Genomic DNA, 52,009 nt, shown 5'->3' on the forward strand with positions numbered 1-52,009 from the left:
CGCTTGTCCCGGTTGGCGATCGAGACGAAGGCGGTGCCCTCGGTCGGCAGCGAACCGTAGGACGCGGCCTGCGATTTGGCGAAGGCGGTGCCGAAATCGGCGTCGATGCCCATGACCTCACCGGTGGACTTCATCTCCGGCGAGAGCAGCGAGTCGATGCCGGTGCCGTCGGGGCGGCGGAAGCGGTGGAACGGCAGCACCGCTTCCTTCACCGCGACCGGCGCGTCGACCGGCACGTGGCCGCCGTCGCCCTCGGCCGGGAGCAGGCCCTCCTTGCGGAGTTCGGCGATGCTCGCGCCCATGGCGATGCGGGCCGCGGCCTTGGCCAGCGGCACCGCGGTGGCCTTGGACACGAACGGCACGGTGCGGCTGGCGCGCGGGTTGGCCTCGAGGACGTAGAGCACATCGTCCTTGAGCGCGTACTGCACGTTCAGCAGCCCCTTGACGCCGATGCCCTTGGCCAGGGCGACGGTCGAGCGGCGCACGGCCTCGATATCGCTGCGGCCCAGGGTGATCGGGGGCAGGGCGCACGCCGAGTCACCGGAGTGGATACCGGCCTCCTCGATGTGCTCCATGACGCCGCCCAGGTAGACCTCGTCGCCGTCGCACAGGGCGTCGACGTCGATCTCGATGGCGTCCTCCAGGAACCGGTCGATCAGCACCGGGCGGTTCTGGGAGATCTCGGTCGCGCGCGAGATGTAGCCCTCGAGGGTGGCCTCGTCGTAGACGATCTCCATACCGCGGCCGCCGAGCACGTAGGAGGGACGCACCAGGACCGGGTAGCCGATCTCCGCGGCGATCTTCTTGGCCTGCGGGAAGGTGGTGGCGGTGCCGTACTTGGGAGCCGGAAGTCCCGCCGCCACAAGCACATCGCCGAATTCGGCGCGGTCCTCGGCCAGGTCGATGGCCGCGGCCGAGGTGCCGACCACCGGAACGCCCGCGTCGGTCAGGCGCTGGGCCAGACCCAGCGGCGTCTGGCCGCCGAGCTGGCAGATGACGCCCGCGACGGTGCCGGACTCGGTCTCCGCGTGGTAGACCTCGAGCACGTCTTCGAAGGTCAGCGGCTCGAAGTACAGGCGATCGGCGGTGTCGTAGTCCGTCGAGACGGTCTCGGGGTTGCAGTTGACCATGATGGTCTCGTAGCCCGCGGCCGAGAGCGTCTGCGCCGCGTGCACGCACGAGTAGTCGAACTCGATGCCCTGGCCGATGCGGTTCGGGCCGGAGCCCAGGATGATGACCTTCTCGCGCTCGCGCTGCGGCGCCACTTCCGATTCCGCGGCGGGATCGAGCTCGTAGGCCGAGTAGTAGTACGGGGTCTTGGCGTCGAACTCGGCGGCGCAGGTGTCGACGGTCTTGAACACCGGGCGGATGCCGAGACGGTGGCGCAGGGCCCGCACGCCGTTCTCGCCCGCGAGTTCCGGTCGCAGCGCGGCGATCTGGCCGTCGGACAGGCCGTAGTGCTTGGAGACGCGCAGCAGCGCCTCGTCCAGCACGGGCGCGTCCAGGATGTCCTGGCGCAGGTCGACCAGCCCGGCCACCTCGGCCACGAACCACGGGTCGATGCCCGAGGCCTTGGCGGTGTCCGCGACGGTCGCGCCCAGGCGAAGCGCGCGCTCCACCTGGTAGATCCGGCCTTCGGTGGGAACGCGCAGGTCCGCGAGGATGGCCTCGACGGCCGCGTGCGCGTCGCCGCCCTCGGCGGGAGCCCACTCGCCGTCCGGCTGCGTCCAGAAGCCGGCGGACTTGGTCTCGAGCGAGCGCAGGACCTTGCCCAGCGCCTCGGAGAAGTTGCGGCCCATGGACATCGCCTCGCCGACCGACTTCATGGTGGTGGTCAGCGTGGTGTCGGCGCCGGGGAACTTCTCGAACGCGAACCGCGGGGCCTTGACGACCACGTAGTCCAGGGTCGGCTCGAAGCAGGCCGGGGTCTCGCCGGTGATGTCGTTGACGATCTCGTCGAGGGTGTAGCCGATGGCCAGCTTGGCGGCGATCTTGGCGATCGGGAATCCCGTTGCCTTGGAAGCCAATGCGGACGAGCGCGACACCCGCGGGTTCATCTCGATGACGATCAGGCGGCCGTCGGCGGGGTCCACCGCGAACTGGATGTTGCAGCCGCCGGTGTCCACGCCGACCTCGCGCAGGATGGCGATGCCCAGATCGCGCATCTTCTGGTATTCGCGGTCGGTGAGGGTCATGGCCGGGGCGACGGTGACCGAGTCACCGGTGTGCACGCCCATCGGGTCCACGTTCTCGATCGAACAAACGATGACGACGTTGTCCTTGCCGTCACGCATGAGCTCGAGCTCGAATTCCTTCCAGCCCAGGATGGATTCCTCGATCAGCACGTTCGCGGTCGGCGAGGCCGCGAGGCCGCCACCGGCGATGCGATCGAGATCGTCCTGGTTGTAGGCCATACCCGAGCCCAGCCCGCCCATGGTGAAGGACGGGCGCACCACGACCGGGAAGCCCAGTTCCCCGACGGTGTCGCGGACTTCGTCCATGGTGTAGCAGACCCGCGAGCGGGCGCTCTCGCCGCCGACCTTGGCGACGATGTCCTTGAACTTCTGGCGATCCTCACCGCGCTGGATGGCTTCGAAGTCCGCGCCGATCAGCTCGACGTTGTACTTCTCCAGGATGCCGTGCTCGTGCAGTGCGACAGCGCAATTGAGCGCGGTCTGACCACCGAGGGTCGCCAGGATGGCGTCGGGACGCTCCTTGGCGATGACCTTCTCGACGAACTCCCAGGTGATCGGCTCGACATAGGTCGAATCGGCGAACTCGGGGTCGGTCATGATGGTGGCCGGGTTGGAGTTCACCAGCGACACCCGCAGGCCCTCGGACCGCAGGACGCGGCAGGCCTGGGTGCCGGAATAGTCGAACTCACACGCCTGTCCGATGACGATCGGGCCCGAGCCGATCACCAGGATGTGTTCGAGGTCTGTACGGCGAGGCATCAGGCTCCTTCCAGCAGCGTGGCAAAGCGATCGAACAGGTAGGCGGCGTCGTGCGGTCCGGCGGCGGCCTCGGGGTGGTACTGGACGGAGAAGGCGCGCCCGTTCACCAGCTGAACGCCTTCCACCACACCGTCATTGGCGCACACGTGGCTGACCTCGGCCTTGCCGAACGGGGTGTCGAACACCTCGCCGCGCTCACCCTCGAGGGCGAAGCCGTGGTTCTGCGCGGTGATCGAGATGCGCCCGGTGTGATGCTCGATGACCGGGACGTTGATGCCGCGGTGACCGAACTTCATCTTGTAGGTGCCCCGGCCCAGCGCCCGGCCCAGGATCTGGTTGCCGAAGCAGATGCCGAACAGCGGCAGGTTCTCGCTCAGAATGCCCTGGGTCAGTGCGACCTGGGCGTCCGCGGTGGCCGGATCGCCCGGGCCGTTGGACAGGAACACACCGTGCGGGCCGAGTTCCTTGATCTGGTCCAGGGTGACGTTCGAGGGCACCACGTGCACCCGCATGCCGCGCTGGGCGAACATGCGCGGGGTGTTGGACTTGATGCCGAGATCCACCGCGACGACGGTGAATCGGTGCTCGCCCTCGGGTTCGATGGTGTACATCTCGTCGGTGCTGACCTCGCCCGCGAGATCCGCGCCCAGCATGGAGGGCTGGCCGGTGACCCGCGCCAGCAGTTCCTCGTACTCGGCCAGTTCCGCACCGGAGAAGATGCCCGCCTTCATCGAGCCGCGGGTGCGCAGGTGCCGCACCAGCGCGCGGGTGTCGATGCCCGCGATGCCGACGACGTTCTGGTTCTCCAGCTCCGACTGCAGGCTGCGGGTGGCGCGCCAGTTCGAGACCGTGCGCGAGGGGTCGCGCACGGCGTATCCGGCGACCCAGATCCTGCCGGACTCGTCGTCCTCGTCGTTCCAGCCGGTGTTGCCGATCTGCGGGGCCGTGGCCACCACGATCTGACGGTCGTAGCTGGGATCGGTGAGGGTCTCCTGGTACCCGGTCATCGCGGTGCAGAACACCGCCTCACCCAAAGTCTGTCCGGTGGCGCCGAAAGTCGTCCCGCGGAAAACGCGGCCGTCCTCGAGCACCATCACGGCTGTATTTCCGCTCATGCTCTGCCCTTTCTGGAATGTGCGGGGTGCCTCGGTGGTCGCGCGGGCTGCCGCCCGCGGCTCCTGACCGCTCATTCCGCTTCTCCCGTGGTCACGTTCGTCCATGCCGGATAGATCGCCTTGTCGTCACCGCGGAAACCGGTATCCACCTCGGTTCCGGTCGGCAGCGTCCAGCGGATCACCAGCACTCCGTCTTCTGTCATCACCTTGCCCGCGTGCCCGCGTTCGGTGCGTACCGCGGTGATGGACTCCTGGGGAATCCAGATCGTGCCCGCGCCGTCCCGCTCGAGCAGGATGCCGCGCTCGAACCTGGTCATCTCCGCGGTGGCCCGGAAACCCAGGTCGCCCACCGTGATTCGCTGAATCCAGCTGGGCGCCAGCGTGCTGCCGAGGTACATGCCCGTGGTCGGTTCCAGCAGCTGCGCCCCGCAGTCGCCGGGCACGGCCGGCAGGTCACCGATCGATGCCGCCTGGCGCTGCGCCCTGCGGGTCCAGGCTCGATACATCAGCCACAGAGCCAGCCCGAATACGACGAGCAGCCCGACCACCTGCAGTGTTCGCTCCATTACGGTCCTCCTCGGTTCCCCACCCGCCGGTCTCCACCGGCGAAGACCTCGTCGCCGCCGCGTGGAGCAGCGGCCACGCCGTCGCGCGAGGTGATCCGGCCGCGCAGGAACGTCGCCGTCACCTTCGCGGGCAGGGTCATCGCCTCGTACGGCGTGTTGTCGGAGATGCTGGCCAGTTCCTTCGCCCGCACCTCCCATTCGGCATCCGGGTCGATCAGCACCAGGTTCGCCGGTGCGCCGACCTCGAGCGGGCGGCCCTGATCGTCCAGACCCACGATGCGCGAAGGGTTCTCGCTCATCACCCGCGCGACGCCGCGCCAGTCCAGCAGACCGGGGCGGACCATGGTCTGCACGATGATGGACAGCGCGGTCTCGAGGCCCAGCATGCCGGGGCGGGCGGCCGCGAACTCGCAGCACTTGTCCTGTTCGGCGTGCGGGGCGTGATCGGTGGCGACGCAGTCGATGACACCGTCGGCCAGGGCCTGGCGCAGCGCGGCGACATCGGAGGCCTCGCGCAGCGGCGGGTTCACCCGGTTCACCGCGTCGTAGGTCTCCAGACGCGAATCATCCAGGAGCAGGTGATGCGGGGTGACCTCGGCGGTGATCGAGATGCCTTGGCTCTTGGCCCATTTCACCAGTTCGACGGTGCCCGCGGTGGAGGCGTGGCAGATGTGCACGCGCGCACCGGCGTCGCGGGCCAGCAGCGCGTCGCGGGCCACGATGGACTCCTCGGCCGCGCGCGGCCAACCGGCCAGGCCCAGGCGGGCGGCGGTCGGACCCTCGTGTGCCACGGCGCCCTTGGTCAGGCGCGGCTCCTCCGCGTGCTGGGCGATGAGCACGCCCAGGGAGTTCGAGTACTCCAGCGCGCGGCGCATGATCAGCGGGTCGTACACGCAGTGGCCGTCGTCGGAGAACATCCGCACGTTGCCGACACCCGCTGCCATGGTGCCCATTTCGGCGAGTTGCTTGCCCTCGAGCCCCACCGTGACCGCACCCACCGGGTAGACGTCGACCAGGCCGACCTCCTGCCCGCGCCGCCACACGTGATCGGTGATGACCGCGGTGTCGGCGACCGGGCTGGTGTTGGCCATCGCGAACACGCCGGTGTAGCCGCCGAGCGCGGCTGCGGCGGAACCGGATTCGATGGTCTCGGTGTCCTCGCGACCGGGCTCGCGCAGATGGGTGTGCAGGTCGATGAAGCCCGGCAGCAAAATCTGGCCCGCGGCGTCGACGATCTCGGCGTCGCCGCGGTCCAGGCCGGCGCCGATCTCGCGAATCTCGCCGTCCGCGAGCAGCACGTCGACCGGCTCGCCCTCACCGTAGATCAGGGCGTTCGTGATCAGGATGTTGCTCATGCTGTCTCCTCTCGGCCTGATCGGTGGCTGTTCGCGCTCATGCCACCACCTCGTCGGTGCCGACCAGCAGGCGGAACAGCACCGCCATGCGCATGTGGACTCCGTTGTTGACCTGTTGCAGCACAGCGGCTTTGGGAGAATCCGCGACGGCGGAGGCGATTTCCATGCCGCGCAGCATCGGGCCGGGGTGCAGCACCACCGCGTGCTCGGCGAGCATGCCGAGGCGACGTTCGTTGAGGCCGTAGTTGATCGAGTACTCGCGCGCCGAGGGGAAGAAGCCGCCGTTCATGCGCTCGGCCTGCACGCGCAGCAGCATGACCGCGTCCGCGCCGGGCAGTTCCGCGTCCAGGGAGCTCGACACCGTGACCGGCCACTGCTCGACGCCGATCGGCAGCAGGGTGCGCGGGGCGACCAGCACCACGTCCGCACCGAGGGTGGCCAGCAGGAAGGCATTGGAGCGCGCGACCCGGCTGTGCAGGATGTCACCGACGATGACGATGCGCTTGCCCTCGAGATCGCCGAGGCGCTGACGCAGGGTCAGGGCGTCCAGCAGTGCTTGAGTGGGGTGCTCGTGGGTGCCGTCACCGGCATTGATGATCGCGGGCCCGGGGCCGGCGTATCCGCCCTGCGCGTCGTCGATCTGGTCGAACCAGCGCGCGATCTGGTGCGCCGCGCCCGAGGCCGGATGCCGCACGATGAGCGCGTCCGCGCCCGCCGCGTGCAGGGTCAGCGCGGTGTCGCGCAACGACTCGCCTTTGGAGACAGAGGAACTCGACGCGCTCACGTTGATCACGTCGGCGCTCATCCATTTCCCGGCGACCTCGAAGGAGACCCGGGTGCGCGTGGAGTTCTCGAAGAACACGGTCATGACCGTGCGCCCGCGCAGGGTCGGGAGCTTCTTGACCTCACGGCCCAGCAGCGCCTGTTCGAAGCGTTCGGCCTCGTCCAGCAAACCGGTGGCAGCGGCGCGGTCCAGATCGGTGACCGACAGCAGATGCTTCACTCGTCCCCCTCCTGATGGCGCAGGTGCACACCGTCGCGGCCGTCGTGCTCGCGCAGCAGCACCGAGATGTCCTCGGTGCGGGAGGTGGGCACGTTCTTGCCGACGTAATCGGCGCGAATGGGCAGTTCACGGTGACCGCGGTCGATGAGCACGGCCAGCTGGACCGCGCGCGGGCGGCCCAGATCGCGCAATCCGTCCAGCGCGGAGCGGACGGTGCGGCCGGAGAAGAGCACGTCGTCCACGAGCACCACCAGCGCGTCCTCGATACCGCCCTCGGGGACCGAGGTGCGTTCGAGCGGGCGGTGCGGGCGACTGCGCAGATCGTCGCGGTAGAGGGTGATGTCGAGCGAGCCGATCGCGGGGCGAACGCCGGAGAATTCTTCGATCTTGTTCGCCAGGCGGGTCGCGAGAGTCGTTCCGCGCGTAGGGATTCCGATGAGAACGACGCGGGCGGCGCCGGCTTCGGCGGAATCGAGCGCGGTCTTCTCGATGATCTGGTGCGCCATCCGGGCGATGGTGCGGCCGACGTCCGAGTCGGACAGCAGCTCACGACCGGCCTGGATCTGTTCGGGATCGTGTCGCTGCGAGTATTCGCCAGCGCTCGACTTGGCGGCCCGGTCTTCGGGCACGGCCATGCCGACCTCCTTCCCCGCCTCACCGGACGGTCCGTTAAAGGATGTCTTTTCAGCGGGTCAGCCTAGCAGCGCCGAGCGATGCCGTTCGCACCGCACCCCTTCGGCTATCGCGTGGCATGCGGGTCCCCGAGCACGGTTCCGGACCCGCCGTTCTCGGGCCCACCGGACCGCCTCCACGGTGCCGACCGGACTCGTGACCAGCGGATTCACTTCAGCGCATCGCCCACTACCGGACCACGGTCACTCCCCCGCGAAACAGCTACTTCATACCGATTGGTCTGTCGCACCCGCGGTGCCGGACCTCGACGCTGGGAGCTATCTCACAGACCGGTCACCGCAGGTCTGGCCATCGCCACCGCATCGAGCGCAGGCCGCCGCGGACATCGGACGCACCGAAGCGAGCAGGCCCGCGGCCGCTGGGACGGAACCTACCCAACGGCGAAGCTCAGCCCGCGAGCGGTGCCGACCGGCCGCGACGTCATGTTCCATTCCGGCGGGATCGGCTCGCGGTTTCAGCTACCGGCCAGTCTTCATACACCGTAAACCGACGTGTGCGATGCTCGGAGGGTGAGCAACGAAGCCGACTTCACCGAGCCTGCCCGCGTGAGCTTCCGCGGCAGCGGCGGTATCACCCTCGCGGGCGACAGCTGGGGACCCCAGGACGGGCCGCTGGTGGTATTCCTGCACGGCGGCGGACAGACCCGCCACTCCTGGAAGGATTCGGGGCTGGCGCTGGCCAAAGCCGGGATGCGGGCGGTGCTGCTGGACGCGCGCGGCCACGGCGACAGTGACTGGGCGCCCGAGGGCGACTACCGCCGCGACGCGATGGTCGCCGACCTGATGAACGTTCTGGCCGAACTCGACCGGCCCGCATTCGTGGTCGGAGCCAGCATGGGCGGCCTGACCGGGCTGCTCGCGACCGCGCACCCCGAGCGCGAGCGCATCACCGGACTGGTCCTGGTCGATGTGGTGCCCCGCCCCGAACGCGCCGGCGTCGAACGCGTCCTGAACTTCCTCAGCGGCAACCCCGAGGGCTTCGCCACCCTCGAAGAAGCCGCCGACGCCGTCGCCGCCTACCTCCCGCACCGCCGCCGCCCTCGCAATCCCGAAGGCCTGCAACGCAATCTGCGTCAGCGCGCGGACGGGCGCTGGTACTGGCACTGGGATCCGGCCATGATGTCCGGCGGCCCCGAGGACATCGACCTGCACAGCCGGGTCCTGGAAGCCGCCGCCCGCGAACTCACCATCCCGGTCCTGCTGGTCCGAGGCCAGCTCTCCGATGTGGTCAGCGAAGAGGGTGTAGCCGCCTTCCGCGCCCTGGTCCCGCACGCCGACTACACCGAAATCAGCAGCGCCGCCCACACCGCCGCCAGCGACGCCAACGACGAATTCACCGACGCGGTAGTCGATTTCGTGCGCGCCCACGTTCCCACGAACTGAATCGGGACGGCTGGAGCCCCACGTCGACACCGGAAGCCCTGACCCGCCGGGGCAGATCAGGGCTTCCGGTGTCAGCCGATCAGAGTTTCTGCCAGAGAGCCGGGGTCAGATCCGGTGTCCAATTGGGCGCGTGCGCGGTGTGCGCCTGAATGCAGCGGTATTCGGCACCGTTGTAGGTCACGACATCGCCGACCTGGTAGGTCGCGCCCTGTTGCCACGCGGCGACCACCGGCGCCGCGACGACGGTGACGACGAGCGGACCCACCGGAGTGGACACGACGTGCGCTTCCTCGACGCTCAGATTCCACACCCCCGGCGCCGAGCCCGGCATCGTCGGGGTGACATCCGCGGGGGTCCACTGGAACGTCACATCCTGACCCGCGGTGTACGTGACCGGCGGCGACCACACCGTGAAGGTGCGCGTGGTGTTGGTCGCCCCCAGCACGAAGGTGTTCTGGCCGTACTGCGCGACCATCGCATCCGCGTCGGCGGCGGGGAAGGTGACGGTGTAGGTGGTGTCGGCGTAATAGACCGGCGCCGAGGTGATGGCCAGTTGCGCGGATGCCGGCGCGGCAGTCGCGACGGTCATCGCCGCGACGGCGGCGGCCCCGGCGATGCCGAATCCGGCACGGCGAGCTCGACGGCCACGGATAGAACCAATAGTGTTGTCCTGCAAGGATTCCCCTCCTCGATAACAGGGCGATGACGCCGCCCCGCCCCTGGAAATCTATCGAATCGCCGACAGAATTGTGGCGGGTCACAAGGTCGCTGTTTGTGATCTGGAGCACATGCATTTCTCTGCCCGGCGGGTGGTCCCGCGCAGGTTCGGGCACGCCGTGCCGAGCCGCATCCCGCGCCGGAACGCCGGCGGGGCACTATCGTCGGACGGGTGGCCAGTAAGTCTGCGTCGCCCGCCATCGAACTGCAGGTCGGCGACCGTACCGTCCGCGTATCGAACCCGGATCGGGTGTATTTTCCCGCGACCGGGGCGACCAAGCTCGACCTGGCGCAGTACTACCTGAGCGTCGGGGACGGGATCGTGAACGCGCTGCGGGATCGGCCCTGCATGCTGCATCGGTTCCCGAAGGGGCTCGCAGGAGCCAAGGTGCACCAGAAGCGGCTGCCCGCCGGAGCTCCCGACTGGATTCCCACGGTGCGGCTGCACTTCCCCCGCTACAACCGCACCGCGGACGAACTGTGCGTCGACAAGCTGGCCGACGTCATCTGGGCGGTACAGATGTCGACGGTCGAGTTCCACCCCTGGAACTCCCGTCGCGCCGACACCGAGAATCCCGACGAATGGCGCATCGACCTCGATCCCATGCCCGACTGCCCCTGGTCGCGAGTGCAGCGGGTCGCCGGGGTGGTCCAGGAGGTACTCGACGATCTGGGTGCGGTCGGCTGGCCGAAAACGTCCGGCGGCAAGGGATTACACGTCTACGTGCGAATCGCCCCGGAGTGGGGTTTCACCGAGGTCCGCCGCGCCGCACTGGCTTTCGCCAAGGAAGTCGAACGCCGCGCCCCCGACGAGGTCACCACCACCTGGTGGCGCAAGGACCGCGACCCGAAACTCCTGTTCGTCGACTACAACCAGAACGCCCGCGACCACACCATCGCCGCGGCGTACTCGGTCCGCGGCGTCCCCGAAGCCACCGTCTCCACCCCCGTCCACTGGTCCGAAATCCCCGACGTGGACCCGCGCGACTTCACCATGAAGACCGTCCCCGCCCGCTACGCCGACCTCGGCGACCTGCACGCGAACATCGACCACTCCGTCTTCCGCATCGACGAACTCCTGCAATGGGCCGACCGCCAGGGCGTGGACACCGACCTCGACGAACCGGTGGACCTGGACGACACCGAAGGCTGACAGGCGGCATCAACCTCATGACGCTGTCCGCATCTCCAGCGCCTTGCGGACGAGCGCGCGGGCGGCAGCTCCGGTTACGGAGGCTTCCGCGAGTTCGGCGAAGAGGCGGCCATACATGGCCAGTTCTCTGGGCTGGGTGATCGACAGTTCGGCCGTCACTGCCTCCACCAGCACAAGCCGATCATCGAACATCACGAAGTTTGTCATTTGTATCGGCAACTGAGCTTCGGCTGGAATGACACCGAGCAGAACGCGAGGTAGGCCGATAACGGCACAGAGCCGATCGAGCTGGCCGATCATCACCTCATCACCGCCCACTGTCGTTCGGAGCGCTTGCTCCGCCAGCAGGACATGGAAACGACGGTGCCCGCGATACAGAACCTGTTGCCGTTCAATGCGTTTCGATACGGCCTGGTCCACATCATCCGGTATCCGATAGAACCTCGTGGCCCGGCGCAACACAGCCTCCGCGTACTCCGCCGTCTGGAGAATTCCGGGAATCAGCACCGGTTCGAAGATCCTCATGATCTTCGTCTGCTCGGCCAGGGCGACCGAGGCCTGCTGACGGCGGCGCGTGCCAGTGTTGAGGATCCGGCGCCATTCGAGATACGCGGACTCGACATTGCGAAGGGTTGCCACAAGATCGGCACACTGATCCCGGTTTCCGGTATGCAGGCAGTAGGCCGACAGATCAGCCTCTGTGGGACTGCGGTCGCCGGTTTCGATCTTGGAAACCTTCGACTCGTGCCAGCCCGCCAGGGCGGCGAGCTGACGTCCGGAGAGTCGTGCGTCCTTTCGCATTTCGCGGAGTCGCTTCCCCAGCGCCTCGCGAGCTTGATGAACCGGAGAGGTCACGCCACCTCGTACTCGGCATACGGGGTGGCCAACCGCCACAAACGTTCTTTGACACCGAGGCAGAACTCCACGATCCGAGGCTCGTCCGTCAGCGCGACGCCGAGTCCTCTGCCTTCGTCGTCCCGAACGTGGAATGCCACTTGCTCGCCGTCCAGGAGCCAGTAGTCCTCGAGAGGAACCTCCCCGGCAACATCTCGGGGTACATAGCGGATATCCTCGCCCGCTTCGATATTGCGAGTTGTCAACGTCAGCAACCAACGGTGGTAGTCGCTGTGCGGAACGGTGACCACGCGGACCCGCCGGACCGGGATCCCACGCCCAACGGTCTCTTCGATCAGAACCCGCCACGGCTGGAACCATTCGGCGTCGTCGTCACCCTCGCCGGCGAGGAACTTTCGCAGCGGCTCGGATTCGACCGCGACCCCATAGCTGTCGCGCACCTCGAGGTGGAACGCTTCACGGCGGCATTGCCGCAACAGAGCGGGGTATGGGTTACCTTGCAGGAGAAGCACCGCAGAAGTTCCTTCCTAGCTTGGGCACCTCGATCGCTCTCTCGTCCGCAGCCATATCGAGTTGCTTCAGCGTGCTCTCTTCGGCGACCGGCCTGCCGGACAGCGTGAATGTGCCACGGCCGGTGTCGGTCAACATCGCACCGACAAACGTATCCGGTTCCGCGAAACCGAGTAGCAAGTGCGGAATCTCGACTGTGCCGAGTTGAGCCGTCTGCCACCCCTGAACGACATAGGAGCCCCCGTCGCTGACGTACAACGACGGGCACTCACCCACGCCGGACCCGCCCTTGCCCAAAAGTCTGAGAATCACGACTCGCTCCCCTCAACGAATATGACGTTCTTTGGCTAACTTCCATCCATGATCTCTCCGAAAACTCATGGCTGAGGGCAATTTCGGGAAGTCTGACAAGTTCTGTCAAGTTCATCGATTCCGAGTTCCCGCCCTCGTAGCGTCGGTGAGAACTCGGGCAGGGATGCGGCCGAACTCGCTCCCTGCCACCCAGGTGACGACGGGAGGACAGTGATGAAGTATCGGCCGACCGCGGTGGGATATCTGCGGACGGATGTGTCCCGGGCGGCTCAGTTGTGGGATCAGGCTCAGATCCGCAGGGTGGCAGCGCGTCTCGGGTACGACTTCGCGGACATGGTGGTGTACGACCCGAGGTTCGAGAGGCCGGCATTGGCTCGACTGCGGGTGCAGGTGACGCGGCTCGAGGCCGAGGCGGTCATCGTTCCCGGGCCCCAGCATTTCGAGGGCGGGCGGGTACCGGAGTCGCTGGTTCAGCAGGTCGATGTGATCACGGTGAGTCCGGAGAAGACGTACGCGCGGTGGGGATCTCCGGCGTGTGACCAGCCGCCCGCCCTGTGATTCGATCCGTGAGTCGCTTCGATCCGCATAGACGCGCGGCCCCCGGACCGCCCCTCAGAGGAATCGATCCAGGAGGCGGTCCAGGAGGGCGAGGGCTTCGTCGGGGGTCGCGCTGCCGGTCAGGACTACCTGGGTGATGCCGGAGCCGCCGAGGACCAGGAGTTGGGCGTCGAGTTCCTCTGCGGTGGTGGAGGATTCGAGTTGCCGGTGGAGGCGCAGTTGCTGGGTGAAGATCGGGAAGAGGTAGCGGGCGGGGCCGATGGTGTCTTCGGGGCCGATGATGCCGCCGGTCAGGGCCGCGGCGTGGTAGGCGCCCAGGACCAGGGCGTCCTGGTGACGTTGCGGATCGAGCGGCAGGACGGCGGACAGGATCGTCCGAATGACTTCCCGGGGTGCGGGATCGGCGCCCATGGCCGCTAGCGGCTGCTCGAAGCGCTGACCGGCTTCGGCGACCACCGCCAGGAACGTGGCGACCAGGAAGTCTCGCTTGGTGCCGAAGTAGTACTGGATCAGGCGCACCGAGATGCCGGCTTCGGCGGCGACCGTCTGGAACGTCGCGGCGTCGAGTCCGCCGCGCGCGATGACGCGGCGTGCGGCGGTGGTGATCTCCCGTCGGCGCTGCTCGTGATCTACCAAACGCGGCATGTGAGGTGCGGCTTTCTGGTCGGCGGACGGACGAAGTACTTGATGGTACGCCCATACCAATTTCATGGTACGTTCGTATCATCAACGACGCTGTTGGTGAGATCGAAGGGGAGGCCGATGGCCAGAATCGGGAACTGGAAGAGCGACGCCGCACGGACCGCCTACGTGACCGCATACCGATCACTCGCGCACCTGCAACCGATCCCGTTCACCGAACTCGACGTTCACACGTCGTTCGGATCGACACACATCCACCGGTTCGGATCCGGCGACGCCACACCGCTGGTGCTGCTACATCCGTTGGGCGGCAACGGATTGTGCTGGTTTCCGGTGATCGAGGACCTCGCGCGGGATCGCGTCGTGTACGCACTGGACACCATCGGCGCACCGGGCTCGAGCGAGCAGACCGCTCCGATCACGGCGGGGGCCGACTACGGCCGATGGATCGACGACGTGCTCGCACGGTTGCACCTGGACCGGGCGCACGTGCTCGGATATTCCGACGGCGCGTGGCGCGCCATGATGGCGGGCACGCACAGTTCCGAGCGGGTCGCGAGTCTCACCCTCGTCGAGCCGGGCGTGGGGCTGGTCAAGATGCGCTGGAGCGTGCTGCTGAAGATGCTGCGATTCGGCGCCCGGCCGACCGAGGCGAACATGCGCAAGGCCGCCGAATGGGTGACCCCGGGCATTCGGATATCGGATCAGGAGATCGCCTGTTCCAGCGCCGCGCTCGGCTACCGGACCCGGACGCCGTGGCCGACACCGCTCACCGACGAAGAGCTGCAAGGGATTACCGCGCCGACGCTGGTGATCTTCGGCGCGGACACGATCGTCTCCGATCCCGAGGCCGCCGCCGCGCGAGTACGCGGGCTGATTCGCCACGGCGAGACCACGATCTTCCCCGGCATCGGACACGGGCTGCTGTATCAGAGTCCGCATCGGGAGAAGGTCCTGGCCCGGGTCCGAGAGTTCCTGCGGCAGCACGATTCCGCCGACGTTCGATAGAGGAGCACGCGATGGCCGAGAAACTCAGCGCATTCAAGAACGATCGGGCACGGGCGGAGTACATGCGCGCCTACGAGACGCTCGAACGCCGGTGGCCCATACCGGCGGCCACCGTCGATATAGCGACCTCGTTCGGCTCGACTCATGTGCGGCACAGTGGATCCGGGACCGAAACTCCGCTGGTACTGCTTCATTCGTTCGGCGCCAACAGCCTGTACTGGGGTTTCCTCATCGAAGAGCTCTGCGGAGACCGGGTCGTCTACATGCCCGAGATGGTCGGGGCGGCCGGTCGCAGCGTGCAGACCGCACCGATGCGGGAGACCGATTTCGCGATCTGGTTCGACGAGGTGCTCGATGCACTCGGCCTGGATCGTGTGCACGTCGTTGGCTATTCACACGGGGCGTGGCATGCAGTCGCGGCCGCACTGCACGGTGCGAAGCGCCTCGAGAGCATGACGCTCGTGGAACCCGGGGGCGTCTTCGACAAGCCGACCTGGGGCGTGCTGTTGAAGATGATCCGCTTCGGTATGCGGAAGAAGACCGACGAGAACATGCGCGCGCTGGCGGCGTGGATGACGCCGGGACTCGACCCCACGCCGGAGGAGTTCGCCCTCGGCAAGGCCGCCCTGGCGACCTTCCACATGCGCATCGGATGGGCTCGCCTGCTGAAAGACGCTGAACTGCAGACGATTACCGTACCGACGCTGGCGATCTTCGGTGGCGACAGCGTGGTGTCCCGAGGGCCGCTCGCCGCCGCGCGGCGAGTCACGGACCATATGCCCGATGCCGAGACCGAGGTCTACCCCGGTACGGGGCATGCGATCTTCGACCAGATACCCGAGGAGATCGTGCGCCGAATCCTGACGTTCGTACGGCAGCGCGATGCGGCGCGGATTCGCGATCTCGGCTGACCAGAGCACACCGGCGGCACCCCCGGTTACCGAACGCATGTTCGATCTTGTGTTAGATTCGATCGCATGTCGACACCGCTGCAGGGATCGCTGCTCGATGGGTTCGGTGACGTCGAACTCGGCGCACTGACCGGGGTTCGGCGCACCGAGCTCAGCGACGGTGCCTGGGTCGATGTGCTGCCCGGCTGGCTGAGCGGCGCGGATCAGCCGTTCGAGCGGCTCGCGGCCGAGGTGCCGTGGCGGGTGGACCGGCGCGCCATGTACGACCGCATGGTGGATGTACCGCGCCTGCTGTCGTTCTACGACGAGTCGCAACCACTACCGGATCCCGTGCTGGACGAGGCGCGCGCGGCCCTGAGCGAGTACTACGCCCAAGAGCTCGGCGAACCGTTCACCACGGCGGGACTCTGCTACTACCGGGACGGAAACGACAGTGTGGCCTGGCACGGGGACACCTCCGGGCGCGGCGCCACGCACGACACCATGGTCGCGATCGTGTCGGTGGGCGCGCCGCGAGCCCTGCTGCTGCGCCCCCGCGGCGGCGGCGCCAGCATCCGGTATTGCGTCGGGCACGGGGATCTCATCGTGATGGGCGGCTCGTGCCAGCGCACCTGGGAGCACGCGATCCCCAAGACCCGGCGCGCCGCGGGCCCGCGCATCAGCATTCAATTCCGCCCACGCGGCGTTCGGTAACGAGGGTCCGAACGCTGCGCGACAGCGGCCGTCGGCGAGATCGAGCTCCCCGCTTCATGATCGGCCGGTTCACAGTAGGGCACATCGCGGCCGCGCGGCTCCGGTTCGCGGGTTTTCGCTACCTTCGCAACACGATCGTTCCGTACCGCGAAGTAGCGCGGGCCGGGTTCGTCGCGCAAGTGCGGTGCGGTGGGGTGCACCGCACCGCCGCGGACGCCGTCAGCGCTCGCGGTACAGCACGAAGAAGTACGGCTCGGCCAGCCCGCGCTTGTCCATCACGCCCAGCAGCGTGTCCGCGTCCACCCGCCGGAAGATGTCGATGATCGGGAGGTGGTCGTACACCATTGCGGCACTGGACTTTCCCCGGAAATCCAGATTTCGCAGCCGGGCCCGCGGCACCTCGGTCCGCAACAGGGCACCGATCACTCCGAGCGAACGCCGCACCGGCCCGAGCGAGGCCGGCGGAATCTTCCCGGCCAGGAACAGCGGCACCCGCCGCGGATCCACCGCGAACACCTCGCCACCCGGGGTCGAGAACAGCAGCGGTTGCACCGAATCGGCGGCGTCGAACTGCTTCCCGTACCACCCGGACGCGACCAGCATCCCGGCCCACGGATGCCCGGTGTCGACCTCGGCGCCGCGCCACCGCCCGGTGGTGACCTCTTCCACCGGCACCGTTTCCAGTGCGTCGAACAGCTCCCACGCCTGCTGCGGAGTCGCCTCGGCGGCCATCAGCTCCCGCAGGCGCTGCGCCCCGTCCGTCACCGGTTCCAGAGCACTCATCCCGACCTCCACACTGAGAGTAAATACTGTTCTTTCTCTCACCCTAGCCGCAAGGCCTCCACGAAACATCCCCGGACCCCCGGGTCCGCCAACCGGGGCATCGCCGCGCTCCGCCGCACTGCCACAACGACTGTCGCGGACTCGAACCCGTGGAGACGCCGACGGATTCGAACCTCGCGACTAGTTTTAGTCACATGAACACAAAGTTCGGCAAAACACTGGCGCTCGCCGTTTTAGTCATCTAGCCTAAAACTATGACAGCGGCACACGACGCAGCACGGGCGATACGGGAGGCCCGGCGACCCGAAGATCTGTTCGGCACCGCCACAACCGATTCCACGGTTCGTGCGCAAGCTCGCAGGTGGTACCACCAGCTCGCCACCGCGGTTCACCCCGATCACGCCGCGCCCGGCGAGATGACCCTGGCTCGGGAGGCGTTCGCGCGGCTCGCGGAGCTGTTCGAGCAGTGGCTCGGGGCCGAGGGCGGGGACTTCGTCGTCATCGGGGCACACGGGAAATACCCGGTGGGCGCCCTGCACGCGGGGGGATCGGTGGCGGATGTGTTCGTGAGCGGAGCCGATCGGGTGGTCAAGATCCCCCGGCGGTCCACCGCCAACGGGCTGCTGGCGACCGAACGGAATGCGTTGCGGGACATCGCGATCGTCGTCGAGGAACACGACTGGCTGCGACCGTACTTCCCCGAACTGGCCGACACCGTCGACCATGTGGACACCGGCAGCGGCGAGCGCCGGACCGTGAACGTGCTCGGCGCGCTCACGAGTGAGTTCGTGACGCTCGAGCAGGTGCGCACGGCATATCCGGGCGGGCTCGATCCGCGCGACTACGCGTGGATGCATCGCCGACTGTTGAGAGCCATCGCGGGCACCGCGCTCGCCGGGTGGGTGCACACCGCGATCTCACCGGCCAACGTGCTCGTGCACCCGCGACTGCACGGGGTCGTCCTGGCCGGATGGTCGTTCGCCACCCGGCCCGGGACGCCGGCGGCCGCCACCCTCGGCTCCCTCCACTACCCACCCGAGATCCGGGACGCGGCATCGCACGGCACCGACGTGCACATGGCGCACCGGCTCATGCTCACCATGCTCGGCCCTCGCGCCCCCGAGCCGATGCGCACCTTCGCGGCGGGCTGCATGCAGCCCGATCCGAGTCTGCGGCCCGACGCCGCGGACCTGCTCGACGAATTCGACGACTTGCTCGACAGGCTGTACGGACAGCGCCGCTTCCGGCCCTTCGAGCTTCCGAAAGGACAGTGATTGCAATGGGTTACGGCAACTGGGACGACAGCGCGTACGACGCGGCCCGCACCTTCCGCGCCGCGCACGGCGTGGACGATTTCGGCTACACCGCGGATATGCGGTCGGTGCCGTGGGACAAATGGACGGCGCACGAGTCGCTGGACCCGAAGAACGTCGGACTGCGCGAGTCCCGCGACTCGGACGATCACGGGAACTCGCTGCCCATCGTGGTGCTGTTCGACGTGACCGGATCCATGGGCACGGTGCCGCGCATCATGCAGGAGAAGCTCGGCAAGCTGCACGGACTGTTGCAGCGCAAGGGATATGCCGAGGATCCGCAGATCATGTTCGGCGGCATCGGCGACGCGGACAGCGACCGGGTCCCGCTGCAGGTCGGGCAGTTCGAATCGGACAACCGGATGGACGAGCAGCTGCGGCTGATCCTGCTCGAAGGCGGCGGCGGCGGGCAGAAGTCCGAAAGTTACGAGCTGGCCGCGTATTTCATCGCCCGGCACACCGCCACCGACGCGTGGGACAAGCGCGGCAAGAAGGGGTACGTGTTCATCGTCGGCGACGAACTGAACAAACCCCGCCTGTCCTCGCGGCACATCCGGCACGTGATCGGCGACAAGATGAAGCAGGACATCGCCGTCGACTCGGTCTACCGCGAACTGGCCGACCGCTGGAACGTGCACTACATCCTGCCCAATCAGTCCAGCTACTACGGGGATCCGGAGATCGCCGAGCACTGGCGGGCAATCCTGGGCGAACGGTTCCTGCGCCTGGACGATCCGGCGGCGGTGTGCGAGCTGATCGCGCTGACCATCGGGATCGGTGAGGACCGCATCGATCTCGGAGCCGGTCTGGCCGATCTGCGCGATATCGGCTCCGAGGGCGCGGCCGAGGCGGTCGGCAAGGCCCTGGCACCGGTCGGAGTCGCACGCACGAACTCCACCGGCAGTGTCGGCGCACTGCCCGCGGCCGGCTCCGGCACGGACGACGTCGACTTCGGGCGCTGACGCTCTCCGAAAACGAAGGGACACACCATGTTCGGCGACCGTCACCTCATCGTGGTCGACCTCGGATTCGGCGATGCCGGCAAGGGGGCCACCGTGGACTGGCTCTGCTCCCCCGAGGCCGGCCTCGACGTGGCCGCCGTCGTGCGATTCAACGGCGGGGCGCAGGCCGCCCACAATGTGGTCGCCGACGGACGTCACCACACGTTCCGGCAGTTCGGGTCGGGCACCCTGTCCCGGGTGCCGACCCTGCTGTCGCGGCACATGCTGGTGGAGCCGCTGGCGCTGGCCACCGAGGCCCGGGCGCTGGCGCGGCTCGGCATCGCCGATCCGCTGTCCCTGCTGTACGTCGACGAGCGCGCGTTGCTCACCACTCCGATCCACGGGGCCGCCAACCGTTGCCGGGAAGATCTGCGGGGTGCCTCCCGGCACGGGTCGTGCGGAATCGGAATCGGGGAGACCGCGAGCTACGCGCTCGGCCACGACGCGCCGCGCGTCGCGGATTGCCGACGTCCGGATGTGCTGCGGCGCAAGCTCATCGCTCTCGAGGAGCACTACCGGCCACTGCTGGACGCCGGCGCTCACCGGTACGACCGCATCGATGATCTCGTGGAGGTCTACGCCGAATTCGCTCGGGCGGTGGCGATTCTGCCCGGTGACCAGCTCACCGGATTCGCCGAGAACGGGAGGCTGGTGTTCGAGGGCGCGCAGGGGGTGCTCCTGGACGAATGGCGCGGCCTGCACCCCCACACCACCTGGTCGACCGTCGAGCCCCGCAACGCGCGAGCCATGCTCACCGGAATCGGCGCTCCCGCTTACGTACTGGGCGTGACCCGCAGCTACCTGACCCGGCACGGCGCCGGACCGTTCCCGACCGAGGATCGCGGCCTGTCCATTCCCGAGCGGCACAATGGAATCGGGACCTACCAGGGCGAATTCCGGCTCGGACACCTGGATCCGATCCTGCTGCGCTACGCGGTGGACGCCTGCGGCGGGATCGACGGACTCGCGGTGAACCACCTCGACGCGCTCGGTGAAATACGCACGGCCACGGGCTATCTCACCGAGGACGGCTATGTCGATCGGCTCGACTGCGGACCGTGGCAGGATCTCGGGCACCAGCAGCGGCTCACCGACCTGCTCGACGCGGCCACCCCCGCGCTGCACGAGTTGCCCGCGAACGTGCCCGCATACCTCGAGGCCGAGCTCGGTGTACCGGTGGTGCTCACCGCGAACGGCCCGGAGCGGGCCGATCGCACGATTCACATCCCCGCTACGGCATGATTGACCTCTTGTGGAGCAACAATCGGCGGTATCCATCGATGTGATCACGCTGCGGTACGGGAGTGAGGACGCCACCGTCACCGTGGGCATCGCACCCCGGCAGTGGGACCCGTTCGCCGGCGAACGGGCGCTGCCCGGGGTGCTGCTGCACCGCGGGGAACGGCTCGCCACCGCCGCCCGCCGCGCCGTGAGCACCAAACTCGGTGTGCCGGAAGACTCCATCGTCGCGGTCGGTCAGGTCGCCACCTTCGACGAACCCAACCGGGACCCGCGCGGCCCCACCCTCTCGATCGCCATGTGGGCCGTGGTCGGCGAGCACGAATCCGAACTGGCCGAATGGGTTCCCTTCGACGCGCTCGCGGATCTGGCCTTCGACCACACCCAGATCATCGCGGCCGCCCGCACCCATCTGGCCGGAATCCTGTGGAAGGACCTGACTTTCACGCGTGCCCTCACCGGCGATCGGTTCCCGGCCACCCGCGCGGTCGAACTCACCGCCGCCCTGCAGGGCGCTCGCCCCGATCCCGGCAACCTCAACCGCACCCTCGCCGCCATACCCGGTCTGGCCCGCACCGGCGAGCGGTTGCGGGTCAAGGCCACCGGCCGCCCCGCCGCGCTCTGGGCATTCGACCCGGCCGACTAGCCCGGGCTGCGCAATACCGACTCGACCATCTCGCGCACCGCGGTGCGCAGGCGCTCGGTCTCGCCCGCGCGGACCATGGCGAACGCCATGTCCGAGCCGAGTCCGCTGAGCAGTAGCCGACCGACGACTTCGGCGTCGAGGTCGGGGCGGGCCTCGTGCAGCATCGCGGTGATGTGCACGTCCCACGCGGTGTGGAATTCGACGGTGCGCGGGTGCGGCGCCACGGTGCGATAGGCGGCCATGAGTTCGACGCTGTCGGCGACCATCGAGGTCATGGCGTCGAAGTAGGCCAGCAGACGTTCACCCGCGGGCGCTCCGGGTCCCAGGGGTGGCGGACCGGAGGCGATGGCGGCCATGAGTTCCTCGGCGGGCGCGGCGACCATCTCGTGCAGGAGTCCGGCGCGGTTGCCGAAGCGATGGAAGATGGTGCCCTTGCCGACGCCCGCCGCCGCGGCGACCCGGTCCATGGTGATCGCGTCGGCCCCGTGCTCGGCCAGCAGCGCGCGGGTGGCGTCCAGAATCGCGCGCCGGTTTCGGGCCGCGTCCGCGCGTTCCCTGGGCTGTTCAGGCGCCATTTCCTCGACTTTCGTTGACAAGTTGACCGACGGTCCATATCGTAACTCGACATAAATGGACCGACAGTCAACTTGTGGGGTTTTCAATGCAGGCAATCGTAATGACCGCGACCGGTGGGCCCGAGGTGCTGGTGGCCCAGGAGGTCCCCGCGCCCGAGCCGAAGGCGGGCGAGGTGCTCGTGCGGACCGAAGCCGTACCGGTGCTGTTCCCGGAAACCATGGTGCGCTCGGGCGCCTTCCCCGCCCCGCTGCCGCTTCCCCTCGTGTTCGGCACCCAGGCGGTGGGCACGGTCACCGATATCGGCGCGGGTGTGGACGCGGCACTGATCGGGCAGCGAGTCCTGGTGGCCAAGGACGACTTCGGGACCTACGCCGAACAGGTCTGCGCGCCCGCCACTTCCGCCGTCCCGATCCCGGCGGGGCTGTCCTCGGAGGAGGCCGCGGCGGTCAGCATGAGCGGGTCGGTCGCGCTCCCGCTCCTGAAGGCCGCGAACTTGACCGGCACCGAGACGGTGCTGATCGAAGCCGCCGCAACAGGAATCGGCGGCTACCTCACCCAACTGGCCAAGGAAGCCGGAGCCGCGCGCGTCATCGCCACGGCGGGCGGGCCCGACAAGGCCGGGCAGGCACGCGAATTCGGGGCCGACGTGGTGATCGATCACCTGGACCCGCAGTGGCCGCAGCGCGTGCGCGAAACCCTGGACGGGGCAACGCTCGACGTGGTGTTCGATTCGATCGGCGGCGAATCGGCCCTGGCCGTATTGGATCTCATGACACCGCTGAGCGGACGGATGCTCAGCTACGGATTCCTCTCCGGCGCACCGGCACAGGTCTCGGCCATGGATCTGATCATGCGCGGACTCACCCTGATCGGCTGCTCGGGGCCGCAGTGGCTGGCGGGGGTCGCGCAGGCGCGCGGAGCGGCGCTCGAGCGCGCGGCCACGGGGACCCTCACCCCGCTGATCGATCGCGTGCTGCCGCTGGAACAGGCCGCCCGGGCGCATCGGCTCGTCGCGGACCGGGCCACCCGCGGGACGATCGTCCTGCGACCGGGTCACTGAGTCACCGGATCGCTCGATCACCGGATCGCAGCGGCGCCCGCGCCCCACTATTCATCCGACCAGTTTCTGCTGGTCAATTGACTTTCCCTGAACCATCCGACCTCCTCGCCCGTAGTAAGGAGGACCACGAACGAGTCGGAGGTCGGGTCATGCAGCACCTACGTTCGGACCACTCCACGGGACTACTCCCGCACAGCCCGGCCGCGACCGTATTCGGGCTCTACCGCGTTCTCGTCGGAGTCAGCTTCTTCCTACACGGGCTCTCGGAGCTCTACGGGATCCCGCTCACGCCCTACGGCGGCAAGACCGCCGCGTTCGGCAGCTGGCCGCACTGGTGGGCCGGGGCCATCGAACTGGTCGGCGGCGCACTGGTGGCGCTGGGCCTGGGCACCAGGGTCGCGGCTCTGCTGTGCTCGGGCGCGATGGCGTACGCCTACCTCAGCGTGCACCAGCAGCGCGGTGCGCTGCCGATCCAGAACGGCGGCGAGGCGGCCGCCATGTTCTGCTGGGCCTTCTTCCTCATCGCGATCCTCGGCCCGGGATCCTTCGCGCTGGCGGGCGCGCTGTCACGCCTGCACGCCCGCAAAGGTTTTCGCGCCGAATCCCCGGTCCGGACCTGAACGGACGAGGAAAGGCCCGCACCGGATTCCGGTGCGGGCCTTCATGGTCGAGCGAGAACGTCCTCGACGGCGGGGACTCCGGACTAGCCGGTGATCTCCCATTCGTACACGGTCAGTTCCGAGGCTCCACTGGTGTGGATCGGATCGCTGAAGACCAATTCGCTTGCCGCGTCCAGACTCTCGGCCAGCACGACGTACGCGCCGCCCGAGCCGTCGGTGAACTTGCCGGTTTCCACCAGCTGTCCGCGCTCGCGGACCGTATCGAGCCAGGCCCGATGCGGTTCGGCGACCGAACCGTCGAAACGCGGAGTGCGCATGGCCATCACGAGATACTTACGCACCCTGCGACTCTCCCGCGCCTACTGCTCGTCCACCGGCGCGGCCGACCGGGTGGCCGCCGCGGCGGCGCGCACCTGCGGCGCCACCTGCACGACCTGGCCGAGCACGCCGTTGATGAACGAGGGCGAATCGTCGGTGGACAGCTCCTTGGCCAGCTCCACCGCCTCATCGACCGCCACCACGGGCGGAACGTCGTTGGCGTGGAACAACTCCCACACCGCGACGCGCAGAATCGCGCGATCCACGGCCGGAAGCCGTGACAGCGCCCAATCCTGCAGGTAGGACTCGATGGTGCCGTCCACTCGATCCAGATCGTCGGCGACGCCTTCGACCAGGACCCGGGTGTAGGGATTCACCGGGGCCACCTGCTCGTCACTCACGGACAGCGAAACCCGATCGGACAGCAGCTCCGCGGGGTCGACATCGCGGGCCTCGGCCTCGAAGAGCAGGTCCACCGCCCGGCGGCGCGCCTTGTGGCGCGCGCCGAGCTTCTTGTACGACTTCTTGTCGGGCTGATCGGCCACGGTCACTATTATCCCGTGCGCGTCAGGAGTTGACGCGGCTGATGTAGCTGCCGTCGCGGGTATCGATGCGCAGCTTGTCACCCTGGTTGATGAACAGCGGCACCTGAACCTCGGCGCCGGTCTCCACGGTGGCGGGCTTGGTGCCCGCGCTGGAGCGGTCGCCCTGCAGGCCCGGCTCGGTGTGGGTGACGACGACGTCGATGGCGACGGGGAGCTCGACGAACAGCGCCTCACCCTCGTGCATCGCGATCTGGACCTGCATGTTCTCCAGCAGGAAGCCGGCGTTCTTGCCCAGGATGGCCTCGCCCAGGTGAATCTGGTCGTAGGTGTCGCCATCCATGAAGATGAAGTCCGAGCCATCGTGGTAGAGGTAGGTCATATCGCGACGATCGACCGTCGCGGTCTCCACCTTCACGCCGGCGTTGAACGTCTTGTCGACGACCTTGCCCGAGACCACGTTCTTCAGCTTCGTGCGCACGAAGGCGGGACCCTTACCGGGCTTCACGTGCTGGAACTCGACAATCTGCTGCAGATTGTTGTCGATCTTCAGCACGAGGCCGTTCTTGAAGTCGCTGGTATCCGCCACTGTCCTCGGATCTCCTGTTCTAGTTTCATTCGCGGCTTCCCGCGAACTTGCATTCGCGGCGAGCCGCGCGGGCAGACCGGCGTCAGTCGACGACGGTCAGGTCTTTGCTGGTGCGGGTGAGCAGCTCCGGGCCCCCCTGGCGAACCACGAGCGTATCCTCGATCCGGACTCCGCCGCGGCCGGGGAAATACACACCTGGCTCGACGGTCACCGCCACGCCATCCAGCAGTGTACCCGTGCCGGTTTTGGCGATTCCGGGCGCTTCATGGATCTGCAGGCCGACTCCGTGTCCGAGGCCGTGCACGAACAGGTCGCCGTAGCCCGCCGCCTCGATCACTCCCCGGGAGGCCGCGTCCACCGCGCGGGTGGACACCCCCGGCGCCAGCGCCTCCCGTCCGGCCCGCTGCGCGGCGTTGACCAGGTCGTAGACCTCGCGCTGCCAGTCCGAGGGCTGACCGAGCACGAAGGTGCGGGTCATATCGGAGTGGTAGCCGCCGATCATCGCGCCGAAGTCGAGCTTCACGAAATCACCGCTCGCGAGCACCGCCTCGGTCGGGCGATGGTGCGGGACGGCCGAATTCGGGCCCGCGGCCACGATGGTCTCGAAGGCGACCGCGTCCGCGCCGTGCTCGAACATCAGCCATTCCAGGTCCCGGGCCACCTGACGTTCGGTGCGGCCGGGGCGGATTCCGCCGCGTTCGAGCAGGGCGGCCAGGGCGATATCGGCGGCGTCGCAGGCCGCGCTGAGGCGCCCGACCTCGTAAGCGTCCTTGACCATGCGCAGCTGTTCCACGAGACCGGAGATCGGCACCAGCTCCAATCCGGTGCTCAGCGCGGCGAATCCGCGATGCTGCTCGAAGGTCAGCACATGACTCTCGAAACCGACCCGGCCGGTCTGCCACTCCCCCGCGATCTCCACCACGCGCCGGGCGCTGGCCCGGTTGATCTCCGCGCGCAGATCGGGCACCTGCTCGCTGACCTGCGTGATGTAGCGACCGTCGGTGCAGATCACGGTGCGATCCTCGGTGGTGTCCCAGGCGTACACCAGCAGCGCGGCGTTCGAACCGGTGAACCCGGTCAGGTAGCGGATATTGATCAGGTCCGTGACCAGCAGCGCGTCGACGCGGTTCTCGACCAGCAAGTTCCGGAGGTTCGCCCGGCGCGCCGCGTAGTCGGGGCGCTGGACCGGATCGTGAACGGCAGACATGCGTTCAAAGCTACCGCCGACACACCCGAACGCGGACCCCCAACACGTGATCCGGGCACACGACACGAACGGCAGGTAAAAGCATGGCTATTCACATGGCAAGCGGTTCTGCACATTTCGCGATCTCGCGCACCACGGCGGGCCTCGCGGCGGGAAGCTCGAAGGCATGAACCTGCCGGCCTTGCTCGCGCTCACCCTGTGGGGCGCGGTGCTCTCGTGGATCGACCTGCGGTCGCGCCGGCTGCCCAACGCCCTCACGCTGCCGGGCGCGGCCGCCGTCCTCGGATATTCCTGCGGGCTGGGCAGACCCGGGCCCGCGGCGCTCGGCGCAGTGCTGCTGGGTGTTCCCTATCTACTCGTGCACCTGGTATCGCCGTCGGCGCTGGGCGCGGGCGATGTGAAGTTCGCGCTCGGGTTGGGGGCGGCCACCGCGCTCGGCGGGGCGCACACCTGGGTGTGGGCGGCGCTGGCCGCACCCGTGCTCACCGCGGTCGCCGGGGCGGGCGCACTGCTGGTCAGAACTCTGCGGCCTGCGGATTCGTACACCCCGATGCCGATCGCCGAGGCGCTACCGCACGGTCCGGCCATGTGCGCCGCGAGTGTGCTCGCTCTCATCGCGATGCCGTGACCACGGCTTCCGCGTGCCACGACACCCGCTTAGGCCGGACCGTGTTTACGAACACTCGTCTCCACGTGGAAGGATGTAACTCGTGTTGCGCTGGATAACTGCCGGAGAATCCCATGGCCCCGCCCTCGTCACCATCCTCGAAGGGATGGTGGCCGGTGTCGAGGTGACTTCCGCCGATATCGCCACCCAGTTGGCGCGTCGCCGGCTGGGCTACGGGCGTGGCGCCCGGATGAAGTTCGAGGCCGACGCGGTCACCATGACCGGCGGCGTCCGGCACGGCCGCACCATGGGCGGACCGGTCGCCATCGAGATCGCCAATTCCGAGTGGCCCAAGTGGACCCAGGTCATGTCCGCCGATCCGGTGGACGAGGACGAACTCGCCGAGCTCGCCCGCAACGCGCCGCTGACCCGCCCCCGGCCGGGCCATGCCGATTACTCCGGTATGCTCAAGTACAACTTCGACGATGCCCGGAACGTGTTGGAGCGGGCCAGCGCCCGCGAGACCGCCGCGCGCGTCGCCGCCGGCACAGTCGCCAAGAACTTCCTGCGCCAGGCGCTCGGCGCCGAGGTCATCTCGCACGTGGTGTCCATCGGCGGTGCGGTCAATGCCACCGGTGTGGTGCCGACCGCCGCGGACCTGGACGCCATCGACGAGAGCCCGGTGCGCGCGTTCGACAAGGACGCCGAAGCCGCGATGATCGCCGAGATCGAGGCCGCCAAGAAGGACGGCGACACCCTCGGTGGTGTGGTCGAGGTCGTGATCGAGGGCCTGCCCGTCGGTCTGGGCTCGTTCACCAGCGGTGAGGCACGCCTGGATTCGCGACTCGCGGCCGCGCTCATGGGCATTCAGGCCATCAAGGGCGTCGAGGTGGGCGACGGTTTCGAGACCGCGCGCCGCCGTGGCAGCCAGGCCCACGACGAGATGAAGCCGGGCCGGGACGGCGTCCTGCGCTCCACCAATCGCGCCGGTGGCCTCGAAGGCGGCATGACCAACGGTGAGGCACTGCGCGTGCGCGCCGCCATGAAGCCGATCTCCACGGTGCCGCGCGCCCTGGCGACGGTCGACATGTCGACCGGTGACGAGGCCGTGGCCATCCATCAGCGCTCGGACGTGTGCGCGGTACCGGCGGCCGGTGTGGTCGCCGAGGCCATGGTGGCGCTCGTGGTCGCACAGGCCGTGCTGGACAAGTTCGGCGGCGATTCGCTGCCCGAGACGCTCGACAACATCACCAGCTACCTGAAGCGGATCAACGCGCGCCCGCACGTTCCCTCGGGTGCCGCGCCGCTGGAGGCGTAGATGCGCGGCACTTGCCCAGCTCCGCTCATCGGAGCCGACCGGGTGCGGGTGTTCCGCGGGACCGGCCGGATGCGGTCGTTCCGCACCAGTCCGTGAGCGCCGACGCCGACCTGCCGCCGTCGGTGGTGCTGGTCGGTCCGCCCGGGGCGGGCAAGTCGACCATCGGCCGCAAGCTCGCGCGCGAGCTCGGAGTGGACCTGTACGACACCGACGCCGGTATCGAGGAGCAGACCGGACGCACCATTCCGGAGATCTTCGCCCAGGACGGTGAGCCGGAATTCCGGCGCATCGAGGAGGACGTGGTGCGCGCGGCGGTCCTCGAGGGGCACGGCGTCATCTCCCTCGGCGGTGGGTCGGTGCTGTCCGCCGCGACCCGCGAGGTGCTGCGCGGCCGGACCGTCATCTACCTGGAAATCAGTGTGGGCGAAGGACTTCGCCGCACCGGCGCGAGCGCCAACCGACCGCTGCTCAACGGCGACGACCCGGCCAAGAAGTACCGCGAGCTGATGAAGGCCCGTCGCCCGCTCTACCGCGAGGTCGCGACCATCCGGGTGCGCACCGACGGGCGCAGCCCCGGTCGCGTGGTGCGGATGATCCTGGGCAAGCTGGGCGTGGAAACGACCATGGATCCCGAGGATTCGACGGATTCGGCGCTCGAGCCGGCCTCGGCCGTGATCGAGGTGGCCGAGCCCGCCCGCACCCGCTCCCGGCGGCGCCGCCGGCGCGGACGCGGACGCGGTGACGGCGCGGAGGACGGCGGCGGCACGAATTCGACCGGCTCCGAGGCGGATTCGCCCCCGGTGCAGGCCGATCCCACGACCGGCCCGACATCCCCTGCCGGACCCACGGCCGGTGACGACGCCGAGACCGCGCAGCGCGCACGACGCCCTCGGCGTGCGCGTCGCCGGGGCCGACGTCCCGCCGGACCGGCGGCCGAGAGCGCGACAGGCGGCCTCGCATCGGCCGGCGCGGACACCGGAGTGCAGCGACCCGCGCAAGCAGCTCCGGGAGAAGCCGCCGCAAGCCCCGCCTCCGCACCGGACTCGCCTGCCGCACAGCGGGACTCGGCTCCCACCGCCGGATCCGACTCCCCGCCGGGTGGCGGCCGTTCCCGGCGCGCTCGGGCTCGCCGGGCCAGAGCCCGCGCCCGCGCGCAGAACACCCCCGAACAACCCGCACGAGAAGAATCGGAGCAGCAACGATGAGCGAGCCGACCCGCATCGAGGTCCGCACCGCCGACCCGTACCCGGTGATCATCGGGCGCGGCCTGCTCGGCGATCTGGTCGACCAGGTGACCGGCAAGTCCGCCACCCGCACGGTGGCGATCTTCCATCAGCCCCCGCTGGCCGAGACCGCCGAGGTGGTGCGGGCGGCGTTGGCGGACAAGGGCATCGACGCGCACCGCATCGAGATCCCCGATGCCGAGGACGGCAAGGACCTGCAGGTCGCCGGCTTCTGCTGGGAGGTGCTCGGCCGGATCGGCCTGACCCGCAAGGACGCCATCATCAGCCTCGGCGGTGGCGCGGCCACCGACCTGGCCGGGTTCGTCGCGGCCACCTGGATGCGCGGGGTGGACATCATCCACGTGCCGACCACCCTGCTGGCCATGGTCGACGCGGCCGTCGGCGGTAAGACCGGCATCAATACCGAGGCGGGCAAGAACCTGGTCGGCTGCTTCCACGAGCCGGCCGCCGTGCTGGTGGACCTGGCCACCCTGGAGACCGTGCCGCGCAACGAGATCGTGGCCGGTATGGCCGAGATCCTCAAGGCCGGTTTCATCGCCGATCCGGTGATCCTGGAGCTCGTCGAGCGCGATCCCGAGGCCGCCCTGGACCCGACCGGCGAGGTGCTCCCCGAGCTCATCCGCCGCGCCATCCAGGTCAAGGCCGACGTGGTCGCCGCCGACCTCAAGGAGTCCGATCTCCGCGAGATCCTGAACTACGGCCACACCCTCGCGCACGCCATCGAGCGCCGCGAGCGCTACCGCTGGCGTCACGGCGCCGCGGTATCGGTCGGCCTGGTGTTCGCCGCCGAGCTGGGCCGCCTGGCCGGACGCCTCGACGACGCGACCGCCGACCGGCACGCCGCGGTCCTGTCGAGCGTGGGCCTGCCGATCAGTTACGACGCCGATGCGCTGCCGCAGCTGCTGGATTCCATGCAGACGGACAAGAAGACCCGCTCCGGCGTGCTGCGCTTCGTCGTGCTGGACGGGCTGGCCAAGCCCGGCCGCCTCGAGGGCCCGGACCCGAGCCTGCTCGCGGCCGCGTACTCCGCCATCGCTCGCGAGCCCAGCACCGGCGGCGGAGCGATCCTGCTGTAGTCGGCGAACGTCCGCAACGGACGACACATGTCGACCCGTCGTGCCCACCGCCGAAGTTCGGGCGATGGGCACGACGGATTCCCGGGACGAATCAGGGCCCGACCCGCCGAGCACCACCCGTTGGCCCCGCCGAGCACCACCCGACGGCTGAGCCCGCGACAAGCGAAACGCCCCGCGCCGCAAGAGGTTGCGACGCGGGGCGTGAAGACCGTGGGGCCGGATCAGACGGCGGCGGTCTCCTTGTTCAAGGAGATGCTGTCGTCCGGCTTGCCCGGGTTGCTCTTGTGCTCCCGGCCGACCAGGAAGCGCGCGACGGCCGCGCCGATCATGGCGGGGATGAAGATCAGCAGGACGATGAAGGACGCGCCCGAGGTGATCTCGAACAGCAGGCCGTTGTCACCCAGATCGAACCTCGGCGCGAAGTCGATGATCCAGGCCACCAGTCCGCTGCCGAGGCCGCCCGCCACACCAGCCTTGAGCCACCGCATGGTCAGATCGGCGCCGCGCTCGGGATCCGGATTCTTCCGGCGATCGGAGCGGCCGTCCAGGAAACCCCAGGCGGCCACGATCGCGATCAGCACGACCAGGCACAAAATTCGCATCCACGAGCCATTGGTCGGCCACTGGACCATGGCGAAACCGAGCAGGGTTCGCAGTACAACAGTCAGCGCTCCCAGCCCGATGGCGCGCAACACCCACGCATTCATGTCGATCACCTTAACCTGCGCGGCCGCCTGGCCGAACTGAAACTCGTTCTAGAACCATAACGCGTTGCCCACTCCGGCCCCGCCCGGGCATCCGTCCCCCACCGCGTACGGACGACTTCTCCCCCTTCGGCGTTGCGCATCCATCCGTGTCGCGCGGCCGATGACGCCCCGATTCCGGCGGCTGCCCGAGCGCGTCGCGCGCGGCTGCCGCGAAGGCCGCCGCGCTAGGTTTACCCGGTGAGCATCGAAGCCGTCGCCCTGCTGCAGGACCCGATTCGCAGGCGCCTGTACGACTACGTCGCCGCCGCCGATCACGACGTGAGCCGGGACGAGGCCGCCGAGGCGGCGCGGATCAAACGACCGCTCGCGGCCTTCCACCTCGACAAGCTGGCCGAGGCCGGACTGCTCGACGCGGTCTTCCGACGCCCCGAGGGGCGCACCGGCCCGGGCTCGGGGCGACCCGCCAAGTTCTATCGCCGGGCCGATGCCGAATTCGCGGTCACCCTGCCCGCGCGCGACTACCGTACCGTCGCATCGGTTCTCGCGGAGGCGGTCGAGTACGCGGGCCTCGAAGGGGCGATCGCCCAGGCCGCGACCGCCCAGAGCCCGGCGCTCGCGGGTCGCGATCTACTCGAGGCGCTGCGCGAGCGCGGATACGAGCCGTATCTCGACGAGCAGGTAATCCGCTTGCGCAACTGCCCTTTTCACCGCCTCGCCGTGGACTTCCCGCCACTGGTGTGCGGCATGAACCTGGCCCTGCTCACGGGTCCGGCCACCGAGGCGGGCTGGACCGCACGCCTGGACCCGGCTCCCGGCAGATGTTGCATAAGCTTCTCTAAAACAAACGCAGATTAGTTATAGTCGACCTCATGCATCTGGCTCAGCTCAATATCGGACGGCTCGTCGCACCCGAGGGCGACCCGCGAGTCGCCGATTTCTACAACGCTCTCGACCACATCAATGCCCTGGCCGACTCGTCCCCCGGATTCGTCTGGCGCATGGTCGACGGCGACTCCGGCAACGCGACAGCGTTGCGCCCCTACGACTCCGACCCCGACATGCTGGTGAACATGAGCGTCTGGGAGTCACGCGAGACCCTCTTCGACTACCTGTACCGCAGCGAGCACCTGGCCTTCGTGCAGCGCCGGCGCGAGTGGTTCGTCCCGCTGGGCGAGGTCTTCGCGGTGATGTGGTGGGTGCCCGTCGGGCACATCCCCACCCTCGCCGACGCCATGGACCGCCTCGAGCACCTGCGCGCGAACGGCCCGTCGCCGCACGCCTTCACCTTCCGCAGCACCTTCGAACCACGATCGGCTGCCTGAATCGGGTCCCGGCGGTGACGTTCGCCATCAGCACGGATGCGGGTTTCCGATGACGCGAGCCGGATCGGACGGGTAGACACGAGTGGTCACCCGCACCCGATCAGCGTAGTTAGGACTGACGATGGCACCGATCGTCACGGTTTCGAGCGGAAAGATCCTCGGCCGCACCGACAATGGGATCAGCGCGTTCCTGGGAGTGCCGTACGCGGCCGCCCCCACCGGCGCCGAGCTGTTCCAGGCCCCGCGGCGCCCGGACCCCTGGGAGGGGGCGCGGCCGGCGACCGAGTTGGGCGGCAGTTGCCCGCAGGCGGCCTATCCGCCCGGGATCGCGGAACTGCTCGGGACCCAGACCTCACCGGGCGCGGACTACCTCAATGTCAATATCTGGACTCCGGACACCGAGGGTTCGGGCCTGCCGGTCATGGTGTGGATCCACGGTGGCGCGTTCACCCGCGGCTCGAATGCGATGCCCGCGTACGACGGTTCGGCCTTCGCCCGCGACGGTGTGGTGCTGGTATCGATCAACTATCGGCTGGGGGCCGCGGGATTCGCGGTGCTGGACGGCGCGCCGTCCAACCGGGGTCTGCTCGATCAGCAGTTCGCGCTGGCGTGGGTGCAGGAGAACATTCACGCCTTCGGCGGCGATCCGGGCAACGTGACGATCTTCGGCGAGTCGGCCGGGGCGATGAGCATCGCCGCCCTGCTGGTGTCGCCGCGGTCGGCGGGACTGTTCGCCAAGGCCGTCATGCAGAGCGGCAGCGGGGAGATCGCCGCCTCCGAGACCGACGCGCGCCTGGTCTCGGCCGAACTCGCCAAGCAGCTCGGAATCAGCGCCACCGCAGCGGAGTTCGCGACCGTCGATCCGGACGATCTGGTGGCCGCGCAGGAACGCGTGATCGCGGACTACATCGCCGACACCGATCCGGCGCGCTGGGGCGAGTCGGTGGTCTCGGGCGGCCTGTCCTCGATGTGCCTGTTCCCGACCCTGGACGGCGCCGTGCTGGTCGAGCGGCCGATCGATGCCGCGAGCGCCGGAGCCGCCCGCGGAATTCCCCTGCTCATCGGCCACAACGCGGACGAGTTCCGGCTCTTCATCGTCCCCAACGGCATTGCGGCGCAGCTGACCATGGGCGTGCTGCCCGCTCTGCTGGGGCGCTATCGGGTCGATCCGTCCGTGCTCGAGCGGTATGCCGCGGAGCGACCCGGGGTATCCGCGGGTGACCTGTTCGCCGCCATTCTCACCGATCACGCGTTCGGCGTGCCCTCGCGCGCGCTGGCATCGGCGCAATCGGCCACCGGAACTCCGGCGTATGTCTACGAATTCGGCTGGGGCCGAGTCGATCAGGACCTCGGCGCGTTCCACGCACTCGAGATCCCGTTCGTCTTCGACACCCTCGACGCCGCGCCGAACCTGGTGGGGGCCGACCCCTCCCAGGCGGTCGCGGACGATATGCACGCGGCCTGGGTGGCTTTCGCCCGGACCGGGGATCCGGGCTGGGCCGCCTACAGCCAGGACACACCGCAGGTGCGCACGTTCGGCTGACACCGAACCACTCCCTCTGCGGCACAAGCTATTTCGGTAGCGCCCCGGCCAGGACGGTCGTCACGACCCGTGTCACGGCTCGGGGCTCCGGAGGCTGCGCCGAGCGATCGGCGAACAACAGATGCCCGGCGCCGATCAATGTCGGTGCGAGCGTGGCGATATCGGCGTCACTCGCCAGCCGGCCCAGGTCTCGTTCGGCCTCGAGATAGCGGCCGATCATGACCGATGCCTCCGACAGCACGGGTATTCCGCCGACACCGGCTCGGCGCAGCCGAGCGCGCACCTCGTCCCGGAAGATGACCAGCCCGATGACGGCCACGGCGACCGATTCGAATATCACCACGAGCGCGCCGGAGACGTTGTCGATGACGGCGCCGCTCCCGGCGGAGGCCCGCAACACCTCGGTCTGCCCTTCGATCCGCGCGATCCGATCCTGTACGAGTTCGGTGAGGAACGCGTCGAAGTCCGCGAAATGCCGGTGCAGGACCCCCTTCGCGCACCCCGCCTCGTCGGTGACGGCCCGGCTGGTCAGCGCGCTGGGCCCGTCCCGCAGCAGAATCCGCTCGGCCGCGTCGAAAAGCTGTGTGCGCGCGTCGCGAATGGCTATGCCTGTGGGCACCGCGAAGGTCCCTTCTCCGTATTCCCGACCCGAACCCATTGAGAGTGGGCATGTGCCCACTTATAGTGGGCACATGGTCACTCTACCTCCCGGCGAACCCGGAACCCCCTCGCTCGAACCTCATCGAGTCACGCGGGTCGCGGTGTCGTTCGGCTCGCACGCGGCCCGCTACGACCGCACCCGGCCCGCCTACCCCGCCGCCCTGGTGGAGCGGATCGTCGCCGCGGCGGGCCCCGGCATCCTGGATGTCGGCTGCGGCACCGGCACCGCGTCCCGGCAATTCCAGGCGGCCGGATGCCGCGTCCTGGGTGTCGAACCCGACGCCCGGATGGCCGATTTCGCGCGGCGCGGCGGACTCACCGTCGAAGAATCGACCTTCGAGACCTGGGATCCCGCCGACCGCACCTTCGACGCCGTCATCGCCGCGACCGCCTGGCACTGGGTGGATCCACTCGCGGGAGCGGCCAAGGCGGCGCGGGTCCTGCGTCCCGGCGGCCTCCTCGCACCGTTCTGGCACGTCTTCCAGCTGCCGCAGGAGATTTCGGCGGCCTTCACCACCGCGTACACGCGCGTGGCGCCCGACTCCCCGTTCCGGCTGCAGCCCGCCGGATCGACCCTCGAGATGTACCAGGCGCTGTTCGACAAGGCCGCCGACAGCATCTGCGCGGCAGGCGCTTTCGATACCCCCGCACAGTGGCGGTACGACTGGGAACACACCTACACCCGCGCGGAATGGCTCGACCAGATCCCCACCCACGGCCCCTTGAACGATCTCCCTCCCGGCGACTTGGCCGAGGTGCTCGACGCGGTGGGCGAGGCCATCGACAATCTGGGCGGAGCGTTCCGCCTGCCCTACTCAACGATCGCGGTGACCGCGCGGCGCAACTCGTCCCCCGCACCGGCCTGAGCCGTCCACCGGATGACCTCGCTCGGCGACTACACGACCGACTGTGTTGCGCGACAACCGATCACACAATCCGCACCGGTTGCGACGCCGAACTGAAAGCCGTGCGCGGGCGGCCACCGGCTCGGACCGGAGTGAACCGGCGCTTCACTCCTGAAGCGCGGCAGCCATTTCCGCGCGCGGTGCGGGCTTGCCGGTGAACAGCTCCACCTGGCCGTAGGCCTGGTTCAGCAGCATCTGCAGGCCACTGATCACGGTGTTGCCCGCACGGGTCACCGCCTCGGCCAGCGGCGTGGGCCAGGGGTTGTAGATGGCGTCCAGGACGTACGGGGCGAGGGCCACCGAATTCGCCACCGCCGCGGCGGCGTCCGCGGGAACCGTGCTGACCACCGCGTCGACATCGGCGCAGACGAAACCCACCGTGTCCGGGTCGAAGTCGATCACCTCGGCCGACATGTGCAGGCGCTCGGCCAGTTCCAGGGTGTCGGCGGCGCGGCCCTTGTCCCGGGCGACGATGGTGACGGTGTGCACGCCCAGATCGGCCAGCGCCAGCAGGGCCGGACGGGCGGTGCCGCCCGCACCGAGCACGACGGCGCGCGCGGCTTCGCTCACACCGGCGCCCTCCAGCGCGCCGCGCACACCGTCCACGTCGGTGCAGTCCGCGTGCCAGCCGTTCTCCGCGCGCAGCAGGGTGTTCGCCGAACCCACCAGCTCGGCCCGTTCGGTGCGCTCGTCGGCGTACGCGAGGGCGGCGACCTTGCCCGGCATGGTCACCGAGAGCCCGACCCATTCCGGGCCCAGGCCGTCCACGAGCCCGGGCAGTTGTTCCCCGGTGCATTCGATGCGCTCGTAGCTCCAGTCCAGACCCAGTGCCCGGTAGGCCGCCAGATGCAGCTGCGGCGATCGCGAGTGTGCGATCGGGCTGCCCAGCACGGCGGCCTTCCGGCTAGCGGCCGCTGTCGAGAATTCCACTCTGCCTTGCCTTTTCGATATTGCGGAGATGCTCGCTGTAGCTCTCGGTGAAGAGCGTGGTGCCCTTCTGATCGATCGTGACGAAGTACAGCCACGGACCGGCCGCCGGATTCTCGATGGCACGCAACGCTTCCAGCGAGGGGGCGGAGATCGGCGTCGCGGGCAGGCCGGACATCGCGTAGGTGTTCCACGGCGTCTTCTTCGCGCGGTCCGCGTCGGTGGTGGCGACCTCGGTGGAGGTCAGCGCGTAGTTGACGGTGGAGTCGAACTGCAGCGGCTGATCGACCTTGAGCCGGTTCACGATCACCCGCGCCACCTTCGACATGTCCTGTGGCAGCGCCTCACGCTCGACCAGGGATGCCGCGATGAGCGTGTCGTACGGCGAAAGCCCGTTGGCCGCACCCGATTGCAGGATTCCGGTGGTCTCGTAGCTGGCCGCGCTCGCGGTCACCAGCTGCCTGAGGATGTCCTGCGGGCTGGCGCTGGGATCGAAATCGAGTGTGCCGCCGGCGATCAGGCCCTCGAGCTTGCGGCTGGGGTCCGGCACGGTGCGCACCCGGTCCGCGGCCCACGACGGCACACCCAGAGCGCCGGGGTCGGTGCTGGTGCCGGCGGCGTCCAACTGTTCGTAGGTCACGCATTTGGCGGCTGCCCCGGTGCCGACACAGCTGGCCTCGGCGATCTTGCGGTAGATGCCGTCCTTGCGCGCGCCGGTGTTCACGTCGGTGGAGTCGTGCAGCTGGCGGCCCTCGGAGATGACCACATTGCCGACTCGCGCGTTCTTGCCGAACAGTGCGGTGACCGCCTCGGCGGCGGCGCTGTGGCTCGGGATGGCGTAGTAGCCCGGCTGCACCGAGTTCATGTTCGTATTGCGCACGGCGGCTTCGTAGAAGGCCGCGCTGCTGGCGACCACGCCGCGCTCGTGCATGGTGTCGGCGATCTGGGTCGCGGTGTCACCGGACTTCACCTGCACGACCGCGATCGGCCCCTGCGGTCCGGAGAAGTCCTCGGGCGGGCTCAACCGGTTCATGAACTTCCACCCGGCGAAGCCGATGGCGCCCACGAAGAGGATGACGAACACGCTGCTGATGACGTACATGTTCCGGCGACGGCGCTTGCGCTCGGCCGCCTTGCGCGAGGCGACCCGGGAACGCTTCGGGCGCTGGCCCGAACGCCCGCCGGAGCCCCGGCCCTCGGACCGCGGCGCGGAGCGCCGGCCACGATCGGCGCGCTGGGGAGCGGTGCGCCGGGGTGGTTCGGGTTCGAGGATCGGCTCGTCGTCCTCGTCGTCCTCGTAGCGAGGGATGACGGTGGTGTCGTCCTCGTAGTCTTCCGCTTCTTCCCAGTCGTCCCTGCGGTAGCGGCGATCCGCGTTCTGCCGATAGCGTTCCTCGGCTCGCGTCCAGCGGTCGGTCATGCGTCAGCACCGCCCGGCTTCAATAGCGCACTCCGTTCGTCCAACCAACCCTGCAGGATCGACACGGCGGCCGCCTGATCGATGACCTGCCGCTGCCCGCGCGCGCGAACTCCACTGTCTCGCAACGCGCGCGCAGCAGACACCGTAGTCAAACGTTCGTCGGAAAGTCGCACCGGTGTCGGCGCGATCAGGGTCCGCAAACGCCCCGCGAAGGTGGCAGCCAGCTTAGCCGAAGAGCCGCTCTCACCGCGCAAGGTCCGCGGCAGGCCGACGATCACTTCCACGGCTTCGTACTCCAGCACAATCTGGGCAATCCTGGCCAGGTCCGGCGACAGGGTGCCCGGCGCGACCTTCTTGGCCTTGGGCACGGTCTCGACGGGTGTGGCCAGGATGCCGTCGGGGTCGCTCGAGGCGACACCGATGCGGACGCTGCCCACATCGATGCCGATCCGGCGGCCCCGGCCGGGGTCCGAGCCCGCCGCGGGACGGTCGGCGGCGAACCGCGCATCGGCCACCGCGGGGGTCCGCGCACCTTCGAAGGCGCCCGGCGTGTCCGAGGATTCGGAAGTCGACATCAGCCGGCGAGCTCGGCCACCCGCGCCCGCAGAGCGGCCAGACCGGCCTCGATGCCGGACGGATCCGACCCCGCGCCCTGCGCCATCTCCGGCTTGCCGCCGCCGCGTCCGGCGATGCTGGGACCGAAGGCGGCCACCAGATCACCCGCTTTGAACCCGGCCTCCAGGGCACCCTTGGTCAGCGCGACCACGAACGGCACCTTGCCGTCGGCGTTGCCGAGCAGCGCCACGATGGCCGGTTCGGAGCCGAAGCGGCCCTTGATATCGGCCACGAGGGTGCGCAGATCGCCCGCGCCGACGCCCTCGGGCGCGGCGGCCGCGACGAGAAGGACATTCCCGACACGCTGCGCCTGTTCCACGAACGTGCCCGCCGAGGACAGCACCGCGGCCATCTTGGTGCGCTCGAGTTCCTTCTCGGCAACCTTGAGTCGTTCCACGAGCTGCTCGACGCGGCCGGGGACCTCCTCCGACGGCACCTTCAGCGAGGAGGCCACACCGGCCAGCAGCGCCCGCTCCTTGGCGAGGTACCGATAGGAGTCCAGTCCGACGAACGCCTCCACGCGCCGCACGCCCGAACCGACCGAGGACTCACCGAGCACGGTGATCGGGCCGATCTGCGAGGAGTGCTGCACATGGGTGCCACCGCACAGCTCCATGGAGAACGGTCCGCCGATCTCCACCACGCGCACCTCGTCGCCGTAGTTCTCGCCGAACAGGGCCATCGCGCCCATCTTCTTGGCGGTCGGCAGATCGGTGAGGAAGGTGTTGACGGTGAAGTCGTCACCCACCGCGTCGTTGGACACGGCCTCGATATCGGCCTTCTGCTGCTCGGACAGCGCGCCCTGCCAGTTGAAGTCGAAGCGCAGGTAGCCCGGCTTGTTGAGCGAACCGGCCTGAACCGCGTTGGGGCCCAGCACCTGTCGCAGCGCCGCGTGCACCATGTGGGTGCCGGTATGGCCCTGGGTCGCGCCGCGACGCCAGGCCGGATCGACGCTGGCCAGCACGGTGTCACCCTCGGTGAGCTGACCGGCCTCGACGGTGCTCTTGTGCACCCACAGCTGCTTGGCGATCTTCTGAACGTCCTCGACGCGCAGCTTCACTCCGTGTGAGGAGGAGATCGCACCGCGGTCCGCGATCTGGCCGCCGGACTCGGCGTAGAGCGGGCTGCGGTCCAGGATCACCTCGACGTCGTCGCCGACCTCGGCCACCGGCACGCGCACGCCGTCCTTGATGAGCGCGAGAACCGTTGCCTCGGTGGAGAGTTCGTCGAAACCGGTGAACTGGGTCGCGCCGCGGTCCAGCAGCTCCTTGTAGACGGTCAGGTCGGCGTGCGCGTGCTTGCGGGCCTGGGCGTCGTCCTTGGCGCGCTTGCGCTGCTCGGCCATGAGCGAGCGGAAACCGTCCTCGTCCACCGAAAGGCCCGCCTCGGCGGCCATTTCGAGGGTGAGGTCGATCGGGAAGCCGTAGGTGTCGTGCAGCGTGAAGGCGTCCGACCCGGCGATCACGGTGCTGCCCTTGGACTTCACGGCATCGGCCGTGTTGTCGAACAGGGTCGAGCCGGTGTTCAGGGTCTTGAGGAAGGCGGTCTCCTCGCCCACGGCCACGGTCTCGATCCGACGGAAGTCGGTGGCCAGCTCCGGGTAGGACGGCGACATCAGGTCGCTGACCACCTTCATGAACTCGCCCATGACCGGCTTCTCGGCGCCGAGCAGGCGCGCGGAGCGCACGATGCGCCGCAGCAGCCGGCGCAGCACGTAGCCGCGGCCGTCGTTGCCGGGGTTCACACCGTCGGCGATGAGCATCGCGCCGGTGCGGGCGTGGTCCGCGATGACGCGGAAGCGCACATCGTTCTCGGTCGTGACGCCGTACGAGCTACCGGTCAGTTCCTCGGCCTTGTCGATGATCGGGCGCAGCAGATCGGTCTCGTAGACGTTGTCGACGCCCTGCAGCAGGAACGCGACGCGCTCGATGCCCATGCCGGTGTCGATGTTCTTCTTGGGCAGCGGGCCCAGGATCTCGTAGTCGTCCTTGCTGGTGCCGCCGCCGCGCTCGTTCTCCATGAACACGAGGTTCCAGATTTCGATGTAGCGATCCTCGTCGGCCTCGGGACCACCTTCGATGCCGTAGTCGGGCCCACGGTCGTAGTAGATCTCCGAGCACGGGCCGCACGGTCCGGGGATGCCCATGGACCAGTAGTTGTCGGCCATGCCGCGGCGCTGGATCCGCTCAGCGGGCACGCCCAGTTCGAGCCAGATGCGCTCGGCCTCGTCATCGGTGAGATAGACCGTGGCCCACAGTCGCTCGGGGTCGAAACCGTAGCCGCCGTCCTCGACCTTGCCGGTCAGCAACGACCACGCGAACGAGATGGCCTCGCGCTTGAAGTAGTCGCCGAAGCTGAAGTTGCCGGCCATCTGGAAGAACGTGTTGTGGCGGGTGGTGACGCCGACGTTCTCGATGTCGCCGGTGCGCACACACTTCTGCACGCTGGTCGCGGTGGAGAAGGGCGGGGTCTGCTGACCGAGGAAGTACGGCACGAACTGGACCATGCCCGCGTTGACGAACAGCAGGTTGGGGTCCGCCAGGATCAGCGAAGCACTCGGTACCTCGGTGTGTCCGGCACGGACGAAATGCTCCAGAAAGCGCCGTCGAATCTCGTGGGTCTGCACAGGAATCAAGCCTACCGTCCCCGGTCCAGCAGGTTTACCGAGGTACCGGCCATCGTGCGGCGACTCTGGCTACCATCGCCGGAGTGACTGTGATCCCGGACCCGTCCCAGCGTTTCCCGCTCCCCCACACCGAGCGCACCGTGTTCCTGAAACCGCACATCACGGCGGACAACATCGAGGTCGGCGACTACACCTACTTCGACGATCCGAACGACGCCACCGCCTTCGAGCGGGAGAACGTGCTGTATGCCTTCGGCCCGGAAAAGCTGATCATCGGCAAGTTCTGCGCCCTCGCGACCGGCACCCGATTCATCATGGCCGGGGCCAATCACCCGACCGCCGGCGTTTCGACGTTCCCGTTCACCATCTTCGGCGGAACCTGGGCCGAGGAGACCATGGACATCATCACCTCGATCCCCAGCAAGGGCGACACGGTCGTCGGCAACGACGTCTGGTTCGGCTACAACACCCTGATCATGCCCGGCGTCACCATCGGCGACGGCGCCATCGTCGCCACCGGCTCGGTCGTCACCACCGACGTCCCGCCCTACACCATCGTCGGCGGCAACCCCGCCAAACCGGTCAAACAGCGCTACCCCGACGAGGACATCGCCCGCCTCCTGGCCGCGGCCTGGTGGAACTGGCCCCTCGACGTCATCACCGAGAACGTGCGCACCATCATGGCGGGCACCCCGCACGACATCGAGAAGATCGCCGTGGCGAACGGTCTCCTCTGACTCTCCTCGCCGCTCGAGCCGACCTCACCCTGGATCGCGTCAGCGCACGAGATCCTTCAACGGCTGGGTATCGAGTGTGATGCCCACCGGAGACGGAAGCTCGAGCGGCTCACCGAAGGGCAGCCGGACCGTCATCGAGTAGACCCCGTTGTACGGGCGACTGTAGACAACTGTTTCGCAGGTATCCCTGTCGATCAGAAGGTAGACGGGAATACCCGCTTCCGCGTAGGCCTTCGGCTTTTCGATCCTGTCTCGCCGAGTCGTATCGGAGTCGTATGAGGTGACCTCGACGACCATCAGCGCCGATTCCGGATCGACCCAATCGCCCTGGCCCTGATATACGCCGTCGGGAGCCAGGACCGCATCCGCCCGAGCACGGCCTTTCCGATAGGACTCGACCTTCATATCGACCTCGGGGTACAGCCACAGTTCATCACGCAGCGGGAGGATTCGCCTGGCCAGCCAGCGCACGATTTCCCGGTGATCACCGTCCGGCACCGCTTTCACCCCCAGCTTTCCGTACAGGAACTCGAGCCGAGCCGCCTCGCCCTGATGCTGGGCGAGTTCCTCGAAATCACTGACCCGCATTTGCGGATTATCAGCCATGGCGGTCACCGAATCCCTCCGTTCTGCTGGGCGGATCGCGGATCGACACGATCACCTAGGAGCCAGTGTGACCTGCCGACCGGTGTTCGCGCCGACTCACCATCCCGACACGCAGAAGTTCTATGGGCGCCGGGGACAACTCGGCGTCGCTCACTTCCCCCGGACGATGCGGCGGAGTTTGGTGACGCGGGGGCCCACTTCGCGTTCGTAGCCGTGGTCGGTGGGCTGGTAGTAGTTCTTGCCGACGAGTTCGTCGGGTGGGTATTGCTGGGTCAGGACGCCGTCGGGGTGGTCGTGGGGGTATTTGTAGCCCTGGGCGTTGCCGAGTTTTTCCGCGCCGGCGTAGTGGCCGTCGCGCAGATGCGGTGGGACGGCGCCGGCTTTGCCCGCGCCGATGTCGGCCATGGCCGCGCCGAGAGCCTTGACCACGCCGCCGGATTTGGGGGCGGTGGCGATGTGGATGGTGGCCTGGGTCAGGGCCAGCTGGGCTTCGGGGAGGCCGACCAGTTGCACCACCTGCGCCGCGGCGACGGCCGTTTGCAGGGCGGTCGGGTCGGCCATGCCGACCTCCTCGCTGGCCTGGATCATCAAGCGGCGGGCGATGAATCGGGGGTCCTCACCGGCGCTGAGCATGCGGGCCAGATAGTGCAGAGCGGCGTCGACGTCCGAACCGCGCAGGGATTTGATGAAGGCGCTGATGACGTCGTAGTGCTGATCGCCGTCGCGGTCGTAGCGCACGGCGGCCTTGTCCACGCTCGCCTCGACCAGGGTCACATCGACGGTGCCGTCGAGGGAGGATTCGGCGGAGGCCTCCAGGGCGGTGAGCGAGCGGCGGGCGTCGCCACCGGCGATCCGGACGATGTGTTCCAGCGCCTCGTCGGTGACCTCGTACTGTCCGCCCAGGCCGCGCGGATCGGCGATGGCGCGGTTCAGGACCGCGCGAATATCGTCCTCCGACAACGACTTCAGCTGCAGCACCAGCGAGCGCGAGAGCAGCGGCGAGACCACCGAGAAGGACGGGTTCTCGGTGGTGGCGGCCACGAGCAGCACGATGCGGTTCTCGACCGCGGCCAGGAGCGCGTCCTGCTGGGTCTTGGAGAAGCGGTGCACCTCGTCGATGAACAGCACGGTCTGCTCGCCGGCGGTCAGGCGGCGACGCGCCAGATCGATGACCGCGCGCACCTCCTTGACCCCGGCGGACAAAGCCGAGAGCGCTTCGAAGCGGCGACCCGTGGCCTGCGACAGCAGCGAGGCGAGGGTGGTCTTGCCGGTGCCGGGCGGCCCGTACAGCAGCACCGAGGCCGCGCCCGATCCTTCGACCAGACGGCGCAGCGGAGATCCGGGGCCGAGCAGATGCTGCTGGCCCACCACCTCCTCGAGGGTGCGCGGGCGCATGCGCACGGCCAGCGGCGCGAATTGCCCGCCGCCGCTCGGCACACTCGCCACGAATTCGTCGGACACCGCCTCCGCCCCCGGCGCGTCGAACAACCCATCACTCACGCGCACGACCCTACCGAGCGGGGGCGACACCTTCGCGCACGCACGTCCCACCACCAGGGTTTACGAACTGTTCATCCGTCCAAATTTGCTCGCGACCGCCCGATCGGCTGAGATCGTCGTCGTGAGCCTTCCCGAGATCATCAACGCCAGGTTCGATCGACGCTCAGCTCTCAAGACAGGCACCGCCGCGGTCCTGGCGGGCGGCACCGCCGCGGTCATCGGCCCCGCGACCACGAGCCTGTTCGGCGCGGCGACCGCGCGCGCCCAGGCCCCGGTGTTCCGGCACGGCGTGGCCTCGGGCGACCCGATGCCGACCGCGGTCATCCTCTGGACCCGGGTCACCCCGAGCGCTGACGCGACCCCCGGCTCGGGTGCGGGCGATCCGGTCGCGGTGCGCTGGGAGGTCGCCTCCGACGAGTCCTTCGGCTCCGTCCTCGCCTCCGGAACCCACACGGCCACAGCCGATTCCGACCACACCGTCAAGATCGACGCGAGCGGTCTGGCCCCGGGCCGCGACTATGCCTTCCGATTCACCGCTCTCGGCGAGACCTCTCCCGTCGGCCGCACGCACACCGCACCCGACCCGTCCGCCACCCCTGATCGCCTGCGCCTGGGCGTGGTGTCCTGCGCCAACTGGGAAGCCGGATACTTCGGCGCCTACCGCCATCTGGCCGCGCGCGGGGATCTCGCCGCGATCGTGCACCTGGGCGACTACCTCTACGAATACCCCCGCGGAGAGTACGGCGGCCGCGCCGGTTCGGTCCGCGCGCACGACCCCGAGCACGAGATCGTCTCGCTCGCCGACTATCGAATCCGCCACGCGCAGTACAAGACCGATCCGGATCTATCCGATCTGCATGCGCGGGTGCCGTTCATCTGCACCTGGGACGACCACGAATCGGCCAACGACGCCTGGTCCGGCGGCGCGGAGAACCATCAGCCCGCCACCGAGGGCGAGTGGCAGACCCGGCGCGCGGCGGCGCTGAAGGCGTACCTGGAATGGATGCCGGTGCGCACCGGCGCGGACGCGCGCCTGTACCGGCGGCTGCGCTTCGGGACCCTGGCCGAGCTGTCCATGCTCGATCTGCGTAGCTACCGCAGCCAGCAGGCCAAGGCCGGTCCGGGCTGGCGGCAGGTCGACTCCCCGGATCGCACCATCACCGGTAGGGACCAGATGGAGTGGATCTCGGCCGGATTGGTGTCCGCGCCGGTGACCTGGAAGCTCATCGGCAACCCGGTGATGATCGCACCCCTGATCTTCCCGCCGCTGGAACCGGCGACCACCGCGGCCCTCACTCAACTGATCGGCATTCCACAGGCAGGCATTCCGGCCAACCTCGATCAGTGGGACGGCTACACCGCCGATCGCCGGAAACTGTTGCAGACCATCGCCGAGAACCAGGTGACGGACACCGTCTTCCTCACCGGTGACATCCACACCTCGTGGGCCGCGGACCTGCCGCTCGATGCCGCGGCCTATCCCGGTGGTCCGACCGCGGGCGTGGAGTTCGTGATCCCCTCGGTCACCTCGCAGAGCATGGGCGATATCACCAAGGCGCCGCCCCGCACCGCGTCGGTCGTCGCGGAAACCGCGCTGACCGGCGTCAACCGGCATCTGCGCTACGCCGAACTCGACTCACACGGCTACGGCGTCCTGCACGTGGACGCCGAGCAGGCCCAGATGGACTGGTACTACCTCACCGATGTGGCCGACCCGAATTCCGGTGTCCGCCACGGCGCTTCGTTCGCGGTGCGCCGCGGTGGGCGATTGGAGCAGCGTCCCGCACCGATGGTCTGAATCGCACGGCGCGCCCGGGCACTGCCGCTTCCGCCGAGTCGACGCCGGGCGAGTCCGGCGGCTGGGCCGTTGCCCCGTCACATCGAGCGGGCACGATCCACCACCGGTGATCGCACGCGGACACTCACCGCACACGAGCGAGGCCGGAATCCGATGGGCCACATCGGATTCCGGCCTCGGTCGGTCGATTCACTGTTCTTCCCAGTGCTCCTCGAGCGTGGCCGACACATGCTCGGCGAAGTCGCCGAGGGTGTCGTCGCCGGTGCAGCGGGCGTCTTCCGCGAGGGCAGCCCAGCGGTTGATCAGGGCGGCGGATCGCGGAATCGAGAGTCCGTGTTCGCGCGCGGCCGCGATGCGGGTGTGGTCCGCGGGCAGGAACCAGTAGGTGGAGAGCCACACCCAGATCAGGCGCGCCTCGAGAATGCGCTCGTTCAGTACATCGTCATCGGCGAGCGCGGGCCACACCGCGACCACTTCGGATCGCCAGGCTTCGACCATCTGCCGGGCGCGTTCACGCGAGAGCTCGAAATCGCAGAGGCAGCCGGGAAAGGAGACCAGGGCGTACGCGATATCGAGGGTCGAGTCGCGGAAGCCGCCCCACTCGTAATCCAGGAACCGCGCGCCCTCCTCGTTGAGGATGACATTGTCCGGGCACAGGTCCGAGGGACTGAACGCCCGGTACCGGCCGGCGGAGAAGAGTCTGTTGCCGCGCACGATGCGTTCGGCGATCTCACCGGGCACCTCGATGCCCATTTCACGCTGCAGCATGAGCGGGACTTCGGCGACGGCCGTCTCGGCCTGCTGGGCGATGCCGTCCACCCGGTGCACGACATCCACGCGTCTGAGCAGTGCGACGAAGTCGGCTTCGCGGCCGACGGTCGCGGCATGCATGCGACCCAGGGCCTGCGCGAAAGCCATGAGCGCGTTGCGCCCGGCGGGTTCGACGGTGGATTGCAGGACCGCGGTGAGCGAGGTGTTCTCGCCCAGGTCGCTCAGGATGAGCAAGCGGTCCGGCAGGCTGTAGGCGAGCAGGTATGCGCCGGGACGATGTTCGCGGCCCAGGGCAGTCGTGAACTGATAGGACACGGCCTCGCGCAGGAAGGCGGAGTCGATGCTGGCGACACCGGGGGCCATGCCACCGGTGCGTCGCTGCGACGCCGAGCCTGCCACCTGCTTCACAATGAGGGTGCGTGGAAGAGAGAAGGCGTTCTCCGCTACACGAACACGGAGAACCGTCGTTCTACCACTGCCACTGAGTTCGACAGGATCGCTCAGCTTTACCGCAGCACCCATTCGCTTTGTGAGCAACTGTTGTGCCGCGTACACGACTTCGGCGGCGCGTTCGGCCAATAGTGCGGTCATCGGAACCCAAAGTACTCGCTCCAGGTCACTTTCAGCGAGCGGTTGCGCAACCTTTCGCGCGTCGTCCGGCGTGTCTTTGTGAAGGGTTTGCCCACACGGCGCTGGTTGCTTGACACAACCATGACCGTCTAGTTGTCTCATGGTCAACTGCTGTGCGCCACACCGTAAACCGGGAAATGTGAAAGGCTAGTGACCATGACTGGCACGCCGCCCTCAGCACCGAATGAGTCCGCCGGCGAATCTCCCGCATCGGGGAGCGGCGCGCCACACAAGGATCACCCCGGTCATCGCCAAACTTCCGAGCCCGCACCGCATTCGGGCGGATCCGAACCCGCGGGCGCACACGGTCGCCATGAAATGCCCGGGCTCGCCGGGTACCCACAGTTCGATGGTCCGGGCGCAGCCCAGTACGGAAGTGAAGCCGTGGAACCCCCACCACCCCTGCACCCGCAGTCGGGCGCGCCGAAGCCCGAACCTGGCAATCAGGGCGCATCAGCACAACCGGGCTATCCGGGCGGTGCGCAGCAGCCGGGATACCCCGGCGGCGGCACGCCACAGCAGGGATATCCGGGCGCCGCACCGCAGCAAGGTTATCCGGGTACTGCTCCGCAGCAGGGTCATCCGAGTGCCGCTCCGCAGCAGGGCTACCCGGCACAGCCCGGATACGCCGGCGGACCCGGGCCGCAGCAGGGCTACCCGGGCGGACCGATGCAGCAGCCCGGCCAGCCGCCTCAGGGCGGATACGCCCCGAACAACCAGCCGGCTGCCGCGCCGGTCTATCAGCACGACGACTTCCGGGTCGGCCACGCCATCGCCTACGGCTGGGATCGCTTCCGGCTCAACCCGATTCCATGGCTGGGCATCGGACTCATCGGCCTGATCGCCTGGCTGGTGGTGGTCCTGCTGGTCAACACCCTCGAGGTGCGATCACTCGCCGCGGTGCTGATGCTGTTCGCGGTGGCGGCACTGCTGGTGTGGTTGCTGCAGGCGGCCATGATCCGCGGCGCACTGTACGAAACCGACGGCACCCCACCGGATTTCCCGGGCTTCTTCGGCTTCGTCAACGCCGGGAATGTCCTGATCACCGCACTGCTGGTGTTCGTCGCCTGTCTGATCGCCTCGCTGCTGTGCGTGTTCCCGTTGGTGATCGTCGGCGTGCTGTGCATGTTCGCGCTGCATTTCGTGATCGACCAGGACATGGACCCGGTCAACGCGATCAAGTCCAGCGCACAACTGGTGGTCCGCAACGCGCTGCAGGTGGTGCTGCTGGCGCTGGCGGTCATGCTGATCACCTTCGTCGGCGCGCTGCTGTGCGGCATCGGGCTGCTGGTGGCCGGTCCGGTCAGCGCCATCGCGATCACCTACGCCTACCGGACACTGACGGGCAGGCTCGTCGTCACGGTGTGACTCCTCGGACACCTCACGGTGTGACTCCTAGAGCACCTCGCGGTGTGACTCCTCGGACACGTCACCCTGTGACTCTCCGAACACGAAACCGCCCCCGCCGAACGTTCGGCGGGGGCGGTTCCTTTCCCGGTGCGGTGCAGCGGGATTCGAGTCCTACTTCTCCTTCGGCGCCACGATCGGCTTGCCGTCGGCGTCGAGCTTGACGTCCAGGCCCGCTTCCTTGCGCTGCTGCGGCGTGATCGGCGCGGGCGCGTCGGTGAGCGGGTCGACGCCGCCACCGGACTTCGGGAACGCGATGACCTCGCGGATGGATTCCACCCCGGCCAGCAGCGCCACGATCCGGTCCATACCCAGGGCCAGACCACCCATCGGCGGAGCGCCGAAGGAGAACGCGTCCAGCAGGAAGCCGAACTTCTCCTGCGCCTCGTCATGGTCGATGCCCATCACCTTGAACACCCGCTCCTGCACGTCACGGCGATGGATGCGGATGCTGCCGCCGCCGATCTCGTTGCCGTTGCAGACGATGTCGTAGGCGTAGGCCAGCGCCGAGCCCGGGTCGGTGTCGAAGGTGTCCATCGAGTCCGGCTTGGGCGAGGTGAAGGCGTGGTGCACGGCCGTCCAGGACGAATGACCAAGGGCCACATCGCCGCTCGCGGTGGCGTCGGCGGCCGGTTCGAACATCGGCGCGTCCACGATCCAGACGAAGGCCCATTCGCTCTCGTCGATGAGACCGCACTTGCGGGCGATCTCACCGCGCGCGGCGCCCAGCAGGGCCCGGCTGGACTTGGCGTCGCCCGCGCCGAAGAACACGCAGTCACCGGGGTTCGCGCCGACCTGCTTGGCCAGACCCTCACGCTCGGCGTCGGTCAGGTTCTTGGCAACCGGGCCGCCCAGGGTGCCGTCCTCCTGAATCAGGATGTAGCCCAGGCCCTTCGCGCCGCGCTGCTTGGCCCACTCCTGCCAGGCATCGAGCTGACGGCGCGGCTGGCTCGCACCGCCGGGCATGACGACCGCGCCGACGTACGGGGCCTGGAACACGCGGAACGGCGTGTCCTTGAAGTACTCCGCCATCTCGGTGATCTCGACGCCGAAGCGCAGGTCCGGCTTGTCCGAGCCGTAGCGGCGCATGGCCTCGTGGTAGGTCATGTGCGGGATCGGGGTGGTGATCTCGTGACCGATGAGCTTCCACAGGCCGACCAGGATGTCCTCGGTCAGGAGGATGACATCCTCCTGCTCGACGAAGCTCATCTCGAGGTCGAGCTGGGTGAACTCGGGCTGCCGGTCGGCGCGGAAGTCCTCGTCGCGGTAGCAGCGCGCGATCTGGTAGTAGCGCTCGATGCCGCCGACCATGAGCAGCTGCTTGAACAGCTGCGGGGACTGCGGCAGCGCGTAGAACGAGCCGGGCTGCAGACGCGAGGGCACCAGGAAATCGCGCGCGCCCTCGGGGGTGGCGCGGGTCATGGTCGGGGTCTCGACCTCGACGAAGGCGTGCCTGCCCATGACCTCGCGGATCGCGGCATTGGCCTGCGAACGCAGCCGGATGGCCTTGGCCGGGCCCTCGCGACGCAGATCCAGGTAGCGGTACTTGAGCCGGATCTCCTCGCCGGGCTCGTCGTCCAGCTGGAACGGCAGCGGCGCGGCCTCGTTCAGCACCTCGAGCGCGGTCACGTTGACCTCGAGCGCGCCGGTCGGCAGGTTCGGGTTCTCGCTGCCCGCCGGGCGGTTCTCGACCACGCCGGTGACCTTCACGCAGAATTCGTTGCGGAGCTTGTGAGCCTGCTCGGCCGGCTCTCCCTCACGGAAGACCGCCTGCGACACACCCGACGCATCACGCAGATCGATGAAGATCACGCCACCGTGGTCTCGCCGACGGGCCACCCATCCGGTGAGGGTGACGGTCTGACCGGCGTGCTCGCTTCGCAGCGAACCAGCCAAGTGGGTGCGCAGCACTGGATTCCTTTCGACGGGCTCGAAACACCGGCGGAGTGAGCCGTGTGCGGGACCATCCTAGTGAGACACGTATTCCGAGAGGAAACCGATATCCGCGCCACCGTGTCAAGCTGTACACATGACCTTCAACGAGGGCCTGCAGATCGACCCGGATCGGGTCAGTAGCGGCGGTGGACCTGGCAAGGGCGGCGGACTGGTCCTCGGTGGCGGTGCGGTCGGAATCATCGTGCTGATCGCCACCCTGCTACTGGGTGGTGATCCGGGCAGTGTGCTGGGCCAGTTCACCGGTGCGGACTCCCAGGGCGAGGGCGGGACCGCGCAGACACCCGAGCACTGCAAGACCGGCGCGGACGCGAACAAATACGCCGACTGCCGGGTGGTGCTGACGGTGCAGAGCCTGGACGGGGTCTGGAGCACCGAGCTCGCCAAGCAGACCACCAAGCGCTACACCGAGCCGAAGGTGACGCTGTTCTCCGGACAGGTCAGCACCGGGTGCGGGCGCGCGTCCTCGGCGGTCGGGCCGTTCTACTGCCCCGCCGATCAGACCGCCTACTTCGACACCAGCTTCTTCCAGGAGTTGAAGGATCGCTTCGGCTCCAGCGGCGGACCGCTCGCGCAGGAGTACGTGGTCGCGCACGAGTTCGGCCATCACATCCAGAACCTGCTCGGGGATCTCGGTAAGGCGCAAAGCGATCCGCAGGGCGCGGAGTCCGGCGCGGTGCGCACCGAACTCCAGGCCGACTGCTACGCGGGTGTGTGGGCGTACTACGCCGACAAGCTCCCGGCCCCCAACAGCAACGAGCCGTTCCTGAAGCCGTTGACCGAGAACGACATTCGTGACGGCCTCTCCGCTGCCTCGGCCGTCGGCGACGACCGCATCCAGAAAGCGTCCACCGGCCGCGTCAACCCCGAGGCCTGGACCCACGGCTCCTCGGACCAGCGCCAGAAATGGTTTCTCACCGGCTACCGCACCGGCCAGGTCAAAGCGTGCGACACCTACAGCGCCCGCGATCTGAACAACCCGCCCGCGCTGAAGCAGTAACTCACATACCCACGCCGGGCACGATTCCCTCTCACCCCCACGGTGATACGGAGATCGTGCCCGGTTTTGCGTCGTGTGAAGGCTCCGAACAAGGTTCGGCCGTCCGGGCCGATTCGATCCGACGCATCCGGCAAGCCGCCCACAGCGAGGGGAGAGCTACCAGGGCAGAATCGGCGGCGGCGAGCACCGGCTCGCCGGTTGTGGGAGGAACTCGATGCGGACACTCGGTGCGACACAGCGATTCGGGGCGGTAGGGGACGCGCGCCGCGCGGGGATGTGGCGAGGCGTCGCGTCGGTACTCGCAGCGGCGGCGGTA

50 protein-coding genes and 1 pseudogene (1 of these 51 running past the window's edge) are annotated in these 52,009 nt (G+C 68.4%); 24 read left to right on the top strand and 27 right to left on the bottom strand.

The annotated features are described in order from the left end of the window. From carB to pyrR, 6 genes are all read right to left on the bottom strand, one after another. A protein-coding gene (gene carB / locus NJ1_RS11705) for a carbamoyl-phosphate synthase large subunit (RefSeq protein ID WP_067691802.1) crosses the window boundary here: on the bottom strand, window positions 1-2,954 show its 5' portion. The gene continues 415 nt to the left of window position 1, outside the view; 2,954 of the gene's 3,369 nt are visible here — the first part of the coding sequence; its start codon is at window positions 2,952-2,954; its stop codon lies beyond the left edge, outside the window. Beyond that, a complete protein-coding gene (gene carA / locus NJ1_RS11710; RefSeq protein ID WP_067691804.1) occupies window positions 2,954-4,069 on the bottom strand; it encodes a glutamine-hydrolyzing carbamoyl-phosphate synthase small subunit in 1,116 nt (371 codons plus the stop codon). Before carA ends, carB begins: the two co-directional genes overlap by 1 nt. A gap of 71 nt (window positions 4,070-4,140) precedes the next feature. Continuing rightward, window positions 4,141-4,635, bottom strand: a complete 495-nt coding sequence (locus NJ1_RS11715) for a PH-like domain-containing protein (protein WP_067691806.1) — start codon at window positions 4,633-4,635, stop codon at window positions 4,141-4,143. Then, window positions 4,635-5,990 carry a dihydroorotase gene (locus NJ1_RS11720; protein ID WP_067691808.1) on the bottom strand — a complete coding sequence of 452 codons (1,356 nt, stop codon included), beginning with the start codon at window positions 5,988-5,990 and terminating at the stop codon, window positions 4,635-4,637. The genes NJ1_RS11715 and NJ1_RS11720 overlap by 1 nt, the downstream gene beginning before the upstream one ends. Window positions 5,991-6,027: 37 nt before the next feature. Then, window positions 6,028-6,993 carry an aspartate carbamoyltransferase catalytic subunit gene (locus NJ1_RS11725; protein ID WP_067691809.1) on the bottom strand — a complete coding sequence of 322 codons (966 nt, stop codon included), beginning with the start codon at window positions 6,991-6,993 and terminating at the stop codon, window positions 6,028-6,030. Next, window positions 6,990-7,628: a bifunctional pyr operon transcriptional regulator/uracil phosphoribosyltransferase PyrR gene (gene pyrR / locus NJ1_RS11730; protein ID WP_067691811.1), complete on the bottom strand. Its 639-nt coding sequence runs from the start codon at window positions 7,626-7,628 to the stop codon at window positions 6,990-6,992. The genes NJ1_RS11725 and pyrR overlap by 4 nt, the downstream gene beginning before the upstream one ends. Before the next feature lie 567 nt (window positions 7,629-8,195). Here pyrR and NJ1_RS11735 point away from each other — a divergent pair. After that, a complete protein-coding gene (locus NJ1_RS11735) occupies window positions 8,196-9,068 on the top strand; it encodes an alpha/beta fold hydrolase (protein ID WP_067691814.1) in 873 nt (290 codons plus the stop codon). 79 nt (window positions 9,069-9,147) lie between these two features. On the opposite strand, the gene NJ1_RS11740 is transcribed toward NJ1_RS11735, so the two are convergent. After that, a complete protein-coding gene (locus NJ1_RS11740) occupies window positions 9,148-9,657 on the bottom strand; it encodes a carbohydrate-binding protein (RefSeq protein ID WP_067691816.1) in 510 nt (169 codons plus the stop codon). 300 nt (window positions 9,658-9,957) lie between these two features. Here NJ1_RS11740 and ligD point away from each other — a divergent pair, with 300 nt between their 5' ends. After that, window positions 9,958-10,938 carry a non-homologous end-joining DNA ligase gene (gene ligD, locus NJ1_RS11745; RefSeq protein WP_067691819.1) on the top strand — a complete coding sequence of 327 codons (981 nt, stop codon included), beginning with the start codon at window positions 9,958-9,960 and terminating at the stop codon, window positions 10,936-10,938. A 15-nt stretch (window positions 10,939-10,953) separates the two neighbouring features. Here ligD and NJ1_RS11750 read toward each other — a convergent pair whose 3' ends face one another. Genes NJ1_RS11750 through NJ1_RS11760 form a run of 3 tightly spaced genes read right to left on the bottom strand, consistent with a single transcriptional unit; the run spans window position 10,954 to window position 12,615 of the window. Then, window positions 10,954-11,793 (bottom strand): helix-turn-helix domain-containing protein, encoded by an 840-nt coding sequence (locus NJ1_RS11750; protein ID WP_084478024.1) that lies wholly within the window; start codon window positions 11,791-11,793, stop codon window positions 10,954-10,956. Beyond that, window positions 11,790-12,305: a DUF6879 family protein gene (locus NJ1_RS11755; protein ID WP_067691825.1), complete on the bottom strand. Its 516-nt coding sequence runs from the start codon at window positions 12,303-12,305 to the stop codon at window positions 11,790-11,792. The genes NJ1_RS11750 and NJ1_RS11755 overlap by 4 nt, the downstream gene beginning before the upstream one ends. After that, entirely contained in the window at window positions 12,286-12,615 is a 330-nt protein-coding gene (locus NJ1_RS11760) for a hypothetical protein (RefSeq protein ID WP_067691832.1), read from the bottom strand. The genes NJ1_RS11755 and NJ1_RS11760 overlap by 20 nt, the downstream gene beginning before the upstream one ends. A 213-nt stretch (window positions 12,616-12,828) precedes the next feature. Between NJ1_RS11760 and NJ1_RS11765 the strand changes: the two genes are divergently transcribed. Next, window positions 12,829-13,173, top strand: coding sequence for a hypothetical protein (locus tag NJ1_RS11765; protein WP_067691835.1), 345 nt, complete (start codon window positions 12,829-12,831; stop codon window positions 13,171-13,173). A gap of 54 nt (window positions 13,174-13,227) precedes the next feature. On the opposite strand, the gene NJ1_RS11770 is transcribed toward NJ1_RS11765, so the two are convergent. After that, a complete protein-coding gene (locus tag NJ1_RS11770) occupies window positions 13,228-13,818 on the bottom strand; it encodes a TetR/AcrR family transcriptional regulator (protein WP_067691838.1) in 591 nt (196 codons plus the stop codon). 117 nt (window positions 13,819-13,935) lie between these two features. On the opposite strand from NJ1_RS11770, the gene NJ1_RS11775 reads away from it, so the two are divergent. The 3 genes from NJ1_RS11775 to NJ1_RS11785 all read left to right on the top strand — a co-directional run bounded on the left by NJ1_RS11775 (window position 13,936) and on the right by NJ1_RS11785 (window position 16,427). Further along, the gene (locus NJ1_RS11775; RefSeq protein ID WP_067691844.1) at window positions 13,936-14,823 is read left to right on the top strand and encodes an alpha/beta fold hydrolase; all 888 of its coding nucleotides are present in this window, start codon (window positions 13,936-13,938) and stop codon (window positions 14,821-14,823) included. An 11-nt stretch (window positions 14,824-14,834) separates the two neighbouring features. Continuing rightward, complete coding sequence (locus tag NJ1_RS11780) at window positions 14,835-15,734, top strand: alpha/beta fold hydrolase (RefSeq protein WP_067691846.1); 900 nt, start codon at window positions 14,835-14,837, stop codon at window positions 15,732-15,734. A gap of 66 nt (window positions 15,735-15,800) precedes the next feature. Next, entirely contained in the window at window positions 15,801-16,427 is a 627-nt protein-coding gene (locus NJ1_RS11785) for an alpha-ketoglutarate-dependent dioxygenase AlkB (protein ID WP_067691849.1), read from the top strand. Between the two features lie 219 nt (window positions 16,428-16,646). On the opposite strand, the gene NJ1_RS11790 is transcribed toward NJ1_RS11785, so the two are convergent. Then, on the bottom strand, window positions 16,647-17,210 hold the full coding sequence (locus NJ1_RS11790; RefSeq protein ID WP_067691852.1) for a DUF4334 domain-containing protein: 564 nt from the start codon (window positions 17,208-17,210) through the stop codon (window positions 16,647-16,649). A gap of 254 nt (window positions 17,211-17,464) precedes the next feature. Between NJ1_RS11790 and NJ1_RS11795 the strand changes: the two genes are divergently transcribed. From NJ1_RS11795 to NJ1_RS11810, 4 genes are read left to right on the top strand one after another with little or no spacing between them, the layout of a single operon-like run. Next, window positions 17,465-18,484: a protein kinase family protein gene (locus NJ1_RS11795; RefSeq protein ID WP_067691855.1), complete on the top strand. Its 1,020-nt coding sequence runs from the start codon at window positions 17,465-17,467 to the stop codon at window positions 18,482-18,484. 5 nt (window positions 18,485-18,489) lie between these two features. Next, entirely contained in the window at window positions 18,490-19,485 is a 996-nt protein-coding gene (locus NJ1_RS11800; RefSeq protein WP_067691858.1) for a hypothetical protein, read from the top strand. 27 nt (window positions 19,486-19,512) lie between these two features. After that, window positions 19,513-20,766, top strand: a complete 1,254-nt coding sequence (locus tag NJ1_RS11805; protein ID WP_067691861.1) for an adenylosuccinate synthetase — start codon at window positions 19,513-19,515, stop codon at window positions 20,764-20,766. 10 nt (window positions 20,767-20,776) lie between these two features. Next, window positions 20,777-21,409: an NUDIX hydrolase gene (locus tag NJ1_RS11810; RefSeq protein WP_067691864.1), complete on the top strand. Its 633-nt coding sequence runs from the start codon at window positions 20,777-20,779 to the stop codon at window positions 21,407-21,409. Here the strand turns inward: NJ1_RS11810 and NJ1_RS11815 are convergent. Next, window positions 21,406-21,984, bottom strand: a complete 579-nt coding sequence (locus NJ1_RS11815; RefSeq protein ID WP_067691867.1) for a TetR/AcrR family transcriptional regulator — start codon at window positions 21,982-21,984, stop codon at window positions 21,406-21,408. The genes NJ1_RS11810 and NJ1_RS11815 overlap by 4 nt on opposite strands. Before the next feature lie 86 nt (window positions 21,985-22,070). Here NJ1_RS11815 and NJ1_RS11820 point away from each other — a divergent pair, with 86 nt between their 5' ends. Further along, window positions 22,071-23,045 carry a quinone oxidoreductase family protein gene (locus tag NJ1_RS11820; protein WP_067691870.1) on the top strand — a complete coding sequence of 325 codons (975 nt, stop codon included), beginning with the start codon at window positions 22,071-22,073 and terminating at the stop codon, window positions 23,043-23,045. A gap of 149 nt (window positions 23,046-23,194) precedes the next feature. Then, window positions 23,195-23,665: a DoxX family protein gene (locus NJ1_RS11825; protein ID WP_067691873.1), complete on the top strand. Its 471-nt coding sequence runs from the start codon at window positions 23,195-23,197 to the stop codon at window positions 23,663-23,665. A gap of 83 nt (window positions 23,666-23,748) precedes the next feature. Here the strand turns inward: NJ1_RS11825 and NJ1_RS11830 are convergent, their stop codons facing one another. The 4 genes from NJ1_RS11830 to NJ1_RS11845 all read right to left on the bottom strand — a co-directional run bounded on the left by NJ1_RS11830 (window position 23,749) and on the right by NJ1_RS11845 (window position 26,321). Continuing rightward, window positions 23,749-24,006, bottom strand: a complete 258-nt coding sequence (locus NJ1_RS11830; protein ID WP_174557070.1) for a YciI family protein — start codon at window positions 24,004-24,006, stop codon at window positions 23,749-23,751. A gap of 18 nt (window positions 24,007-24,024) precedes the next feature. Continuing rightward, window positions 24,025-24,528 carry a transcription antitermination factor NusB gene (gene nusB / locus NJ1_RS11835; protein ID WP_067691980.1) on the bottom strand — a complete coding sequence of 168 codons (504 nt, stop codon included), beginning with the start codon at window positions 24,526-24,528 and terminating at the stop codon, window positions 24,025-24,027. 22 nt (window positions 24,529-24,550) lie between these two features. Next, window positions 24,551-25,114 (bottom strand): elongation factor P, encoded by a 564-nt coding sequence (gene efp, locus NJ1_RS11840; protein ID WP_067691876.1) that lies wholly within the window; start codon window positions 25,112-25,114, stop codon window positions 24,551-24,553. An 82-nt stretch (window positions 25,115-25,196) separates the two neighbouring features. Beyond that, on the bottom strand, window positions 25,197-26,321 hold the full coding sequence (locus tag NJ1_RS11845; protein ID WP_067691884.1) for a M24 family metallopeptidase: 1,125 nt from the start codon (window positions 26,319-26,321) through the stop codon (window positions 25,197-25,199). Window positions 26,322-26,487: 166 nt separating this feature from the next. On the opposite strand from NJ1_RS11845, the gene NJ1_RS11850 reads away from it, so the two are divergent. The 4 genes and pseudogenes from NJ1_RS11850 (at window position 26,488) to aroB (ending at window position 30,566) form a co-directional block, all read left to right on the top strand. Beyond that, window positions 26,488-26,949: a prepilin peptidase gene (locus NJ1_RS11850; RefSeq protein WP_067691887.1), complete on the top strand. Its 462-nt coding sequence runs from the start codon at window positions 26,488-26,490 to the stop codon at window positions 26,947-26,949. Between the two features lie 82 nt (window positions 26,950-27,031). Continuing rightward, window positions 27,032-28,246: a chorismate synthase gene (aroC, locus tag NJ1_RS11855; protein WP_067691890.1), complete on the top strand. Its 1,215-nt coding sequence runs from the start codon at window positions 27,032-27,034 to the stop codon at window positions 28,244-28,246. 110 nt (window positions 28,247-28,356) lie between these two features. Then, window positions 28,357-29,031: pseudogene (locus tag NJ1_RS40435) on the top strand (shikimate kinase); the annotation flags it as partial. 416 nt (window positions 29,032-29,447) lie between these two features. Further along, window positions 29,448-30,566 carry a 3-dehydroquinate synthase gene (aroB, locus tag NJ1_RS11865; protein ID WP_067691893.1) on the top strand — a complete coding sequence of 373 codons (1,119 nt, stop codon included), beginning with the start codon at window positions 29,448-29,450 and terminating at the stop codon, window positions 30,564-30,566. 221 nt (window positions 30,567-30,787) lie between these two features. On the opposite strand, the gene NJ1_RS11870 is transcribed toward aroB, so the two are convergent. After that, window positions 30,788-31,273 carry a B-4DMT family transporter gene (locus NJ1_RS11870; protein WP_169813130.1) on the bottom strand — a complete coding sequence of 162 codons (486 nt, stop codon included), beginning with the start codon at window positions 31,271-31,273 and terminating at the stop codon, window positions 30,788-30,790. A gap of 237 nt (window positions 31,274-31,510) precedes the next feature. On the opposite strand from NJ1_RS11870, the gene NJ1_RS11875 reads away from it, so the two are divergent. The 3 genes from NJ1_RS11875 to NJ1_RS11885 all read left to right on the top strand — a co-directional run bounded on the left by NJ1_RS11875 (window position 31,511) and on the right by NJ1_RS11885 (window position 34,138). After that, window positions 31,511-32,128 carry a helix-turn-helix transcriptional regulator gene (locus tag NJ1_RS11875; protein WP_067691899.1) on the top strand — a complete coding sequence of 206 codons (618 nt, stop codon included), beginning with the start codon at window positions 31,511-31,513 and terminating at the stop codon, window positions 32,126-32,128. 14 nt (window positions 32,129-32,142) lie between these two features. Continuing rightward, entirely contained in the window at window positions 32,143-32,595 is a 453-nt protein-coding gene (locus NJ1_RS11880; RefSeq protein ID WP_067691902.1) for a DUF3291 domain-containing protein, read from the top strand. Window positions 32,596-32,716: 121 nt separating this feature from the next. Then, window positions 32,717-34,138 carry a carboxylesterase/lipase family protein gene (locus NJ1_RS11885; RefSeq protein WP_067691905.1) on the top strand — a complete coding sequence of 474 codons (1,422 nt, stop codon included), beginning with the start codon at window positions 32,717-32,719 and terminating at the stop codon, window positions 34,136-34,138. Window positions 34,139-34,166: 28 nt separating this feature from the next. Here the strand turns inward: NJ1_RS11885 and NJ1_RS11890 are convergent, their stop codons facing one another. After that, window positions 34,167-34,757 carry a TetR/AcrR family transcriptional regulator gene (locus NJ1_RS11890; RefSeq protein ID WP_067691908.1) on the bottom strand — a complete coding sequence of 197 codons (591 nt, stop codon included), beginning with the start codon at window positions 34,755-34,757 and terminating at the stop codon, window positions 34,167-34,169. A 73-nt stretch (window positions 34,758-34,830) separates the two neighbouring features. On the opposite strand from NJ1_RS11890, the gene NJ1_RS11895 reads away from it, so the two are divergent. After that, the gene (locus NJ1_RS11895; RefSeq protein WP_067691912.1) at window positions 34,831-35,664 is read left to right on the top strand and encodes a class I SAM-dependent methyltransferase; all 834 of its coding nucleotides are present in this window, start codon (window positions 34,831-34,833) and stop codon (window positions 35,662-35,664) included. 144 nt (window positions 35,665-35,808) lie between these two features. Here NJ1_RS11895 and NJ1_RS11900 read toward each other — a convergent pair whose 3' ends face one another. Genes NJ1_RS11900 through alaS form a run of 4 tightly spaced genes read right to left on the bottom strand, consistent with a single transcriptional unit; the run spans window position 35,809 to window position 41,291 of the window. Next, entirely contained in the window at window positions 35,809-36,633 is an 825-nt protein-coding gene (locus NJ1_RS11900; protein WP_067691915.1) for a shikimate dehydrogenase, read from the bottom strand. After that, window positions 36,608-38,050 (bottom strand): endolytic transglycosylase MltG, encoded by a 1,443-nt coding sequence (mltG, locus tag NJ1_RS11905; RefSeq protein ID WP_067691918.1) that lies wholly within the window; start codon window positions 38,048-38,050, stop codon window positions 36,608-36,610. The genes NJ1_RS11900 and mltG overlap by 26 nt, the downstream gene beginning before the upstream one ends. Next, the gene (gene ruvX, locus NJ1_RS11910; protein WP_067691983.1) at window positions 38,047-38,565 is read right to left on the bottom strand and encodes a Holliday junction resolvase RuvX; all 519 of its coding nucleotides are present in this window, start codon (window positions 38,563-38,565) and stop codon (window positions 38,047-38,049) included. The genes mltG and ruvX overlap by 4 nt, the downstream gene beginning before the upstream one ends. Window positions 38,566-38,624: 59 nt before the next feature. After that, window positions 38,625-41,291 (bottom strand): alanine--tRNA ligase, encoded by a 2,667-nt coding sequence (gene alaS / locus NJ1_RS11915; RefSeq protein ID WP_067691921.1) that lies wholly within the window; start codon window positions 41,289-41,291, stop codon window positions 38,625-38,627. Window positions 41,292-41,374: 83 nt separating this feature from the next. Here alaS and NJ1_RS40440 point away from each other — a divergent pair, with 83 nt between their 5' ends. After that, window positions 41,375-42,028 (top strand): CatB-related O-acetyltransferase, encoded by a 654-nt coding sequence (locus NJ1_RS40440; protein ID WP_245717338.1) that lies wholly within the window; start codon window positions 41,375-41,377, stop codon window positions 42,026-42,028. A gap of 39 nt (window positions 42,029-42,067) precedes the next feature. Here the strand turns inward: NJ1_RS40440 and NJ1_RS11925 are convergent, their stop codons facing one another. Next, on the bottom strand, window positions 42,068-42,616 hold the full coding sequence (locus NJ1_RS11925) for a Uma2 family endonuclease (RefSeq protein ID WP_067691924.1): 549 nt from the start codon (window positions 42,614-42,616) through the stop codon (window positions 42,068-42,070). Window positions 42,617-42,784: 168 nt separating this feature from the next. Next, window positions 42,785-44,134 carry a replication-associated recombination protein A gene (locus NJ1_RS11930; protein WP_084478031.1) on the bottom strand — a complete coding sequence of 450 codons (1,350 nt, stop codon included), beginning with the start codon at window positions 44,132-44,134 and terminating at the stop codon, window positions 42,785-42,787. Between the two features lie 121 nt (window positions 44,135-44,255). Here NJ1_RS11930 and NJ1_RS11935 point away from each other — a divergent pair, with 121 nt between their 5' ends. Further along, the gene (locus NJ1_RS11935) at window positions 44,256-45,932 is read left to right on the top strand and encodes an alkaline phosphatase D family protein (protein WP_422615750.1); all 1,677 of its coding nucleotides are present in this window, start codon (window positions 44,256-44,258) and stop codon (window positions 45,930-45,932) included. Between the two features lie 189 nt (window positions 45,933-46,121). On the opposite strand, the gene NJ1_RS11940 is transcribed toward NJ1_RS11935, so the two are convergent. Next, window positions 46,122-47,294, bottom strand: a complete 1,173-nt coding sequence (locus NJ1_RS11940) for a phosphotransferase family protein (RefSeq protein ID WP_067691930.1) — start codon at window positions 47,292-47,294, stop codon at window positions 46,122-46,124. Between the two features lie 423 nt (window positions 47,295-47,717). On the opposite strand from NJ1_RS11940, the gene NJ1_RS11945 reads away from it, so the two are divergent. After that, complete coding sequence (locus tag NJ1_RS11945) at window positions 47,718-48,701, top strand: DUF2189 domain-containing protein (RefSeq protein WP_174557071.1); 984 nt, start codon at window positions 47,718-47,720, stop codon at window positions 48,699-48,701. Window positions 48,702-48,854: 153 nt separating this feature from the next. Here NJ1_RS11945 and aspS read toward each other — a convergent pair whose 3' ends face one another. Beyond that, on the bottom strand, window positions 48,855-50,651 hold the full coding sequence (gene aspS, locus NJ1_RS11950) for an aspartate--tRNA ligase (RefSeq protein WP_067691933.1): 1,797 nt from the start codon (window positions 50,649-50,651) through the stop codon (window positions 48,855-48,857). Window positions 50,652-50,769: 118 nt separating this feature from the next. Here aspS and ypfJ point away from each other — a divergent pair, with 118 nt between their 5' ends. Next, entirely contained in the window at window positions 50,770-51,693 is a 924-nt protein-coding gene (gene ypfJ, locus NJ1_RS11955; protein WP_067691936.1) for a KPN_02809 family neutral zinc metallopeptidase, read from the top strand. Window positions 51,694-52,009 lie beyond the last annotated feature (316 nt).

The organism is Nocardia jejuensis NBRC 103114 (assembly GCF_001613145.1).
Lineage (GTDB): Bacteria > Actinomycetota > Actinomycetes > Mycobacteriales > Mycobacteriaceae > Nocardia > Nocardia jejuensis.

Excerpts from the sequence above, each read along its gene's own strand:
- carA (WP_067691804.1), bottom strand. The coding sequence starts at position 4,069 with ATGAGCGGAAATACAGCCGTGATGGTGCTCGAGGACGGCCGCGTTTTC.
- NJ1_RS11715 (WP_067691806.1), bottom strand. The coding sequence starts at position 4,635 with ATGGAGCGAACACTGCAGGTGGTCGGGCTGCTCGTCGTATTCGGGCTG.
- NJ1_RS11720 (WP_067691808.1), bottom strand. The coding sequence starts at position 5,990 with ATGAGCAACATCCTGATCACGAACGCCCTGATCTACGGTGAGGGCGAG.
- pyrR (WP_067691811.1), bottom strand. The coding sequence starts at position 7,628 with ATGGCCGTGCCCGAAGACCGGGCCGCCAAGTCGAGCGCTGGCGAATAC.
- NJ1_RS11740 (WP_067691816.1), bottom strand. The coding sequence starts at position 9,657 with ATGACCGTCGCGACTGCCGCGCCGGCATCCGCGCAACTGGCCATCACC.
- NJ1_RS11765 (WP_067691835.1), top strand. The coding sequence starts at position 12,829 with ATGAAGTATCGGCCGACCGCGGTGGGATATCTGCGGACGGATGTGTCC.
- NJ1_RS11770 (WP_067691838.1), bottom strand. The coding sequence starts at position 13,818 with ATGCCGCGTTTGGTAGATCACGAGCAGCGCCGACGGGAGATCACCACC.
- NJ1_RS11775 (WP_067691844.1), top strand. The coding sequence starts at position 13,936 with ATGGCCAGAATCGGGAACTGGAAGAGCGACGCCGCACGGACCGCCTAC.
- NJ1_RS11780 (WP_067691846.1), top strand. The coding sequence starts at position 14,835 with ATGGCCGAGAAACTCAGCGCATTCAAGAACGATCGGGCACGGGCGGAG.
- NJ1_RS11785 (WP_067691849.1), top strand. The coding sequence starts at position 15,801 with ATGTCGACACCGCTGCAGGGATCGCTGCTCGATGGGTTCGGTGACGTC.
- NJ1_RS11790 (WP_067691852.1), bottom strand. The coding sequence starts at position 17,210 with ATGAGTGCTCTGGAACCGGTGACGGACGGGGCGCAGCGCCTGCGGGAG.
- NJ1_RS11795 (WP_067691855.1), top strand. The coding sequence starts at position 17,465 with ATGACAGCGGCACACGACGCAGCACGGGCGATACGGGAGGCCCGGCGA.
- NJ1_RS11800 (WP_067691858.1), top strand. The coding sequence starts at position 18,490 with ATGGGTTACGGCAACTGGGACGACAGCGCGTACGACGCGGCCCGCACC.
- NJ1_RS11805 (WP_067691861.1), top strand. The coding sequence starts at position 19,513 with ATGTTCGGCGACCGTCACCTCATCGTGGTCGACCTCGGATTCGGCGAT.
- NJ1_RS11815 (WP_067691867.1), bottom strand. The coding sequence starts at position 21,984 with ATGGCGCCTGAACAGCCCAGGGAACGCGCGGACGCGGCCCGAAACCGG.
- NJ1_RS11820 (WP_067691870.1), top strand. The coding sequence starts at position 22,071 with ATGCAGGCAATCGTAATGACCGCGACCGGTGGGCCCGAGGTGCTGGTG.
- NJ1_RS11825 (WP_067691873.1), top strand. The coding sequence starts at position 23,195 with ATGCAGCACCTACGTTCGGACCACTCCACGGGACTACTCCCGCACAGC.
- NJ1_RS11845 (WP_067691884.1), bottom strand. The coding sequence starts at position 26,321 with ATGTCTGCCGTTCACGATCCGGTCCAGCGCCCCGACTACGCGGCGCGC.
- NJ1_RS11850 (WP_067691887.1), top strand. The coding sequence starts at position 26,488 with ATGAACCTGCCGGCCTTGCTCGCGCTCACCCTGTGGGGCGCGGTGCTC.
- aroB (WP_067691893.1), top strand. The coding sequence starts at position 29,448 with ATGAGCGAGCCGACCCGCATCGAGGTCCGCACCGCCGACCCGTACCCG.
- NJ1_RS11870 (WP_169813130.1), bottom strand. The coding sequence starts at position 31,273 with ATGAATGCGTGGGTGTTGCGCGCCATCGGGCTGGGAGCGCTGACTGTT.
- NJ1_RS11880 (WP_067691902.1), top strand. The coding sequence starts at position 32,143 with ATGCATCTGGCTCAGCTCAATATCGGACGGCTCGTCGCACCCGAGGGC.
- NJ1_RS11885 (WP_067691905.1), top strand. The coding sequence starts at position 32,717 with ATGGCACCGATCGTCACGGTTTCGAGCGGAAAGATCCTCGGCCGCACC.
- NJ1_RS11895 (WP_067691912.1), top strand. The coding sequence starts at position 34,831 with ATGGTCACTCTACCTCCCGGCGAACCCGGAACCCCCTCGCTCGAACCT.
- mltG (WP_067691918.1), bottom strand. The coding sequence starts at position 38,050 with ATGACCGACCGCTGGACGCGAGCCGAGGAACGCTATCGGCAGAACGCG.
- NJ1_RS11925 (WP_067691924.1), bottom strand. The coding sequence starts at position 42,616 with ATGCGGGTCAGTGATTTCGAGGAACTCGCCCAGCATCAGGGCGAGGCG.
- NJ1_RS11940 (WP_067691930.1), bottom strand. The coding sequence starts at position 47,294 with ATGACCGCACTATTGGCCGAACGCGCCGCCGAAGTCGTGTACGCGGCA.
- ypfJ (WP_067691936.1), top strand. The coding sequence starts at position 50,770 with ATGACCTTCAACGAGGGCCTGCAGATCGACCCGGATCGGGTCAGTAGC.